Origin of the sequence: Hydrogenovibrio sp. 3SP14C1, from assembly GCF_029625905.1 — a bacterium.
Lineage (GTDB): Bacteria > Pseudomonadota > Gammaproteobacteria > Thiomicrospirales > Thiomicrospiraceae > Hydrogenovibrio.
Map to the genome: position 1 here is coordinate 1 of NZ_JARTLM010000002.1, position 55,079 is coordinate 55,079.

71 protein-coding genes (1 of these 71 running past the window's edge) are annotated in these 55,079 nt (G+C 43.6%); 22 read left to right on the plus strand and 49 right to left on the minus strand.

What is annotated here, in order from left to right:
• The 5 genes from P8629_RS01365 to P8629_RS01385 form a co-directional block, all read right to left on the minus strand.
• A partial coding sequence (locus P8629_RS01365; RefSeq protein WP_278163752.1) for a hypothetical protein occupies nt 1-315 on the minus strand: 315 nt, incomplete at its 3' end.
• Nucleotides 315-875, minus strand: coding sequence for a phage tail protein I (locus tag P8629_RS01370; protein WP_278163754.1), 561 nt, complete (start codon nt 873-875; stop codon nt 315-317). The genes P8629_RS01365 and P8629_RS01370, both read right to left, overlap by 1 nt.
• On the minus strand, nt 868-1,755 hold the full coding sequence (locus P8629_RS01375) for a baseplate assembly protein (protein WP_278163756.1): 888 nt from the start codon (nt 1,753-1,755) through the stop codon (nt 868-870). The genes P8629_RS01370 and P8629_RS01375 overlap by 8 nt, the downstream gene beginning before the upstream one ends.
• Nucleotides 1,755-2,093, minus strand: coding sequence for a hypothetical protein (locus P8629_RS01380; RefSeq protein ID WP_278163758.1), 339 nt, complete (start codon nt 2,091-2,093; stop codon nt 1,755-1,757). Before P8629_RS01380 ends, P8629_RS01375 begins: the two co-directional genes overlap by 1 nt.
• Nucleotides 2,094-2,098: 5 nt before the next feature.
• Nucleotides 2,099-3,115 (minus strand): phage late control D family protein, encoded by a 1,017-nt coding sequence (locus tag P8629_RS01385; RefSeq protein ID WP_278163760.1) that lies wholly within the window; start codon nt 3,113-3,115, stop codon nt 2,099-2,101.
• Between the two features lie 56 nt (nt 3,116-3,171).
• On the opposite strand from P8629_RS01385, the gene P8629_RS01390 reads away from it, so the two are divergent.
• Nucleotides 3,172-3,528: a hypothetical protein gene (locus P8629_RS01390; protein WP_278163761.1), complete on the plus strand. Its 357-nt coding sequence runs from the start codon at nt 3,172-3,174 to the stop codon at nt 3,526-3,528.
• On the opposite strand, the gene P8629_RS01395 is transcribed toward P8629_RS01390, so the two are convergent.
• The 36 genes from P8629_RS01395 to P8629_RS01570 form a co-directional block, all read right to left on the minus strand.
• On the minus strand, nt 3,525-3,737 hold the full coding sequence (locus P8629_RS01395; protein ID WP_278163763.1) for a tail protein X: 213 nt from the start codon (nt 3,735-3,737) through the stop codon (nt 3,525-3,527). The two genes, P8629_RS01390 and P8629_RS01395, sit on opposite strands and share 4 nt — an antisense overlap.
• On the minus strand, nt 3,734-4,255 hold the full coding sequence (locus P8629_RS01400) for a phage tail protein (protein ID WP_278163765.1): 522 nt from the start codon (nt 4,253-4,255) through the stop codon (nt 3,734-3,736). Before P8629_RS01400 ends, P8629_RS01395 begins: the two co-directional genes overlap by 4 nt.
• A complete protein-coding gene (locus tag P8629_RS01405; RefSeq protein WP_278163766.1) occupies nt 4,248-6,086 on the minus strand; it encodes a tape measure protein in 1,839 nt (612 codons plus the stop codon). The genes P8629_RS01400 and P8629_RS01405 overlap by 8 nt, the downstream gene beginning before the upstream one ends.
• Entirely contained in the window at nt 6,086-6,220 is a 135-nt protein-coding gene (locus P8629_RS01410) for a GpE family phage tail protein (protein ID WP_278163768.1), read from the minus strand. Before P8629_RS01410 ends, P8629_RS01405 begins: the two co-directional genes overlap by 1 nt.
• Complete coding sequence (locus tag P8629_RS01415) at nt 6,220-6,513, minus strand: phage tail assembly protein (RefSeq protein WP_278163771.1); 294 nt, start codon at nt 6,511-6,513, stop codon at nt 6,220-6,222. The genes P8629_RS01410 and P8629_RS01415 overlap by 1 nt, the downstream gene beginning before the upstream one ends.
• Before the next feature lie 22 nt (nt 6,514-6,535).
• Nucleotides 6,536-7,033: a phage major tail tube protein gene (locus P8629_RS01420; RefSeq protein WP_278163772.1), complete on the minus strand. Its 498-nt coding sequence runs from the start codon at nt 7,031-7,033 to the stop codon at nt 6,536-6,538.
• Nucleotides 7,033-8,208, minus strand: coding sequence for a phage tail sheath protein (locus P8629_RS01425; RefSeq protein ID WP_278163774.1), 1,176 nt, complete (start codon nt 8,206-8,208; stop codon nt 7,033-7,035). Before P8629_RS01425 ends, P8629_RS01420 begins: the two co-directional genes overlap by 1 nt.
• Nucleotides 8,209-8,211: 3 nt before the next feature.
• Entirely contained in the window at nt 8,212-8,391 is a 180-nt protein-coding gene (locus tag P8629_RS01430; RefSeq protein WP_278163776.1) for a hypothetical protein, read from the minus strand.
• 21 nt (nt 8,392-8,412) lie between these two features.
• Nucleotides 8,413-9,147: a phage baseplate assembly protein V gene (locus P8629_RS01435; protein WP_278163777.1), complete on the minus strand. Its 735-nt coding sequence runs from the start codon at nt 9,145-9,147 to the stop codon at nt 8,413-8,415.
• Nucleotides 9,122-9,634: a hypothetical protein gene (locus tag P8629_RS01440; protein ID WP_278163779.1), complete on the minus strand. Its 513-nt coding sequence runs from the start codon at nt 9,632-9,634 to the stop codon at nt 9,122-9,124. The genes P8629_RS01435 and P8629_RS01440 overlap by 26 nt, the downstream gene beginning before the upstream one ends.
• Entirely contained in the window at nt 9,634-10,089 is a 456-nt protein-coding gene (locus P8629_RS01445) for a phage virion morphogenesis protein (RefSeq protein WP_278163781.1), read from the minus strand. The genes P8629_RS01440 and P8629_RS01445 overlap by 1 nt, the downstream gene beginning before the upstream one ends.
• A gap of 6 nt (nt 10,090-10,095) precedes the next feature.
• Nucleotides 10,096-10,503: a gp436 family protein gene (locus tag P8629_RS01450; protein WP_278163783.1), complete on the minus strand. Its 408-nt coding sequence runs from the start codon at nt 10,501-10,503 to the stop codon at nt 10,096-10,098.
• A 2-nt stretch (nt 10,504-10,505) separates the two neighbouring features.
• Nucleotides 10,506-10,877 carry an HI1506-related protein gene (locus P8629_RS01455; protein WP_278163785.1) on the minus strand — a complete coding sequence of 124 codons (372 nt, stop codon included), beginning with the start codon at nt 10,875-10,877 and terminating at the stop codon, nt 10,506-10,508.
• 51 nt (nt 10,878-10,928) lie between these two features.
• Nucleotides 10,929-11,834: a Mu-like prophage major head subunit gpT family protein gene (locus tag P8629_RS01460; protein WP_278163787.1), complete on the minus strand. Its 906-nt coding sequence runs from the start codon at nt 11,832-11,834 to the stop codon at nt 10,929-10,931.
• A 22-nt stretch (nt 11,835-11,856) separates the two neighbouring features.
• The gene (locus tag P8629_RS01465; RefSeq protein ID WP_278163789.1) at nt 11,857-12,255 is read right to left on the minus strand and encodes a hypothetical protein; all 399 of its coding nucleotides are present in this window, start codon (nt 12,253-12,255) and stop codon (nt 11,857-11,859) included.
• 11 nt (nt 12,256-12,266) lie between these two features.
• The gene (locus P8629_RS01470; RefSeq protein WP_278163791.1) at nt 12,267-13,292 is read right to left on the minus strand and encodes a phage protease; all 1,026 of its coding nucleotides are present in this window, start codon (nt 13,290-13,292) and stop codon (nt 12,267-12,269) included.
• A gap of 67 nt (nt 13,293-13,359) precedes the next feature.
• Complete coding sequence (locus P8629_RS01475; RefSeq protein ID WP_278163793.1) at nt 13,360-13,875, minus strand: hypothetical protein; 516 nt, start codon at nt 13,873-13,875, stop codon at nt 13,360-13,362.
• Between the two features lie 2 nt (nt 13,876-13,877).
• A complete protein-coding gene (locus tag P8629_RS01480) occupies nt 13,878-14,882 on the minus strand; it encodes a hypothetical protein (RefSeq protein WP_278163795.1) in 1,005 nt (334 codons plus the stop codon).
• A 328-nt stretch (nt 14,883-15,210) separates the two neighbouring features.
• Complete coding sequence (locus P8629_RS01485) at nt 15,211-16,419, minus strand: phage head morphogenesis protein (protein ID WP_278163797.1); 1,209 nt, start codon at nt 16,417-16,419, stop codon at nt 15,211-15,213.
• Nucleotides 16,409-17,992 (minus strand): DUF935 domain-containing protein, encoded by a 1,584-nt coding sequence (locus P8629_RS01490; RefSeq protein WP_278163799.1) that lies wholly within the window; start codon nt 17,990-17,992, stop codon nt 16,409-16,411. The genes P8629_RS01485 and P8629_RS01490 overlap by 11 nt, the downstream gene beginning before the upstream one ends.
• A gap of 10 nt (nt 17,993-18,002) precedes the next feature.
• Nucleotides 18,003-19,562, minus strand: coding sequence for a terminase large subunit domain-containing protein (locus tag P8629_RS01495; protein ID WP_278163800.1), 1,560 nt, complete (start codon nt 19,560-19,562; stop codon nt 18,003-18,005).
• Complete coding sequence (locus tag P8629_RS01500) at nt 19,562-20,110, minus strand: DUF3486 family protein (protein ID WP_278163801.1); 549 nt, start codon at nt 20,108-20,110, stop codon at nt 19,562-19,564. The genes P8629_RS01495 and P8629_RS01500 overlap by 1 nt, the downstream gene beginning before the upstream one ends.
• A gap of 1 nt (nt 20,111) precedes the next feature.
• Complete coding sequence (locus tag P8629_RS01505) at nt 20,112-20,402, minus strand: VpaChn25_0724 family phage protein (protein WP_278163802.1); 291 nt, start codon at nt 20,400-20,402, stop codon at nt 20,112-20,114.
• Nucleotides 20,399-20,746, minus strand: coding sequence for a hypothetical protein (locus tag P8629_RS01510; protein WP_278163804.1), 348 nt, complete (start codon nt 20,744-20,746; stop codon nt 20,399-20,401). The genes P8629_RS01505 and P8629_RS01510 overlap by 4 nt, the downstream gene beginning before the upstream one ends.
• A 22-nt stretch (nt 20,747-20,768) precedes the next feature.
• The gene (locus tag P8629_RS01515; RefSeq protein ID WP_278163806.1) at nt 20,769-20,999 is read right to left on the minus strand and encodes a TraR/DksA family transcriptional regulator; all 231 of its coding nucleotides are present in this window, start codon (nt 20,997-20,999) and stop codon (nt 20,769-20,771) included.
• 2 nt (nt 21,000-21,001) lie between these two features.
• Nucleotides 21,002-21,559 carry a hypothetical protein gene (locus P8629_RS01520; protein WP_278163807.1) on the minus strand — a complete coding sequence of 186 codons (558 nt, stop codon included), beginning with the start codon at nt 21,557-21,559 and terminating at the stop codon, nt 21,002-21,004.
• Nucleotides 21,559-21,981, minus strand: a complete 423-nt coding sequence (locus P8629_RS01525; protein ID WP_278163809.1) for a DUF5675 family protein — start codon at nt 21,979-21,981, stop codon at nt 21,559-21,561. The genes P8629_RS01520 and P8629_RS01525 overlap by 1 nt, the downstream gene beginning before the upstream one ends.
• Before the next feature lie 155 nt (nt 21,982-22,136).
• Nucleotides 22,137-23,024 (minus strand): AAA family ATPase, encoded by an 888-nt coding sequence (locus P8629_RS01530; RefSeq protein WP_278163810.1) that lies wholly within the window; start codon nt 23,022-23,024, stop codon nt 22,137-22,139.
• 13 nt (nt 23,025-23,037) lie between these two features.
• Entirely contained in the window at nt 23,038-23,466 is a 429-nt protein-coding gene (locus tag P8629_RS01535) for a Mor transcription activator family protein (protein ID WP_278163812.1), read from the minus strand.
• Complete coding sequence (locus tag P8629_RS01540; RefSeq protein ID WP_278163814.1) at nt 23,459-23,962, minus strand: gp16 family protein; 504 nt, start codon at nt 23,960-23,962, stop codon at nt 23,459-23,461. Before P8629_RS01540 ends, P8629_RS01535 begins: the two co-directional genes overlap by 8 nt.
• 105 nt (nt 23,963-24,067) lie before the next feature.
• On the minus strand, nt 24,068-24,304 hold the full coding sequence (locus P8629_RS01545) for a hypothetical protein (protein WP_278163816.1): 237 nt from the start codon (nt 24,302-24,304) through the stop codon (nt 24,068-24,070).
• A 192-nt stretch (nt 24,305-24,496) separates the two neighbouring features.
• Nucleotides 24,497-25,054, minus strand: coding sequence for a hypothetical protein (locus P8629_RS01550; RefSeq protein WP_278163818.1), 558 nt, complete (start codon nt 25,052-25,054; stop codon nt 24,497-24,499).
• Between the two features lie 9 nt (nt 25,055-25,063).
• Entirely contained in the window at nt 25,064-25,684 is a 621-nt protein-coding gene (locus P8629_RS01555; protein ID WP_278163820.1) for a DUF3164 family protein, read from the minus strand.
• 156 nt (nt 25,685-25,840) lie between these two features.
• On the minus strand, nt 25,841-26,134 hold the full coding sequence (locus P8629_RS01560; RefSeq protein ID WP_278163822.1) for a hypothetical protein: 294 nt from the start codon (nt 26,132-26,134) through the stop codon (nt 25,841-25,843).
• A 24-nt stretch (nt 26,135-26,158) separates the two neighbouring features.
• The gene (locus tag P8629_RS01565) at nt 26,159-27,109 is read right to left on the minus strand and encodes an AAA family ATPase (protein ID WP_278163824.1); all 951 of its coding nucleotides are present in this window, start codon (nt 27,107-27,109) and stop codon (nt 26,159-26,161) included.
• Nucleotides 27,110-27,171: 62 nt separating this feature from the next.
• Entirely contained in the window at nt 27,172-29,145 is a 1,974-nt protein-coding gene (locus tag P8629_RS01570; RefSeq protein WP_278163825.1) for a transposase domain-containing protein, read from the minus strand.
• Nucleotides 29,146-29,237: 92 nt separating this feature from the next.
• Here P8629_RS01570 and P8629_RS01575 point away from each other — a divergent pair, with 92 nt between their 5' ends.
• Nucleotides 29,238-29,690 (plus strand): hypothetical protein, encoded by a 453-nt coding sequence (locus tag P8629_RS01575; RefSeq protein ID WP_278163826.1) that lies wholly within the window; start codon nt 29,238-29,240, stop codon nt 29,688-29,690.
• Nucleotides 29,691-29,750: 60 nt separating this feature from the next.
• Here P8629_RS01575 and P8629_RS01580 read toward each other — a convergent pair whose 3' ends face one another.
• Complete coding sequence (locus P8629_RS01580; protein ID WP_278163828.1) at nt 29,751-30,230, minus strand: hypothetical protein; 480 nt, start codon at nt 30,228-30,230, stop codon at nt 29,751-29,753.
• Between the two features lie 95 nt (nt 30,231-30,325).
• Nucleotides 30,326-30,610: a helix-turn-helix domain-containing protein gene (locus tag P8629_RS01585; RefSeq protein ID WP_278163830.1), complete on the minus strand. Its 285-nt coding sequence runs from the start codon at nt 30,608-30,610 to the stop codon at nt 30,326-30,328.
• 200 nt (nt 30,611-30,810) lie between these two features.
• On the opposite strand from P8629_RS01585, the gene P8629_RS01590 reads away from it, so the two are divergent.
• Nucleotides 30,811-31,488 (plus strand): XRE family transcriptional regulator, encoded by a 678-nt coding sequence (locus P8629_RS01590; protein ID WP_278163832.1) that lies wholly within the window; start codon nt 30,811-30,813, stop codon nt 31,486-31,488.
• Nucleotides 31,489-31,636: 148 nt separating this feature from the next.
• Here P8629_RS01590 and P8629_RS01595 read toward each other — a convergent pair whose 3' ends face one another.
• The 3 genes from P8629_RS01595 to P8629_RS01605 form a co-directional block, all read right to left on the minus strand.
• Nucleotides 31,637-31,954 carry a phage protein Gp27 family protein gene (locus tag P8629_RS01595; protein ID WP_278163833.1) on the minus strand — a complete coding sequence of 106 codons (318 nt, stop codon included), beginning with the start codon at nt 31,952-31,954 and terminating at the stop codon, nt 31,637-31,639.
• A 163-nt stretch (nt 31,955-32,117) separates the two neighbouring features.
• Nucleotides 32,118-33,212 carry a CobW family GTP-binding protein gene (locus P8629_RS01600; protein ID WP_278163835.1) on the minus strand — a complete coding sequence of 365 codons (1,095 nt, stop codon included), beginning with the start codon at nt 33,210-33,212 and terminating at the stop codon, nt 32,118-32,120.
• Nucleotides 33,213-33,235: 23 nt separating this feature from the next.
• Complete coding sequence (locus P8629_RS01605) at nt 33,236-34,285, minus strand: GGDEF domain-containing protein (RefSeq protein ID WP_278163837.1); 1,050 nt, start codon at nt 34,283-34,285, stop codon at nt 33,236-33,238.
• A gap of 285 nt (nt 34,286-34,570) precedes the next feature.
• On the opposite strand from P8629_RS01605, the gene P8629_RS01610 reads away from it, so the two are divergent.
• Nucleotides 34,571-35,083, plus strand: coding sequence for a hypothetical protein (locus P8629_RS01610; RefSeq protein WP_278163838.1), 513 nt, complete (start codon nt 34,571-34,573; stop codon nt 35,081-35,083).
• A gap of 63 nt (nt 35,084-35,146) precedes the next feature.
• Here the strand turns inward: P8629_RS01610 and P8629_RS01615 are convergent, their stop codons facing one another.
• On the minus strand, nt 35,147-35,344 hold the full coding sequence (locus tag P8629_RS01615) for a YgaP family membrane protein (RefSeq protein WP_278163839.1): 198 nt from the start codon (nt 35,342-35,344) through the stop codon (nt 35,147-35,149).
• Between the two features lie 127 nt (nt 35,345-35,471).
• Between P8629_RS01615 and P8629_RS01620 the strand changes: the two genes are divergently transcribed.
• The 3 genes from P8629_RS01620 to rpsI all read left to right on the plus strand — a co-directional run bounded on the left by P8629_RS01620 (nt 35,472) and on the right by rpsI (nt 36,933).
• Nucleotides 35,472-35,855, plus strand: coding sequence for a winged helix-turn-helix domain-containing protein (locus P8629_RS01620; protein ID WP_278163841.1), 384 nt, complete (start codon nt 35,472-35,474; stop codon nt 35,853-35,855).
• A 243-nt stretch (nt 35,856-36,098) separates the two neighbouring features.
• The gene (gene rplM, locus P8629_RS01625) at nt 36,099-36,527 is read left to right on the plus strand and encodes a 50S ribosomal protein L13 (RefSeq protein WP_278163843.1); all 429 of its coding nucleotides are present in this window, start codon (nt 36,099-36,101) and stop codon (nt 36,525-36,527) included.
• 13 nt (nt 36,528-36,540) lie between these two features.
• The gene (gene rpsI, locus P8629_RS01630) at nt 36,541-36,933 is read left to right on the plus strand and encodes a 30S ribosomal protein S9 (protein ID WP_278163845.1); all 393 of its coding nucleotides are present in this window, start codon (nt 36,541-36,543) and stop codon (nt 36,931-36,933) included.
• A gap of 150 nt (nt 36,934-37,083) precedes the next feature.
• Here the strand turns inward: rpsI and nrdA are convergent, their stop codons facing one another.
• The gene (gene nrdA / locus P8629_RS01635; protein ID WP_278163846.1) at nt 37,084-39,366 is read right to left on the minus strand and encodes a class 1a ribonucleoside-diphosphate reductase subunit alpha; all 2,283 of its coding nucleotides are present in this window, start codon (nt 39,364-39,366) and stop codon (nt 37,084-37,086) included.
• A gap of 641 nt (nt 39,367-40,007) precedes the next feature.
• Here nrdA and P8629_RS01640 point away from each other — a divergent pair.
• The 14 genes from P8629_RS01640 to lnt all read left to right on the plus strand — a co-directional run bounded on the left by P8629_RS01640 (nt 40,008) and on the right by lnt (nt 54,071).
• Entirely contained in the window at nt 40,008-41,036 is a 1,029-nt protein-coding gene (locus P8629_RS01640) for a porin (RefSeq protein WP_278163848.1), read from the plus strand.
• Between the two features lie 147 nt (nt 41,037-41,183).
• Nucleotides 41,184-41,666 (plus strand): hypothetical protein, encoded by a 483-nt coding sequence (locus P8629_RS01645; protein ID WP_278163850.1) that lies wholly within the window; start codon nt 41,184-41,186, stop codon nt 41,664-41,666.
• Between the two features lie 210 nt (nt 41,667-41,876).
• Nucleotides 41,877-42,596 (plus strand): TorF family putative porin, encoded by a 720-nt coding sequence (locus P8629_RS01650; protein WP_278163852.1) that lies wholly within the window; start codon nt 41,877-41,879, stop codon nt 42,594-42,596.
• Between the two features lie 108 nt (nt 42,597-42,704).
• Nucleotides 42,705-43,721 (plus strand): hypothetical protein, encoded by a 1,017-nt coding sequence (locus P8629_RS01655; protein WP_278163854.1) that lies wholly within the window; start codon nt 42,705-42,707, stop codon nt 43,719-43,721.
• A complete protein-coding gene (locus P8629_RS01660) occupies nt 43,718-44,605 on the plus strand; it encodes a prepilin-type N-terminal cleavage/methylation domain-containing protein (RefSeq protein WP_278163856.1) in 888 nt (295 codons plus the stop codon). Before P8629_RS01655 ends, P8629_RS01660 begins: the two co-directional genes overlap by 4 nt.
• Nucleotides 44,598-45,977, plus strand: coding sequence for a type II secretion system protein (locus tag P8629_RS01665; protein ID WP_278163858.1), 1,380 nt, complete (start codon nt 44,598-44,600; stop codon nt 45,975-45,977). Before P8629_RS01660 ends, P8629_RS01665 begins: the two co-directional genes overlap by 8 nt.
• A 9-nt stretch (nt 45,978-45,986) precedes the next feature.
• Entirely contained in the window at nt 45,987-46,586 is a 600-nt protein-coding gene (locus P8629_RS01670; RefSeq protein WP_278163860.1) for a response regulator, read from the plus strand.
• A complete protein-coding gene (locus tag P8629_RS01675; protein WP_278163861.1) occupies nt 46,586-47,653 on the plus strand; it encodes a sensor histidine kinase in 1,068 nt (355 codons plus the stop codon). The genes P8629_RS01670 and P8629_RS01675 overlap by 1 nt, the downstream gene beginning before the upstream one ends.
• A 102-nt stretch (nt 47,654-47,755) precedes the next feature.
• Complete coding sequence (locus tag P8629_RS01680; RefSeq protein ID WP_278163862.1) at nt 47,756-48,322, plus strand: prepilin-type N-terminal cleavage/methylation domain-containing protein; 567 nt, start codon at nt 47,756-47,758, stop codon at nt 48,320-48,322.
• Between the two features lie 175 nt (nt 48,323-48,497).
• On the plus strand, nt 48,498-49,931 hold the full coding sequence (gene miaB / locus P8629_RS01685) for a tRNA (N6-isopentenyl adenosine(37)-C2)-methylthiotransferase MiaB (protein ID WP_278163864.1): 1,434 nt from the start codon (nt 48,498-48,500) through the stop codon (nt 49,929-49,931).
• Nucleotides 49,932-49,995: 64 nt separating this feature from the next.
• A complete protein-coding gene (locus tag P8629_RS01690; protein ID WP_278163866.1) occupies nt 49,996-50,964 on the plus strand; it encodes a PhoH family protein in 969 nt (322 codons plus the stop codon).
• On the plus strand, nt 50,961-51,443 hold the full coding sequence (gene ybeY / locus P8629_RS01695) for an rRNA maturation RNase YbeY (RefSeq protein ID WP_278163867.1): 483 nt from the start codon (nt 50,961-50,963) through the stop codon (nt 51,441-51,443). Before P8629_RS01690 ends, ybeY begins: the two co-directional genes overlap by 4 nt.
• Before the next feature lie 142 nt (nt 51,444-51,585).
• Nucleotides 51,586-52,521, plus strand: coding sequence for an HlyC/CorC family transporter (locus tag P8629_RS01700; protein ID WP_278163868.1), 936 nt, complete (start codon nt 51,586-51,588; stop codon nt 52,519-52,521).
• A gap of 83 nt (nt 52,522-52,604) precedes the next feature.
• Nucleotides 52,605-54,071 carry an apolipoprotein N-acyltransferase gene (gene lnt, locus P8629_RS01705; RefSeq protein ID WP_278163870.1) on the plus strand — a complete coding sequence of 489 codons (1,467 nt, stop codon included), beginning with the start codon at nt 52,605-52,607 and terminating at the stop codon, nt 54,069-54,071.
• A gap of 55 nt (nt 54,072-54,126) precedes the next feature.
• Here lnt and P8629_RS01710 read toward each other — a convergent pair whose 3' ends face one another.
• A complete protein-coding gene (locus P8629_RS01710; protein ID WP_278163871.1) occupies nt 54,127-54,501 on the minus strand; it encodes a zinc ribbon-containing protein in 375 nt (124 codons plus the stop codon).
• Nucleotides 54,502-54,574: 73 nt separating this feature from the next.
• Between P8629_RS01710 and leuS the strand changes: the two genes are divergently transcribed.
• Nucleotides 54,575-55,079 carry the 5' portion of a leucine--tRNA ligase gene (gene leuS, locus P8629_RS01715; RefSeq protein WP_278163873.1) on the plus strand. Its footprint extends 2,129 nt past the window's final position, so 505 of the gene's 2,634 nt are visible here — the first part of the coding sequence; the start codon lies at nt 54,575-54,577; the stop codon falls past the right edge of the window.

Consider the following 55,079-nt stretch of genomic DNA (forward strand, 5'->3'; position numbering starts at 1 on the left):
AGCAATCTTTAACGCACCAAGGACGGTTTCTGTGGCCTGCTTTAACCAAGCTTTCAATTTTTTAGGCGTGACAATTCTCGTGTCGTCTGTACCAGCATCTGTTTCTGATTGGGTTGCAACTTCTGCAATACCAGCAGTAGTTTCAGTTGCCTGACCTGTCTTTGCTTCAAGCTGTCCTTTTAAAAATGCTGTGCGGTTTGCAAGCTGCTTGGCTTGTTCGTTGTCGATGCCGTTTGGTCCACCTTCGACTGGATCAGTGGTTTCCAACTGGTATACACCGGCTTCCCATTGGGCTGTTTCTGGTAGGTTTGCCATTAAAAGACTCCTCTTGTGTAAGTTCCATCACGATAGATCACGCCATTGTGCAATGGGCGTGCTGCGGTAAAATCCAAGCCCCATAAATGGCAACGTTCTGGTGCTGCTGCATTTAAAAGGCGTTTTGCTAAGTTCGCTTGAGTGATGCTCAATAAAAGATTGGTCACAACTTTATAGACAGCCCACTCGCTGTCATCACCATGAAGCACAAAGCCATCACGGATCATGCTTCCATCACGTGTATAGCCAGAGCGGCCTTCATAAATAGTCGCGCCGCCCATGCCGGACTTTTCCAACGCCAGCTTCACGGCATAAACACTGCCTTTGTGACGATGAATTTCAATGGCTGTACGAATGACCTCTCGCTTAATGTCTTCAGGCCAAGATTCATCCCATTCATCAACCGACAATGACCAGGCTAAATAACCGAGTAAATATTCCGGGCAATCCTTTGCACTCCACAATGTTGAGATAAATACAGGTAAAGAGGTGGTGCGTTGAATGGTTGCGTCGACGTCACGCTCAAACTGAGTGGTATTGAGTGGCAACAAATCAGACATCAGTGCCACCGATCGTCAAATTGATACCTGTGCAATAAGCCGCTTGATAATCTGCGACTGCTATATCCACCCATCCGCTTAATTCAACGCGCTGCACACCCGCGACTTTTAATGCTGATGTAATGGCTGTGTTATGCACGTCATAACCAATCCGGTGCAGCTCATCAACCAATGCCACAACACGCTCCAAAGCAGTCTGCTCAATAATATTGCTCACCTGTCTAGGGTATAAATAAAGCGTGGCATCGATTGTATATTCCAACACTTCAGCAGCTTGGACATTCACTGTGTCCGTTAATGGACGAACAAAATCAGCACTGAGTGCATCATTTACGGCCGAAAGCAAAGTGGCATCTGGCACACCGTTTCCGGCTGTGCTTAGTACGGTGACTTGGATATTGCCTGGCGTCGGAGACTTTATACCCACGTTTTTAACGCTTGCACTGGAAGTCATCGCGTGGTATCTGTAAGCGGATTCTGCGCCAGCGGTCGAGAACTGACCAGGTGAAAGCAATACACGTTCAAGCAGGCGCGCATCGTCTTCATAGGTCGGGTCGATGGGGGGAGTGGCATTCTGATCACCTGGATCAACGATCAGGCGTTCCACAAAATAAAACGCGGCTAGGTTGTCCAGGTCGGTTCCGGTGGCATAAGGCAACATCACCGCCTTGGCAGCGTTATTAATGCGCTGCCGCAAAAGCATTTCTCGATAAGCGGCCACTTCCAGCTCTTTATAAACAGGGTCGGATTCAACTAATGCCGTGTAACCCTCACTACGAGCAATAAAATCATCGATCAGTTCCCCAAGAATGGCTTCATAATCGATTTCTTCAATCACCTTAGGAGCTGGAAGGTTTTGTAAATTAACGCCGTCAGCCATCAGTAAACTCCAATCTGTTCAAGCTTAATGATTTCCCCAGTCGGCGCGTATTTTCCGACGATATCAACCGCCGCATGCGCCTCTTCTTCTGAAGACAAGGTCACCGATTGCAATACAAAATCGAACAGGCCATTGATAGGATTCAGCCAGGCCTGATAAACAGCCATCGTCATTTTCAGCTTAAAAACGTCGTTAATCGGCGCATCCTGTAGCTCGAAAATACTCGAACCATATTCACGACGCATCACTCGTGACCCGACTGGCGTCGTCAACACATCACCGATTCTTTGGCGTAAATGCTCAATGCCCGCCAGCGGTTTTCCTGTTTGACGATTCATACCGTTCATTTCTTATAGCCATCCCATTGTTTGCTGAATTCAACTTTAATTTTGTAGCCTGTTTTGGGTCGGTATATATGCTCCACTCTGCGAATGTGATACACCCAATCTACGTTAGACCTAAATGTATCAAGCTGAACCAACCCTTCGGATATTAAGCCTTTGATAACATCTGGGTTGGCAGCCATATCAATCGATCCAGTCGTGGCAGCCATTAATCTGTCCTGCAATCTTGTCATGGCATGTGTCTTGGCTTCGTATTCACTTTTATAAGTGGTTTTCAGCTCTTCAGTCACTTTGCCATCGCCCACTGTTACATACTTCACCAAAGCCGCATCATAGTCGTAATAACTGGCACGCACGGCACCGTATTGTGGTCGACCACGTTCAGTCAGCTCCCATCGAGTAACATCTTCTAAATTGACCGTAACAGGTGTCAGTTGCGCGCCTGTCACGCTCAAACCGTCTGCTTTTGGCTTGAATATCACATACCCATTGACCACTTTGAACACAGCCGCATAAGTCGATGCCAAGCGAATCAAAAACGCAAAGTCCGACTCGGCCGTCTGATTAATATTGCTGATCTGAATGCTTTGATACGCCTCTGAAACACTTGGCTTATAACCGTATCGCTTCGCAAGCGTGGTGACGATATCGCCTAGCGTGGTGTCTTCCCAGGTAAACGATTTGGCCGCCTTCATTTCGCCCAAGAAATCAACCGACGAGGCCAGTAAACGGATCTGGTTTGGAAACCCTTCAAAGGTCAATTCATCGAAAACATACTGGCCGACCTTATGTAGTTTTTCCCCAGCAAAGCCAAGAAACAGGTCAAACCTTACGCCGAAATCATGGCGCTTCACTTTGCCGTCCGGATCATTTAAAACAATCTCCATAAAATCCGACGTCGAGCCCGGCAAATCAATGGCGCGAATCGATGCCAGACGTTCGGCAATCTTATCGGTTATGTCCTGAACAACATCACCCTCTTGGTTTTTGACTTCTAATTTGAATATCGGTGTCATTGCTTTCCCCTAAGGGTTAGTGATAAAGTTAAATCTGTTTTTAAAAGGGGATGGATATGAAAAGACTTTTAATACTGGTTGGGGTGGCGTTATTGGCTTCCGGTTGTAACCTCGTCAAACCTAAAACCGATTGGCATATTCAGGAATTAAGAGATACCGAAAAAGATACTGGCGGCATGGGACTAACACTATCTTCTCGAGAGCTGCCAATTTCTCAGATGGCTCTTAATTGTTACCCATCTCCCGTTCTTCCTTATGGCCAAAAGGTCGTCAACACCCGCACCGGTGATGAATATTATTTCCGCTGTGCCGATATCTATCCGAACAATGGCATGCAAGCCATCCCTGAAGAGCAAATCAAACCTTACAAAGTCGTCAAAGGGTCAGGCTCTGGTTCAAACTCTAAAGACTAATCCCACAAACTGGATTCATCTTCCGAAGCATCCGGAGCATTCAGCTCCGGCAGCAACACCAACACACCCGCTTCAAACACCGCCGTATTTTCAAGCCCCGGGTTCGCCTCGAGCACTTGCTCCACATACCCACTGGTACCGCCATAATAGTGATGGCAAATCAAATCCAACGTATCACCATCACTGGTTCTGTACTTAACCGCACTCATAGCACACCTTTAATCAAATCCGCCACCTGGGAAGATTGCTGGCGGCTGTAATATTCAAGGCTCAGATTAAACTCAATCTTCATCGGCGCACCGCCCTTGGTTAAAACCTTCAGCGTTTCTTCCACGCGTTTAATAGTGAATTCGCCCCAAATTTTGCCGCGGCCATCCACCATCGGCAGTGGCTTTCCAAGCGAGGCTAATTCACGCACGGCCTGCATCTGATACAACCCACCCGCATAGTGCGGATAAATAACACCAGGCATCTTGATGGTGTCACTGGCAATGCCGCCAAATTGCGAAGCCTTGCGACCTCCAATACGCTGAATCCCAGCCCACATATAGTCCACCGTATGCGTCAGGCTGTTATAAGCCGCCGTATCGATCGAAAAAATAAAAGGGCCCAGCATCATCATTACCGACCCGGAATTGGATAGCTGCCCACCCACCGCATCAGCTGTTTCCCGCAGACGACTCAGGTCTTTTAAGTTAGTGATCACATCGTCATAAATATCAGCCATCTCGGTTCCTCATACTTTGCTGTATCGCTCTTTGTACTGCGGCTTGAATATGCTGCTCAATCTGCTCGCCCAAATCGGCAACATTATCGGCCTGACCATTGATGGTGATCGGGGCATTTACCTCAACACTGATTGGTGCGACACCTTGATTGTTGATTGCTGCCATTGCGGGCGTAGTTGCCACCATACTGGTTAATGCTGTGGCTTGCACCATCTTGGAGGCAGGTGCCATCGCACCGGTTTTGGTGTCGTCTCCAAACATCCAACCCTTTAACTTTGAACCGTACTCGAGCAACGTATCAAGCGGATGAATCAGCTTGTCAATCAAGCCGGACACCCATTCATAAATGCCGCTCCAGCTGGATTTGATGCTATCCCAAAAACCGCTTAACACACCCTTGAAGGCCTGCCACTTCTGCATGGCTTTGTCTGCTAATACCCCTAACCATCCATCAACCCAGTCTGAAAAGACTTGCCAGTCGGCCTCGATATTGCTCCAAAAATCACCGAAGTAGGCTTTTACCTTATCCCAGTTCGCAATCAGGTAATAAGCCGCTGCGGCAATACCGGCAATGACTAAAATAATCGGGTTCGCCAGCATGACGGCCGTTAAAGATGTGAAGGCCGTTGCAAAGGCTAAAATAGCAGGCACCAAGGGCAAAGCGATAATCGCCATAATGGTGTTTTCCCAACCACCCAGCATTTGCGCCACCTCGTCGGCACGGCTGGCCACGGAACCAAAGCTGTCATAAATCTTGCTACCCCAGTTCCACAAGGTTTCAAATGCTTTGATTAATCCGCCTGAAATCTTCTCGGCCATCGCCTGAAGTTTGCCGTTGGCTTCCATCTCGGTAACGGTCTCTAAAATGCCTTTGAGCTTGCCTTTCATCCAGTCGAACGCGCCGGATGACATCACCATCTTTTCAAACTTGGCAATCAAGTCCATGCCGTTTGACCACATGCCTGCCCATGTTTTAGAGAGCTTTTCCATACCACCTGCATACTTTTCATTAAAGATATCCGACAGCACCTTTTGAATCTGCTCCCGGTCGCCTTTTAAAACCTGAGCAATCTTAGTGGAGCCATCCTTGGCGGTGTATTCATAAGAGATGATATTGCCCGTCGTCGCGGCTTTAATACCGAATTCCTTCAGGCGTTCATTTTCGCCTGTAACGGCATCGGCAATAGCTTCAACAGCCTGCATTAATGGTTTTCCCATCGAACTGGATGTATCACCCAATGTCTTCAATAGGCCATTGGTTGGCTCCAGTCCGTAGCTGCGTAGGCGAACATAAGCGTCCGTTACCTCATTAAGTTCATAAGGTGTTTTCACCGCAAAGTTTTCAACCCATTTCATCGAGGCCTTAGCTTTTGAACTAGAGCCTTCGACCGTTTGCAAAATAGTTTCAAACTTCTCAAACTGAGAAGCGGTATTTAAAAAGGTATGATTGAATAAGGCGGCACCACCCACGGTAACAGCGGTTCCCAATGCAAAAGCGCGACCAAATCGCCCGGCAACCTTTCCACTGGAGTCAGACATCCGCTTAAGATGCCCTGGTATGGATTTAGTACGCCGCAGAAATCGACTGCCCATGCGCGTAGCGGCATCGAAGCCGTCGCGTAAACGCATTTGTGAGCGCGCAGCAAAACTGGTTACACTTGAAAGCTTCTTATAAAAACGATCCAACCCCGTTTTAATGGCCGCCTTACCCAAGTGGTTGGACTGCTGCATGATCTTGTTAAGTTTGACAGTTGAACCCTGCATACGCTTTAAAGGCTTTGACACCTTTTCAGCCAGCTCAATCACCATTTTCAGTTTCAAGTCATTCATTATTCCGTGCCTGATCTTAATTTAAGAAGGTGTTGCGCCCGATCAAACCATTCCATCAGCTCTTCGAGCGGCATTTCATCAAAATCTCTGGGAGAAAAGTGCAAGACGCTGGCCACAACGGCCATTGCATCCATCAAGTTTTCCGGGACTTTTCCCCCGTAAAAAAACCGGCAATCTCCATCGACAGCTCTGCCAGATTTTCCGGCTCAAGCGTGGCGAATTCTTCCGGTGTGATAGACGGCGTGGTGATGCGAGGCATCAACGTTGCCAAAGTATCCACTTGCATCTTAACCACATCCAGCACCGACAACCCACGCAGTTCACCGGAGAAAGGTTTTCTTAAGGTAATGCTTTCAACCTTTTCACCACCAATTTTCTGCGGTGTCGGTAACACCACATTTTTCATACGTTCATCTGCTTTTGCCATGTTCATTCCTTTTTAATGTTTATTAAATGCCCAGTGCGGCGCGCATTTGCTCTAGCTGATCAACACCACCGATCTTGCGGACCATGTTCGGTACATCGATCTCGATGGTTTCTTCACCGCCAATGGTCATCTTGTAGTAGCTGACCTTGCACTTCATTTTCTTCGGTGCCTTGTCACCTGGCTTCCAGGTACCCAAATCCAAATCAAAGAATTGGGCTTGCATATTGATAACAGCAGCTGTAACAGTGCCGTCTTCAGACTGCAAGGCTCCGCGTGCCGTCAATGGCACCGCAGCACTGGTCACACCCCAAAGCTTCAGCAAGGCCGGGTCATAACCGGATAAAGTAATGGTCGCTTCCATTTCCTCCATCCCCATATCGATTGACTTACTCGCATCCATGCCACCGGCACGGAACGATTCCATAATCAGCACCAGCTTTGGAAGCTCAATCTCTTCCGCTTCTCCGGCATAGCCTTTACCATCGACTTGCAGGTTAAAGTTCTTCAGTACGTTATCCATTATTTAAATACCTCCTCAATATAATCCCCCACAAGATGTGAGCGGAAAGTGATGTGCTCAGCTGGATAAGGCGGCGTGAAGTCAAAATCGAAATACGCTTTACCTTGCTGAATTTGGTCGATTGAGTTCAACTCAGGATCAGCCCAGCATTCGCCACCCAAAATCGCACCGATTTTTTTCAAGTGACGGAGGTAGTTGTTCACACCTTCGGTCACATCTTCAATGTAGGTTTTAGTGATGTTGCGATCGACCGCCCACATATGTGCTCTGAGCAAACTGTCATTAATCATGTCGTTGGTGCGAACCACGGACAAGAAAGCCCACTTCGGATCAGACGAGCAAGTGCGGTTACCCCACAAGCGGAAGCCGTTTTCTTGAATGATCGTGGCGACATCGTTTTCATTGAGGTAGTTGGCGCGGCTGTTCACATCACCCAATGTAAAATCAATCGGTCTGACTGTGCCGGTAATACCAAGGATTTCACGATTAGAGGGTGACCACCAGAATCCGCGCTCGTTATCGGATTTAGCGATAATGCCAGCCACGCGTGCCGAGACTGGTTGAATGACTTCGGCATTGAGCACCGTATCCCACACCTTAACCCCTGGATCAACGATATAAACACGACGTGATCCAAACAGCTCACGATAAGTGATGGCATCCGCATCATTGGTATTCGGACCATCTGCGATAATTACTGCACGTAATCGCCCAGCTACCGAATCCAATTCCGTGGTAACGGCTTGTTCATGCGAGAAGCCTGGTGCGATTAAAATACGAGGCGTCACTTTAACGGCACCTTGCGCCGCTAAAAATGCCTTGATACCTGTATAAGTACCTGTTGTTACATCAACCCCGCCAATCACATTCGATTGCGTAGCGGCCGGATCGATCCCTTCGTCGACACGAATAACAACCACCATCGCTCCGGCTTGATCAAAAATGGCATCCATTGCACTCGGCAGAGTTCCTGAGCCAGTCCCAACAGTATCTAGTTTTGCAGCTTCTAGAATCGAACCTGTAACCAACACAGGCGTATTTAATGGAAAGGCTACCGGGTCAGCATCTGGCGCGGTACCCACAACTCCGATAACGGATGACTTAACGGTACGAATCGGTCTGGCACCCCCATCAATCTCGATCACCTCGGTGCCATGTAAAAATTGTTCTGGCATCACTTACCCCTTTGACTTAGTCGTTGTTTTGTTTAGTTGCAGAAACCCACTCTGCACAAGATATACCGCTTGCTTCGGGTAGAGTTGTAACGTCTCGCCACTTTTGCGCGTCTGATTTTCAATAGATATATCCTTCAGCACTTTGTAGCTTTGTTTCTTTGCTTGCTCTTTTTGGGTCGCCATGATTCCTCCTTTAGTGACCATTTATGCTTTTGCGGGGCTGGTTGGAGCACCGAGTGAGTCGTCGTGATGATGTCCTTTAACGGTGACACCATCCGCATCGATATCGCCGTTTTGAACTTTGACATCGCCGTCGATAGTGGCACCAGCTCCACCATAAGCGCCTGCCGATGCCAGACCGCCAACCGTTGCCATCTTGGCCACCGTCAGGTTTTCTGAAACCACCAGGTTGCCGTTTAACACCATATTCCCGTTATGGGTTTGTTCGGTGTTGATGATCGTGGTCGGTGCGTTGACTTCAACCTGCCCATCAAAATTCACGTCCAGATTCTGTGCGCCATTTACCTCAACCGAACCGACACAATCGACTTTCAGTTTGTGTGTTTTGCGGTTGTATTCGACCACCGTGCCGTCCTGGTAATCCTTGCGATGGATGTCCGGCGAATTTGAGTTTGCCGCAAAGGCCTCTTGAAATATCGCTGGTAACACAGCTCCGGTATTCAGCTCTCCATTAGGAGACAACACCATGACTTGCTCACCGACTTCAGGTGGGTGCCACTCACGATCATTTCCAGCTCGGTTGCTAAAAAACGGAAGCCAATCGGTTAGCAGTGGTTGCCCACTTTCCGACTCACCGATTTTCACTTTCACTCTGGGTTTGTCATAATCTGCCTGGTGAATAACCCCCATACGAAGGATATTCATCAATCGTGTCGCTAGATCAAGCAAACCTTCAAAGCTTCTCGTAGGTTCCATCATTTGGCCCCGCATAAATTTCGGTTGGTATGGTTCCGTCTTCGATAAACTGGTCATCTCCAAGCGTAATGGTCTGACGCCAACTGACTGCCCACAACATCACACCTTGTCGATCTATCTCTGATGAATATAAGTTATCGTCTTTAACATTCGATGGTGCGCCCGTACCGGGTAACCAACGTGTCATATCCGAATCCAGCAACAACGTCATGTCATCAACCAGGTTGCGAATGGCATCATCTTTCGACAGCCCGCTTTTGTCCTTAGTCACAAAGTAGACGACAAACTGTTTTTCCGACTTGACCTGACCATTAGCCATATTGATGTTCTTAGCTGTCCCAAGGCATGACACTCTAGCCGCTGGAGACTTTGCGCTGGTACTCTTCAGCTCTTTTAGAGTGAATCGCCCAGGATGCACTTCGCAAGATCTCAAATCCGTAAAGACATCTTTAAGTTTTTCGCGTATGGCATTTAAAATATCGTTTGTCATCATTCACTCATTAGGCCTGTCGCCCAGTCATTTATAACGTCGATTAACTCGTCGTGGTCTGCATCACTTATACCAAGATATTCACGAGCAGGATCATTTGGCCGTCCCACTTCTGCACCACCGAATTGTCGAATGGCGGCATAGTCCAAATTGGAACCTATTGCCACTTCACCACCACTCACTTGATACTGAATGCTATCGAGCAAGTCGCCTTCGTTCTCCAGAAGACTGTGACCGCTGTGCCTAGTTTTGGCATAGTCTTTAGACCAATCCGCCCAAGGCTCACCGTCCGGGCTTGTTTTGTCTTCACTGATCCGTCGTCTTGTCTGACTCTCGGATGTGGCTCCAACGATTTCAAGCAGCTGTTTTTGTGCGTCATTTTCGATCAGGCGGTTCAAGCGATCGTTTACTCTCGCCAGACCTTGTATTTCAATATGAAACCCAACGCCAGCCATCTTGAATCACCGTCTAAAACGACGAGGCTGCGAAATCAAACGCGCCTGGCCGTTAGTTGTTTTGGGTGGTGAAGACAGCCCGAGGGTGACTTCACCTTTACTGAAGCGTCGCAGCAGATTGACTGTGTCTTCATAACGCAGTCGACGTTCATCTGTTGATGCATCCGCATCGACACTTAATTTATAAAGTGCAATATCAATACACAGGTCTGTTACAACCTTTGGCACCGTGGCAACCGGCAAGCTGAAGCGTGACCCGATGTAGGCATCAATTTCAGCTTGAGCCGCCTCAAGTGCTGCGGTGACAACCTCGGCATCCACGACACCGTCATCATCACGATCGGCGACCACAAGCAAAGGCTCAACACCAATGCGTAGTTCCATATCCGCTTGAGTTGCATAGACCTGTGACATGATTATTCGCCTTTACCTTTTGCCTGGTATTGTTCAAACGCCTTGTCACGCTCGGCCGCAGAAACTGACTCACCTAACAAACCTTCAAGAGCAGATGTCTGTGGTTTATTGGATGATGTCCAAAGCGTTTGGTCGTCCAGATCAAGTTCGTCGATCAACGTGACCAGCTTCTCAATCTTGTCGCCATCACCTGAAGCACCTTTTGATTCATCAGGCACTTCAACCAGGTGAGACACCAGATTCTTTTCCGCCTGAATCGCCTTAAGCTGATCTGCTGTAATTTCATCAACTTTCAAGCGTGTTTCTTGTTGCGTAAAACGAAGACCAGCGCGACGAAAGCTGTGCGGTACTGATTTGACAATTAATACTTTCATGATTTTCCTCCAGCGCTGACCGAGATCAGCGCGAAATTAAGTTAAGATAAATTAGCCTTGGCCAGTTGAACCGTAAGCCAATTGCCAGAACGCATAACCAACTGCCATACGCGCTTCGGCACCGAACCGGAACTTTTTCAGGCTGTACACCAAATCGCTATTCATATCTGTCATCGATACAAATACTGGCTCTTTACGCACCTGAAGAATGAATGGCTTCACTGGTTTTGTGGTATCAATTAAGTGCCATTCGGTATCGGTTTTTAGCCCTGGCATAACAACCACCTTCGCCGTTCCCTTATAGATATTGGCTTTACCATCTTCCAGACGATCTGCCGTCATTAAGGTGTTAGCAACATCTTCCAGAGCAGGAGGTACCGCTAGAATGTTAGGCGTAACATTTAACGAATCGCCTTCTTCATCTTTCATGCTTCGAAGAGCCGTTCGCGCTGCACCATAGGAAGCCTGTGCAGCTGCCAGGGTAGCAATAGACAATACCGCCGTGCCTTTGTTGCTCACACTGTTACCAGCCACTTCATGATCCGTATCATAGAAGTATTGAGTGTCATAACATGGGGTTGTAAACCCATTACTCATTAAGGTGGCAACCAGTTGATCTGGCAGTCGTTTTGCAGAATCTGCCGCCATTTCGGCTTGAGGACCATAGATACCTAATTGATCGTCTTCGATATCATTGCGATCAACCTCGACGTCGACCTCAAAATCATCATTTACAATCGAGTATTTATGCGCTTCCAATTGCTTTGTATGCTTTTGGCCGATCCATTTGCGCATTGCCGGAAAACGTCCAAACCATACATAGGATGTTTCCGATGTGGTTGAAACCACTTTCATGGCCACTTCCTGCCACACAGATGGTGCTGCGGCAAAAGCCTTGTTGAACGTCGCTTTCAGATTGACAAAGACGGCGCTAATTGAGTTTTTATTGACTAGCATTTTGCTCTCCTTATTTACTTATTTATTCGACCCAGACGCCGTCTGAATCCACTGCGACAACCGTTCCTGCTACTGACCGCGTTCCGGTGCCATCTGTTTTGGCCACGGTTTCATCGTCTACGATGTAACACTGGTTGAACAGATCCGCTTCGGTGATAGGGTCACCCGATAGGTTCTCCCATTTGAACGCCTGGTTACGACGAACCGTGACAGACTGATCTCCATCTGCGCCCGCACTGTTATCGACCATTTCATCGGCACGCCCGATGTAAGTCAGCCCGGTTGCGGTTTCGCCAGGCTTCGCATAGCCTCCAGCAACCACAACCAATGATCCAGCGTAAATGACTGTGCTGGCCGCTACGCCAACCACCACTAAATCACGTCCTTTCATGTGAGTATTTCTGTCTTGTGTTAATGGCATGTCGGTCTCCTTTAGTTACCGTATTTTTCAAGGTCTTCTGGTGAATTACCAAACATCTCAGCTATTGCTTTCTGCTCAGAGTTCATAGCCTTGTTTTCACCAGTAGGTGGTTCTTTGCCATCCAAATTACTATCACTGGCAATCACTGGAGATTGCTCAACAAACTCCTTGAAGCGTTTCAGACCACCTTCCTGACGACAGGCGGCCACGTGATAGTCTTTGGTCGATGGAGCAATCTTTCCATCGGTAATGGCCTTGGCAACGGCTGAATCAATCTCTTCATTCAGAGACTTGACCTTAATGTCTTCCAATGCTTTCTCAGCATTCGTTGCACGCTCTGTCATTGCTTGGAAGTCGGCACGCGGCACGAACTTATCAAGCGATGGGTTTTCAGCGCGATTCATTGCAGTTTGATGTTCCGTCTGCATGGTGTTGATGGCTTTAGTAATTTGCTCTTGAGTTGCGTCTTCTGGCAAACCGAGCAGTTTTGCAATCCATTTCATAGAAGTTTCCTCCGGTTGATGTTGAGAGTGGTTAAGAGATTTCAAAAACAGGTTATGGTTGTTCGTTAACCCGACACTGGTAATGCGAACGATTTCAAACTCATCCTTAGTGAATAAAAAGACAGGGGATAAATAACGGTACTGTTTGGATGCGACAATTAAGCGCCCGCTTTCAGTCCATTCAACACGACCAAAAACCGCACCGTCTCGAATTTCAAGCGCCTTGATCCATCCAATGGCAGGAGCTGGATCACCTTGTGGTGCTTTGAGTTCGGTAGCGTGTTCGATATCAACCGGAATGTCCGCTTGATTGTCGACAAATGACTGAATGATTTTTTGTGGGTTAGTGTTTTTCCAGGAACGGCCATCACGACCAGTGACTAGGTCACCAGCAGGAATGAGTTCAATCCAATCGGGTACGACGGATTGAACCTCCTGAGAGATTTCAAAGTTAAGTGCAGCTCTGAGATCAGTAGATTGATCAGAGCAAAGCGCTTTGATGGTTTGGGATAAGTGTGTGTTTTTCGTTTCCATGCCCCCAGTTTATGGGGCAGGAAAAAAGAGTGGATATTAAGTATTTGATAACGTTTTTTGAATACGTCTAGTCGCTGGACTGAAGCTTCTCTAGAAGATTTTTTCTTTTTTCTTGATCTTCTAATCGATTTTTAATTTGTGCTTTAAAGCTATCGATTTGATCTCCTAAAAACCAGTACATTCTTAAAAGTAAGACAATAGAGAAGAAGGTTACAGAAAAAAAGCTTGCTAACGACAGATCAAGTGACGCGCTTATTTTAAAGCTTGAAAATGCTGTTAAAACTACAAAGAGATTACCAACAATAACAACAATCAACCCAAATAAAGTCTCACTCTTTAAAAGATCAACAATTCCTTTTACACGTGAGCGCTCGGTTACTGTTAAACCTTCAATAGCTTTAACATCACCTAGGCGATGCTTTATTGTTATTGCTTGCTGAACAGCCAATGACCCTACCCCTAGTGAGATAACAGCTCTAAGCCAGCCCAAGTCATTTAATCCAGACAGATATTGACTTACATCCTGTCCAAAGACCCAGCCTATAATGCTAACAATGATATAAAGTAGGTAAATTTTAAACATTTTTATTCAATTTTTGCTTCGCTAATAAGATGAGAAAGCCAGTCGTGCATCGCATGATACAGTTCATTTTCATCAATTGCACCATTATTAAATTGTACATTGATATTAGTAGATAATTTTAGGTCTTTGCCTTTTAATTGGGCACCATTTGAAAGATCAACAACCACATCATCTTCATGTGCGTGTCTCATTGAGGTGGAAAGCTCATCTAAGAACTGTTGCCCAGATTTTGTTGTTTGTCTTAGATAAGTCACTTCAAGTTTTAATTTTAAGTTTGCTTCATCAAGTGCGTCATCTAATTTTGGAACCGGCGCGCCTAAATTTTTAAAAACAGCTGAGATCAATTCACCTGTTATTCCTGCAGGAACAAACTGTATTGATTTAACACTATTTGATGTAGTGCCTTCATTTTCTTCTTTCGGTTGAGCTGTTATTGGAGCACCAAGAATTACTTTTTTAGCTGGTGATTTTTCAAGTTTTTTTATTGCTTCTACAGTTGGCTTATCGCTTAATGAGAAAATTCCGTCATCTGGCAAGTGTTTCGACTGAGTTCCTAATAACCATGTTAAGTGAGTTTCAAGCTGTCTAGCCGTAAGTGAGGCACTAGACATTATGACCATATGATTACCTAGTACTCCAAAATGTAATATTGATTCTAAAAATTCTTCTTTTTGTGCTTGAGCAATACTTTGTTTTTGTAGATCACTTGGCTGAATTGTTCTAACAGAATATGACGTGGCTGATTTGTCAATTGTAATTGCGGAATGACTTTGGTTTTTCTCCCATAACATCAATTTGGCACAAAACATTCCTCTATGCTTAACTGGATCGTTTAACAACCTAAATGAATCATCAGAGCTTGAAATAGACTCTTCACGGTCAGAAGCCTTTTTTAAACTTCCATTATTTAAAACGACTGTCTCAAGCATTTCTTGTAATGTATTTTTAGCTTTTGGCATAACTGCCAACTTGTAATGCAATGTACGGCGCTTAGTTTCATTTCTCATAAATAATACCCTCATCTAAAATTATCTGTGTTTGCCATATTAGATGATTAATTAATTTAAAACAATTCAACTACAATTAATAACCCGTTCAAATTAAACTTAAACCCGTTCAAAAACGTTCAAATTAAATTAAACAACTCTTTCCTCATCTTTTTTAAAAACGTCGCTCAAATCGGCTTATTTTTGATTAGCCGTTATCCGATGATAACCGGGTTTGATTTTTTGCCAGAGGGGAGTATCATTTAATTACGACAAGTGGTGGAGTGGTTCGCAATAAGCGTGTCCTGTTTTACCAGGTCTTATCCGGTTCGATTCCGGCGCCACTTGTTTATTCCATTTCGATATAAGCGCCTTCCTTAATCAAGCTTTCCACATCTTTCGGATCAACCTTATAAGCTGTTGCAATCTTACCGTCCCGCTTCACTGCCACCTTGAGTAAGCCAGTTTTGGTTTTGATCAAGTACAACACCGTCTTATTATTTTTATCCCAAAGAATACGATCAGGCTCTTCGAGAAAGAACGGAAGATCATTCCACTGGGTATAATCAAGCGAGTTGCCTTGCTCATCATGGCGGTATGATTTTTTGCCAACAATTAAACGGTCTTCTAAGCGAACTAATCCGCTTTGAGATTCTTGTGTTTGTTTTGCGACAAACCCTAACACTGAAGTTTGCATTGCAATCACGCTGATCTCTCGTCCTTTGGTCAGGTCATCATCATGCACCTTTTCAAGCCAGCTTTGATAATGGGTGCGACGAATATTAGATTTCAACACTTGATCAGCCAGGCCTGGCGATTTTCGGTATAGATGCTCGTCCAGTGACTTCAATCGAGCGATACCCGGATTATAGTCCCAACCAGGGTCAATGCCTTGCGGTACCTTTAACACCTCGCCTGTGCGCTCGTTTACCCAATCACGATATTGAATATGCGGATCTTCGGTAACACCACCAAGACGTTTGGCTTCCGCTGCGCTGATCTGACGAACACGACACTTGCATCCCCATCCATTAGGCGGGTAGTGCGTTTGCCAGAACGGGTGGTCGATCGGCAATATAATACGACTCCAATTGACATGTTCTTCACGGTGGTTTTCAGAAGGACCTAGTTCATATATCAAATAAGGCAAAGCTTGCTTGGTGCGCTGAGCGCGTTCGAACTGTCCGGCAGCACGGGCGGTGCGCATATTTGTGCGGTAGATTTTACGTAATCGCCGTGGCGAACCTAGCTGAACATCTCGCAACTCTCCAGTCAAAGGGTCGGTTTTATCTTGCCGTCCCCACCAACCAAGATTTATTAATGTCGGTTTGATATTGCGTTGAAATTCTGTAAACGTCTGTCCTTGAGCAATCGCTTTTTGTGTAGCTAATTTAATCGCCTCGAGCACATCAAATTCCATCGCCTTGGCAACAGTGAAAGCGATGGCATGCTCTTCCTGCCATACGTCTTTCCAATCAAACGAGGGCTGGATGCCTTTCGCCTTAAACCACCTTAATGCTTCTGCTGGCTTTGGCGGCTGATTGTACTTAACCGACATCGCCAACACCTCGAGCTTTGAATAGCTGCTCGGCCAGTGTCAAAATCAACTTGTTACCATCTACCTGATCGGCCATGCCTGGTAACTGTCTTAAAAAATCGTCATAATCTTTTGACTCAGACAAGAGTTTTACAATCGGATCAACCACTGGATCAATCTGTGGTTGCCATTCCTGCATGGCTTCCTGTTCCAATTCGTCCAGATCATCGTCTACTGTCACAACTCCTTGTTCCGCATTGATGGCTTTTGTCTGGCAAGTAGAACAACCACACGGCTTCTGATGGTTCATGGCAGGGTCTGGTACTGGTGCTTCAGACTGGCGGTCGATCGCAACAAATAAATCCTCACCTTCTTTTGGCTCAGGAATGCCAAGCTTTGTTCTTACGGCTGATTGTCCTACTCTGAACCCATGCGGTAATAGCACTTCCAATGCTTTGATTAAAGTGTCTCTATCTTCAGCTTCAGGGAGTTCAAACTTCACTATCGGGTAAAACTCCTGGACACCGAAGTTCAAGTCGATGAACGGTTTAATCACATCACGATTAACCGTGCTTCCAAGTTGCTTTAAATCTGACTCAAGAATGTCTAATCGCACATCATTGTGTACATTTGCCTGTGCCTGGCTGCTACCGTCATCGGTTGTCATTGTTTGACCGATGACCGCTTTTGAAATTTGCTTATCAAGATATTTTGCCAGGCGTTCAAACGTATCGTTTGAACCGGATTTACGGCCGTCTTCAAACTCTATTTTCATTGAGTCTGGGATAACGGCCGCTGCATCGGTTCCAATATTGGCCACCGCGTTGATCAAGGTAGCGATGTCACTCTCTGTGGCATTGGCACCATGCTTGCCAATACGAATCGGCATTCCGAATACTTCTGCAAACGCCATCCAATCCGTGATAGTGAATTGTTTACACATATACGTAATGGCGGCCAACCTAGCCAGACCACCACGGATTGGGATGCCTGATTTCAAACGGGGGATATGCACGACAAATTTATAAGGTTCAAGCGATAGGCCGTTTACCATGTCTTTTTCATCGCGTAATCGCAATTCAAAAGCATTGTCCTGGGGAAATTGAAAAAAGCGAGGATCTCGCCATTTGTATTGATTTGGCCACCACATTTGGCCACGACGCCAAATAATCTCTGAAACGGCATACCCTTTACCTAAACCATCAACACAGTTCTGAACTAACTCGCTAAATGATTCATGCTTGACCAGTTTGCTTACAGTCTCAGCCATTTCGATATCGACCTTGTCTTCACTAGCGGCTTCAACCGATGGAGCAATCCCTTCAATTGCACGCTTACGTGTTCCTAAAACAGAGCCATAATGCGGCTCTGCTTCTTCCATTTCTTCAGCAAGGGTTAGGAAATCATAAGCATCGCCTTGATTTGCGTTATGCAGAATCTGAGCGAGTCGCTGCGGTGTTAAACCGGACGCAATAGTATCGGTATTCCAAACCTGACGAATGCCCGTCATGGAGGCCGTGGCAATTTCTTTCGATAGCTCTTTTAAGCGGATAGGGTCTCCGTTCTGGTCCACAATGTTAGATACTTTTTCCATGCCTAATCCTCTAAATCATTCCACGCCTGAAACCGGCGGTGGTTCTTATTGTTCTAGTAAGCCTGTCTGAATCTTCCTGATATCCTTTAGGAACTGCGTGATAACCGTATTCGACAACATCTTCCAAACTTGCTGCATACGCCATCGCAATAGCAATAGCGGCATCTCCATGACGGTCTTTGTTCTGACCAGTTTTGACATCGGGGATTTTTGGCACACCCTTGACCAGCTGGATCGCACGCAAATCGTTCAGCACATCAGCATCTTTTGGTAAGCGAATGCCGTCATCTTCAAATGCGGCTTTAAGCTTTGGCATATTATCTAAATACCAGGCCTGGCTAAGCATAACCTGTTCAACGCGCTGACCGTACTTGTAAGCCGCTTGCTCAGCTAAATATTGGCCGTTACCGCGTGCATCGAATTTCAGTGCCATCAAACGCGGTAAACGGTCATTGATGTAATAAACAATTTGTTCTTGGTTCTTAAATGGCAGGTTTTTCAGCTCCACTAAAAACGGGATGGAACGCATGAGCTGCTGATTCAGAGCCATGGGAGCCAGTACGGTTAAATCACCGGTGCGCGCAAAGTCTTCCCCGAAGGCGTGCTGCTCTTTTGGATTAAGTTTTTCCAGTTCTGGGAGAAGATTTTCTTTACACCAATCGTTTATTTCAGCTTCACGTAAATGCTCTGGCCAGGTGTTGAATTCTGGTGAACCTGTAAACCGAATCACGGGTGCTGGTTGCATTCTGGATTCAATCAACATTCGATTGAGATAAGCGCCACCACCTTGCTTTGGTTCACAATAGTATTCTTCTAAAGCATCCTCACGAGTCGCGGTATCTTTGAGCAAACCTTCTTTCCAGACAATCTCTGACTGTTTAGACCACTCCCAACCTTTAATTTGGCAAATGCGTTTATAAAGACCATGATCACAAGCATCGTCTAATGTAATCCGGTGAACGGAAAAGCGTTTTTTTCCAGCACGACTGTCTTGAATGATTTCATTAAACAGATTGCCCCAACCGTTATGTGTTGAGATTAGGCGAACTTTAGCCCCCCACATTGTCAATGCCAGGGCAGCTTTAAGCACTTCAGCCAATCGATCATGGAATGCTGCCTCATCGATGGTGACATTCCCCTGACGACCACGCATATTTGATGGATTGGAACTTAACGCCTGAACCTTGAACCCACTTGCAAAGTTAATGGTGTAAGTCAGGATATCCTTATCTTCGTCTTCTAGGATTTCTTCTTGAATGCTACTGGCTGCTTCATTAAATGCTTCTGCCCACATTGCAGCAGCCGCGATAAACTCTTGCGCCATTTCTTTGTTAGAACCAACATAAAAATGATTCGTCCCACCCGCACTTCTTCTTTTAGAAGCCGTTAAAACGGCATCGGATGCTTCCGCCCAGGTCAACCCTGTACGTCTTGATTTTTCCGCAATTTTGAGAGGGGACTCATCTGCAACCCAATCTTTCTGATATTGCAGCAGCAGTTCATTTTCATTGAACTGATATTCATTAATATTATCGTATTGACTTAAATCCAATGTTGATTCTGGAATCATTACGGAATTCCTAAAATGCGATTTTTAATGGCTTTAGCACCTTCCTCTGTCAAGCCAAGTTCTTTCGCTGCCTGCCCAACTTGCTCAGCCGCTTCTTCATTTGCTTGTTTGCGAATTTCTTCGTCACGCTTTAAATTTACCGTGGCCGATGCTTCAAGGCGTTGGACAGCCAGTGATAACTGTGCCAATACCTTTGGTGAGACCGGCTCTTCTTCGTCTTCAGCCATTTTCATAGTGGTTTCAAATGCCAGCGTGCGGATGGTTTCGTTTAATAGCTTTCCGACCTCGCCTTGTGGGGCAGAGCCGAGTTTACCGATCCACATCTGTGCCATATCGCGCGACTCTTGCAGGCGCTTACCCACTTGTGCCATCTTCTGTGCATAACGATTGACTGCGCTTTTCGAGACGGTTTCATGACCAAGTGATGCCAGCACATCATTAATCTTTGCAGTGGCTTCCAGCTGGTTGACTCGTGGGTCTCGCAGAAGGGTCTGAAGTTTCTCCAGAATCTCAGGTGGCATTTGTTCGACAGACGATGGGCGCGCCATGTTAAACACCCTTGCGTGCAATGCCGGGCATTTGCGACGCACCATTGGCGACATCTAGTCCGCGCTCAGTCAGTTTTGCGACGGTAAAGCCGCCAAACTTATCCAGCGCAACCAAGTCTTGTTCTTGCAACCATGCAAATTCGGCCAATACTTTATCTGTGGACAGGGTTTGCCCATAAGCTGCTAGGATTTGTTTCATAACGATTTGATTTTGAGCGTAGTCGTTTTCCTTCTCCAGTTGCTCTAGGATCAAGCGTCTCTGATGTTCGGTGTTGTACTGTTCGAAGCTCATTTCTTTCCCTCACTCAAAAGATATTGATGAATCAACTTTAATGTTTCATTTTGTGATCTTGATTCGCCAGCCAGTCTGTTTAGCTGATCTGATTGAACATTTATCTTGTCGTAAACACGCTTAAAATCTTCGTGTGTTGGCACATGCTTGTTGTGCTCTTCAATACGCTCAAATCGTTTGTCATGCTCAGACACTTGTTGACTAAAGTGTTGCTCCAATTTATCAATGCGTCCATCTGTATGCGTTTCCAGTTTGTCTATACGCCCGGTATTGACACGCGATCTGCTGGTCATAAAAAGATAAAGTGCCAACAAAATTGTGCCGATGAAATTAGCCACTGACATCCAAAACCTCCATGCCTCGTAGTTAATATCCATGCTTACCTCGTCTTTCCGATTTTGTTTGGCAGTCAACGCACCGCAGTGTTGTAGGGTTAAGTTGCAATCTTTGTTGTGGGATTGACTCACCGCAGTCTTCACATTCGCGATACTTTGGAACACTCATTAAGGTCTTTCCTTGACGTCGTGACTGAATCACTGCCAGTGATTGCTGGCGTTGCATTTCTTCAAGCTGCTGTGCGCGATCAATTTCGTCCATGCTTAACCCCGCTTGATCGGTCTTGAACCAAACCACCAGGTGACCGCCGTTGTCGCCAAGAAGATGCAAGCATTAACAACATCTCTAAGCATGGCTTGCGCTTCGCTGACATCAAGCCACTGACCGCTGTTCAGCTGCATTAATTGATACGCGATGATCGCCATCAGGATGGCAAAGTAAAGTGTGAGGGTAGGCCGCATCAATCCGCGTATTGCATCCACAAACCCACCGCCGTAAGTCGCTTTATCCATTGCGTAGCTGGATTGAACAAGTGCCATTTCGCCTTGCTCAACATCCGCTGCTGCTTGGGCTTCGGTTGCCATTCTGTTTTGGCTTGCAACAGCAATATCCCGCTTGGTTTCGGCTTCGACTTCTTTCATGCGCAAGCTATGCTCAAGCGTCATCTCTTCCTGGTCCAGCTCGCGCATCTGCAACTCAAATGCTTGCTTGGCTTGCTCGGCTTTGTGGTCTGCCCACATCTTTATTCCTGTCCCAAATAGGCCGAGTATGCCCCCTGATGCCGCTGATCCAATAGCGCCTAAAATTGTTGTAATGTCCATCAGTAAACCTCCAGATAAAAATCTTGTCTTTGAGTTGCGTTGTGTAATTTTCTGAGTGCAGCACGGCTGGCAAGGCCAGCGATTTGACCGCCAATCTTTCCGATACGAGAGCTTGGTAAAAAACAACCCCATGAATCTGTTCGGTAGTTAAGCTCACGATCACCCGCATAGTTGCCGCCGTGAATCAAGATTCCTGTGCGACCTTTAACGCCTGTAATGTGATAAACGTCGTGATATTTTCCAGAGCCAGAACGGGGCAGATATTTAACAAGGTAGCGTCCACGCGGTATGCGTGAAATATTAGGCTGGTTATCCCGTTCCGGGAGTTCCATCATGTAACAGACATGCTGCCCGTCACACACCAATGCACCGGGCGTGCCTTGATCGGTTGAACCTGCTCTGTAAAGTCTTAGTGTTTTCATGCTTCCAGTTTATTGACTGGCGTATAAGAGTGGATATTAAGCGTTTGATAAGATTTTGAAGGGATAGTTTACAACCATTACAACTTGTCAAATCCTTTGTTTATAAGGGTTTTGAAAGATAGTTGTAACAGTTGTAATAGTTGTAGACTTTTTTTCTACAACAATCGGTAGTGAATGGTTTTTCCTTGTTTTTCGCTCTGCCAGTAGATATCTTCAAACTGATCAAGGCGGTCACGTGCGCTCTTATCGTCTTTCTTATATCCACTGGCTTCAAGCAACTCGGTTTTATTAATGCCGGGCCGCAGAGCCAAAATGGTTTTTGTTTGGTTAATAAAGCTTTTGTCTTCGTTGCTTAAACGTGCGGTTTCAATATCGATTGGCATAATACTTAAATCATCTACCTTGATACTCAAAGCGGTATCAACTATCGCGGCACGCTCTTTTTTGACTGTTAAAATCCAGCGAATTTCACCTTCCGGCGATTCAATTTTTGTTAACTGATACATGTTGTCGATGGAGTTTCGAATATTATTCGACCCTTGATAGTTACTGCCGTTCTTGGTGGAGTGATGCAGCACAATAATGGTGGCTCCGGCTTCACGTAGGTTCTTGAGCTTTTCACCCAGCAGCATGGCTTTGGAGTCATTGTTCACGTCACTAAAATCACGCAAGCTGTCCAATACAATGAAAGTGTTTTTAAAGCGACCCGCGATGGCTTGCTCTTCCAGTGCCGTTAGCATTTCCAACGGTTGCATAGGAGTTTTTGAACGGTGGACATAACGCAGGTCTTGACAAGACAAGATTAATTTTTTCTCAACACCACGTTCTTTAAGCACACTCATAGGATTGTCGTAATCCAGATAAATTACATCCATACCAGATAGAGCCGCGAACTTTGCCAACCCCATTGCCGTAAATGTTTTTCCGTGGCCGCCGTCAGCATAGATCATGGTGATTAAATGCTTTGGCAAAAAACCATCAATTAAAAATTCAGTTTTCTGGTTAAAGTCTTCAGGGGTTAATGGGTTTAAAAAATCAAACATGGGTTATAGGTTCTCAAAATAATTTAGGTTGCACTTTGTCATGACGGATCTTTCGTTGTGTTGCCAAAACGTTATGAATACTGACTTCCGATAATTTGTATTTTTTAGACAGTTCCGGAATATTATTACCTGTGAAGTCTTTCCAAATCTGGATGTCACGAATGGCTCGCTCTAGCTTTTCATTTGACGGCAAATAAAAGTTTCTGCCACCAAAGTGAAAGGCAATTGCCGTGACGATAACGGAGGCTAATTCACTTTTATCTGAACCTTGAATGCACGCTTTACGATCAAGCGTCATGCTGATGACATCAAATATTTCGACCAACCGTGCTGGCCAGCGTTGCTTGATGTCTTCAATATCGAGATCATCCGAGTGCTTGAGTATTTCGTCGATGCTTGCGCTGATTTCATCGCCCAATAAATCCAACTGATTTTCAGACATGGTTTTGATCCTCTTTGTCACGTTTATCCAATTCGCGTTTTTGCCATCTTTTCAATGATTCAATAATCATGCTTGCCTCAGGTGCATCGCAAAATTGCGGGGCTTCGTACTGGCCTTTTGTCATGCGTTTGATGTAAGCGCGCAGGGCAACTTCTGAGCTATTCTTAACAATTTTTTGTTCAGCCATCTCAATCCAAAGTGCACGAATTTTGTCGCCTTGGCTTTTGCGGGATCTTTCCATTTCGATCTCGCTTCCTAAAAACGCCACATTATGTGTAGTTGGCTTTCTAGACTTCGGTCCATATTGCTTTTTTCGCTTAGGCTTCCAGCCGAGTTCTTTCATTCGATGAATCACAGCATGTCGGCCTTGAAAGTCGAGATTTGATGATGATTTAACTCCCGCTACATCCTTCAGCATGGCACGGTAAGCATCGTCTTCCATGCCTAGGTCTTTCTTTGCGATGTGAATTTGTGCGAGTTCGCTTTGTCTGCTCATGTCGTTGTCTCTGTTGTCATTTAAAAGAGCACCCTAGGCGGAAAGAATACTTGTGAAATAAAGCCTAAGGCACTCATTTAAATGGCCTGTTTCCAGGCCTGGTGATTATTCATCTCTAAAAACAAATTGATACCACTCAATTGTCTCTTGGTCGACTTCTGATCCGTCTTCAACGTGTTCTTCTAAAAACTCAATGCCACCAATCGCTTCAATAAGCTCTTCAGCAATACTCAAAGCTACATCGTCTCCGTTATAGGCATGCTCACGGATAATCTGAAGGGCGACAAAAACGCCGTTTGCAAAACTGGCTTGGTCGTCATTTTCTTTGTTTTCTGAACTCATACTGCCTCCTTTGTTACTTGGCCGTGTGCGATAAACTTGGCTCCGCACCTGCATTTTTTTCCACTACCAGAAAGTGACCAGTGGTAAGCCCAAACTTCGCTTTGGCAAAATGGGCAGCGTATCAGTGCTCGGCTTTGACCGCATGCTTCTGGGATCATCTTTAAAACGGTGTACTCTTTAGTGACGCTCATATCACACCTCACGGAACTCATAAATTGTGACCGGCACGCACTCCAGTAACGGCTTGCTGTAAATTTTATGGATGCCAACCGTTTCGTGCAGGTCGTTTGCGACACTTTCTGCAATATCTTTAGCTTCATCTATGTCATCAACAACACGTGCAATTTCCCCTGTGCTGCCGAAGTAAATAACAAAGCGGTCTTGGTATTCAGATAAGTCAAAGCCAACCATTTCCGGTGCTTTGTTTTCAGCTTCCCGAGGTGGTTGAGTTTGTTCCGTTTCAAGCTGTTTGACCTTTCTTTCCGGCGCAATCGCACTAGCTTGTTTGACGATCCAGTTTTCACCTTTATCGGTAACCTGGTAACGATATCGATTAAGCTTTTCTTCGTCCGGGACCTTTTCAAGATACTCACCAGTAACCAGAGTGGTTAAGCTATTGTTAAAGAGCTTGCGCTCAATTCCTTCGTGACCATCAATGGTCATTACTTCCCAAATTTCATTGGATGACATGGGAACCCCTTCAAACTTGATGATTCCCATGATTTCTTGTTTCAGCTGTTTTGCTTCCATGATGCTCTCCTAAACTGCTGCAATATCCAGCGGGATGGCTTTGTAGTTTTCACTTGCTCCGATTCGTTCGTAAATGCGGATGTAGCTTTTCGAACCGGCCACCTGAATACTGTCTTTAATAGCTTCCATTGCGTTTTGCCAGCCCGCGTCTTTAATTTCCAGCTTTAAAAGGCTAAAGATTCTCGCCGTGTTGATCTTGCCTTCTTTATCAGTTTGAAAAGCGTGCTCGACCAACGCACGGATGTTGTCATTCGTGCCTTGTGTCCATTTATGAATGCATTCGTCGATGAGTTCTTTGGCCACTTGTAAACGTTCGTCAAACACAAGGTTTTCGCTGATTGCACGTTGAACTTTGTAGCGGCCGTCGTAACTCATAAGGGTGACATTGCCTTTTTGTCCGCCCATTTTGACGTTGTATTTTTCGGCTGATAGATCAATAAATGCTTCGATATCGCCGAAGGTTTTGCTTTTAAAATTCCCGATCGCTTTATTCACTTCTTGCGCGTGACCAATGATCTCTTGAACGAGTTCGTCACGCTGCTTGTCGATGTCGCTGACTAAATTGGTTGGTACCAGCCTGCCAGAGGTGTCTTTCATATAGCCTTCTGGTATTGAGTTTTGCTGTGTCATTTAATAGTGCTCCTCTGAATTTTCGTTTGGGTTATAAGGCTTGTTGAGGTTAAATATTGCAATGGAAAGTACTCCAAATAGGCCGCCGACCATAAAGGCGGCTATTAGACTTAGGGCGTATGCAAGTGTCATAAGACGGCTCCTTCTTTTATGCGTTTAATGGTTTATAACCCAAATCAAGTCGGCAATCGGCTGACCTGCAAAGGTGATTTGCGTTGTCATCATGTTGCTGCCCGTCTGGGTCGCTTTTTCAACGATCTGATGACCAGCTTCCGGTGATTCGATAGTAATAATAGGAAGCTTTGTGCTTTTATCTATCGAAGCGGCTAGAGGGTTAAGCCCTTTTTCGTCACAGTAGGCGATCGCTCTTTGTACGTTGTAAGACTTTGTAATCAACCCGTAGACATTGCGTTTTTGAACCAGGTCTGTGATGTTGTGTTCTGTATTCATGTCGTTCTCCCGTTAATACTGGTATTAAATGCTTGTTTCGGTCAAATTTTGCCAGGCGGACTGAATGTGTCCGACTTCGACGGTTTGGTTTTTTGCGTAAATGGTGGCCATGCGCAGCACCTTTTTCATTTGGCGTAAAGCACCCGGTTGCTTGGCAATTTTGACCAGAAGTTCTTGCTCTGGTTCGCCAAGGTCATAACTTTGTAAAATGGCAAGCACATCCGCTTTTTTGGTTTTATTGAGCTTGACTTGCTTTCCAATACGACTGTATAGCTGAGCGAATTCTTGGGCGCGTCTGGTACCGATCATCTGGTTGCGTACTTTTTCGTTGCCAACTAGGGCGACACCGATATCGGTTTCATCGTGAATACGGCGCACCGTTTCAATGGCGCTCATGCTTAGAAACTGGGCTTCGTCTAAAACAATCAGGCTATCGGTGTTCTTCAGGCTTTTAACAATGTGGCTTTCGAGTAGGTCGACATTGCCGCGTGGGATGTGCATGCCCAGTTGCATGGTAATCGCGCGCAGCACACCACCTTTTGTGGTGTTGTTTGGTGTACATTCGACTAGGTGCACTGATCGGTTATGTTTTTGGTATTCACGGATAGTCGTGGTTTTACCGATGCCGGCACCACCGACGATTAAAGCGATATCTTTGAATTTATGGGCATAGGTCAAAGAGGCGTAAACAGTACTGGAGGTTTGGGTCTGGATAAACTGATCCTGAGTTTCTTCCTGTTTGGTTTGTTGTTTTTCCTGTGCGGCTTCCCAGTTTTTGTACCAGTTGAGCATGCTTTCAACCACACTGGCACGTTTGGGTTGGAAGCTGCCATTAATGAACTTGAACACGTTTGTGCGGCTGATGCCAAGCTGATGACCTAGTTCAGCAGCTGACAATCCTGCTCCTTCGTCATATTCGATTTTGACCGCCTTGCGTGTTTCGATTAATAACTCTTGTGTTTGGGCTTCAGTCATTGATATACTCCTTTTTGTAGAGTGCTAAGGTTCAAAGTTTGGTTGCGGTGAGCCTTAGCGGTTTACTTCATTGCTTCCATCATTTCGATAAAATTCTGTTCATGTTCATTCGGCTTTTCGTCGTCTTCGATATTCATATTTACGACTTTTAAATCACCAAAATGCGGTTTGACGATTTTTGGTTTAGGTGTTTCCGGCGGCTCAGGTGATTCCGGCATCAAGCGGCTGACTTCCATAATGTCCATACGCACTTCGTTTTCTGCGATCTGCTTAGTTGCCTTGATGTTAGAACGACGCAGTTTGTTGAACTCTCGACCCGCGTTTCGGTCTCCAAACCCGACGGCTTCCATACATTCGGCTTCGCACACCATTCGCCCGTCCAAAGTGTAGACATAAACAAGCCCATGCAAGTTGTCTGGGTCAAACCTAACCACAACTTTGTGACCGCGCATTTCCAGCAGTTCGTCTGCGGCGTAACGGTTTCGACCAAGGCCGACACCTGAGCCGACTTCCAGCGTAATCGTGCCGTTTTGCGAGACTTTGACGGCCTCGGCACTCATTAGGAATAAGCGGCGTTGCTCAGCAGTGATCATGCGTGGTTGTGAGTTCTGGAAGCTGTTTTCAAACACTTGGTCAAAGCTGTATTGGCCGCAAGCAATTTCAGTTTTGCGTCCGACCATTGCATTCCAGGCGTGTATTTCGGCTTCAAGTGTCTTGATGAACTTGTCGTATGGCACAGCGCTTGAGGCATAGTTTTCAGGCTTTGCATTCACGTTCGCACCAGTGTAGGCTCCAGAGAAGTCAGGGTGTTTATCGACATATTCACCGAGCCCGCCCACACCGAATGCACGTTCAATGGGTTTGGCCTGACCATGACCTTTGCCAGCGATCACTGTTGTCCAGTGCACTTGAACACCAAGCATGGGGAATAAGCCCATCGGGTCATCTTCTTTAACTTTAAAGCGGTAACGGTTTGGAACACCACCCGTCATCCATTTGTTGGCTGCGGCACGGGTGTTATCAATGGTGGCATGCTCTGGTATGCCGTACTTTTCAACCAAGTCACCAAACGATAGGCGAATAACATCTGTGTGCTCTGTTTCATCCGTGCGCCAGGCGAGGATTTTGCGGCTGTAAATGTCTTGCCAGAACCAAGTCTTGAGCCTGACAATCCGATCATCCGGTAAACGGACAAACACGTTATGCATATAGCCATCTCCGTTGATCCATTGATTAGCGCGTAAATCTCTTACAGTACGCTCAAGCGGTGGATATAAACGTACCAGTGCGCTTTCTCCTTCACGTTTTAAAACGCGAATGGTTGCAGGTATTTTGTTGATGCGACGGCGTACCACGTTATAGCTTGGAACCTTCCATCCGTGTTGTTCTGCGGCACGGGTTAAGCGGTTATAACAAGGCTTTAACATGGGCGCTTCCGGTCTTAAATAATCAGCTTTAATAAAGTCCCAAGCTTCGATTGATAGCTCTGAGCTTTCTCGTTTACCTGTATGACCTGGTACCAGTGCCGCAAGCCAGTCTTGACGCTTATAATTAACCAGGCCTGGCTTGCCCGGTTTGCCATAATAAATATCCCGCAAGGTGCTGAAAGACCATTGCACTTGTTCGGAAACAAGCTTGATGGCTTCACGAAGTGGGACTTCCATTTGATTATGTAGTTGTATAATTTTTATGAACGCGTCAAGCTTTGCTTGCGCGACTTGTTTTTGCTTATCCGGTTTCGATTCGAAGTAAGCCCACAGGCTGTTCGCGTCATAGGTAAAAGCCACCTCATCTTCAGCTCTGGAAGTCTGCTTACGGTTACTCTCTGGTTTAGCTTGTTTTTCCTCAGCCAAAATAAGAGCTGTCTGTGTTGAAACAGGAAGGGAGTTGATGTGATATTCTTTGCCACCGCCTTTTCCTTTTCTTTTTTGCCATTGCCAATTTTCTTTAGCGGCTTTGGCTTTCACGTTTTGTTGAGTGGCTGGCAACCCAGGTAACCCAGCCAATTCTTTTGCACTGAAATATTCTTTACTCATAGCGCATTAACCTTATGAATAGGGTGGAGACATTGACCTTTGTTAGAATAGAAATCGCCAAACAACCATCCAAAACCAAAGGAGCCTCCATAATGAAAAACGTTAATAATGAATTTGCATATCCAGCTATGTCTTTAAAAGACTTAAACTGTCTAACCCAAAACGCATCGCTATATGTATTTTCGCCCACACAAATTTTTGAAGAATTTATGGGGTTAATCGATAGCTGGGGGCTGCCTGATACAGGAATGATCTCAACTAATAGTGATAAGGAATGGGAAAAACTCATGATTAAGATTGTTCCGTTTTTGAGCCAGCAAAATGATAACGAGTGGGTTGACGATCTGTCGCTGAACGAGTTGAACATGTTGGCTTATCAGCACAATCGCGTCTTGGCAGGCCTAAAAAGGCTCGACGAATCCAACCCTGTAGATTCATCTCCCAGCGGCGTGCTTTTGCCACTTGAGAAAAATGCCAGAATTGAAATGTTGTTGGCCTCTGCCAGCATTCCCCTGGCTTGGGTAAAAGGCATTCACTTGTTTTAAAACGATAGCGTTTTATGCTTCCTGCTTGCATTGCTTTGTTTTTACAATCAGTAAGTGGGTTCATTCGCTTTCTCCAAAATCTAATTCAGGAATATTTACTTTCTGTACATTCTCACGGTGGTAGGCCAAATCACTCATTGAGCGTGTGAGTGCTGCCACCGTCTCTTGTGCTTCCGCCTCTCCGGCGGCAAACTTAATCAATAAACTCATTGCATTATTAAATGCGCCTTGCATCTCAATGACGCTGACGTCTTTCAGTGCTTTTCCAGTGGGGATATCAATCAGCAGCTTGTTGTCACTGCTGGCTAAATACACACTCACAAAATTCGCACCGCATACATATTCAAAGCTATGCAGCTTATGCACAGGCATGGAACCGTTCTTCATCCACTTATATAAAAGTGATTCATCGTCCAAGCCCATTAATTCCGCAATGCGTGCCACGCTTAAATTACGCTTGGCCTTGCCATGCTCTTTCACCAACCAGAAAGCTTCCTGCAAACTGGTGGCACATGCTTTTTTCCAATTGATATAGCTCACTGGAATTCCCTTAAAAACTTATTTCCAAACAAACTGCTGGCACAGCAGCATAAAAATTGAGATGCTGTAAAAAACACGGAGGATAAACCCATGATTTATGCAACTAAACCAGTGGCTTCAGCTTTCTGGCGCAATTCAGCTTCAGCCCGCGCTTTTCTTACCTGCTTAGGATCGTCGGCATATTCAGGTCGCTCAGGGAATACCTCTTCGACAGGTAGTCCCAAAGCGTCTGCAACGAATCTCGCAGTCACGCGACCAGACGCCTGTCGATGGCAAATTCGAGACACAGCTGTACCAGTTGAGTGTCCAAGGGCACGACCAATCGCTGCGAAACTCAGGTCTTTCTCCTTAAGAGATTTTCGGATTTCTTCCCCAGTCATGGTATGATTTCCTTTTTATTGCGTTTGTATATGTGTTTATGTATTTATTTGTGTTTATTATGAACTCGTTTAGGTGCAAATGCAAGCATTCAAGTTTAATTTTTTTCGTTTAATGAACTTATTCAAGTTAATTTATTTAAAATCAATAACTTATATTTAACTTGAACGTGTTCATTAAACTTGAATAAAGGCATTCAAGTATGAAGGGTGAACATGAACGTTTTTGTGACAGGCTAAAGCTCGCCATGGGAGAGCAAAGCGGGAGATCTCTGGCCTTAAAGTCAGATATGTCTCCTACTGTTGTGGCCAAATATATAAACGGGGAATCTACGCCGAATGTGGAGCGCTTGGTCGCACTGGCACGAGCGTTAAATGTATCAGTTGAATGGTTAGCGACAGGGGATGGTGATACAGCACCATCCGGTTGCTCGATAAACGAAGCGGCTGGTAATCTCGATACCGATGAGTTTGCGAAAGTTAATTTATACGATGCAGAAGTGTCTATGGGCTCTGGGTCTTGGAGTGAAGACGACAGGGTGATTCATCCGATCGCGTTTCGACGCGATTGGTTAAAGTCGCAAAGCCTTGATCCAAACAAGTGTGCAGCCATACTCGCTCGTGGCGACAGTATGGAACCAACAATTGTCGATGGTGCAACACTGTTGATTGATTTGGCGGATAACACGATTTCGAGAGATGGTGTTTATGTGATTAGGTTTGATGGCCACTTGCTTGCCAAGCGCTTACAACGAAGCTTTGATGGAAGTGTGTTTATTAAAAGCGACAACCCTGTCTATGAAAAAGTTCATGTTGCTTCAAGTCAGGTAAATGATATTAATATCGTAGGTCGTGTAGTTTGGTATGCATCCGTAATATAAGCGTTCAATTTGAACGCGCTTTTGTACGTGTCGCAAATCAAAAACAAAAAAGCACCGATATCATGCAATTTGCAAAAAATGTCGCAAACCTAAATTGTGATCGGTTTACTGCATGGTGTTGCTCTTAATCGTGCTGGTTAAATTCCCATTATTGAACAAGAACCTTCCCAGAAATAAGAGCAAGGATTTCCGCTTCTCGCTGTTTGAGTTCTTTTAACTCATCAAACAAAAGTTGTAATTCTGCATCACCGCCATTAGTTTGCATGCTTGCTCCGAAAATCTGGCTGCTGTCATCCTCTTGGAGTTTTTGCAAATAGCGGCCTACGGCTGACTTTGAGACGTTATAACCTTGTTTGTTTATCCAGCGAGTCAGCTCTAATATAGTGGATGCCCCCGTTTTCACCTTGGCTGAAATTTGGTGTTTAATTTCTGGTGGAAGTTTTTCAACAGTAGATTTTCTACCCATTTTATTAACCCGATATTTGTCTCGATATTTCCCATTATATTACGGCGATAGATTGAAAATCAAAATACCACCTAATACCGCCAAATACCAAAATATCCCGGAATTATTTCTAATGGTATAATGTCGCAAACCTAGTGATTACTTACAGCCGATGTAAATATAATTAAGCGCTGGGTTGTATGCAATCAAGTAAGGCGGTTTCAAAGCTTTCAAAGTCAAAGTTACTGTTCTGGTCTAAAAGAAGTTCCAGACGACTGTCTTTTCGGTAGGCAATGAGTTCTCGTGTGATGGTGTTGTGCACGAACTGAAAAAGCATTCTTGCCGTGGTGCCGACACGAAAAATCCCTTTAGCGCGTTTTATTATTGGGGGTGAAATTTGATTAGCAGTTTCCGTTGAATGAACAGTAAAAAGGCCTTCGGATAGGTCTTCAAACAGCTTTAAAAGTTTAGACCAGTTAAAACAAATGTCATCATTAAAAATCCAGCCAATCGCCTGAGTATTAAGCTGTGTCTGATAACTGCGTTCAAGCAGTCCAGGTAATTCGACAGGGGAGTAAGGCAACTCTGTTTTGGTTTTAGAAATGATTTGTTTGTGTTGGTGGCGTATCAATGTATAGGGTGACACCTTTTGCGCGACAGTATAGGCTGAGGAGTGAAAGTGTGGATGATATAAGTACTTTGAGGAAATATCTGCTTGCTCAGTCACAACAATCGCTTTTTTGGGTGGGTATAGATTCTCAACATAGCTTTTTAACTGGTCAGTTTGTTCAAGACTGGCCAAGTCTACCTTGTTTAGCACGATGATATCGGCCATGGTTAACATACTCTGCAAAATCGCTAAAGATTCTAGTTCTTCTATACGGGTGTGTGCGATATCAAATACAGAAAAAAGGCTGTGAACATCACAAATCGATTGAAGCTTGGCTTGTTTGAAGATATCGACCAAACTTTCAGGTTCGCCCAATCCGGTGGGTTCAATTAGAATCCGATCGGGTTGGTGTGTTTGGATAATCTCTAATATGGCTGCTTCAAGCTCCCCTTGAGCGGTACAACAAATGCAACCACCTGGTAGTTGTTTAACTAGAATATCGTCGTTTTGGCTACTTAAAATAGGCCCGTCAATACCAACAGCGCCAAACTCATTAACCAGTAATACCCAGGTTTCATTCGGCGGTTGCTGCTTGATTAGTTGTCGGAGCAAAGTGGTTTTACCGGCTCCGAGTTGACCAGAGATGATGTTAAGTGCGGTTTTTGACATTATGCAAAATACGGCAGTGAAGATTATAAGCTAGCTTCGCCATGTACCCGGTTGCGACCTTTTGATTTAGCCATATAAAGACATTTATCGGCGCGCGTAAAGAGTGAGTCTAATGTTTCATTAAGTTGGTACATAGCAACACCAATAGAAACAGTGAGGGTGATGGGGTTTGTATTATTTTTCACATGTAATGGACGCGCGGCGATTTTTTCACGAATGGTATTCGCCAGTTTTATCGCTGAGTCATAACTGGTGTTGGGCAGGATGGCAACAAACTCTTCGCCACCAATACGTGCAATCGAATCTTTCCCTTTGGTTTCATTATGCAGGCTTTTAGCGAGATATCTTAAGATGCTGTCACCGACTAAATGCCCATAGGTGTCATTGACCTTTTTAAAAAAGTCGATATCTAAAAGTAACAGTGCAAAACTACTTTGGTTTTTATTGGCTTCTGCCATCATGTTTTCAATGATTTCATGAAAGCCACGGCGATTAGGGATGTTTGTCAGCTCGTCTGTTTTGGCAATGGCAGTCGCTTTATCCAGTTCTTTTTTGAGCCGTATAATTTCAGTGCTGGATTCATGAATTTGTTCTTGCAGCGCATCCGTTTCAGATTGATAAGATTTTATCGCAGGCAATACATTTGATTTCAGTCGGTCCATCATCTCTTGTGCGGTGCTTAGCTGTGAAACCTGTTCTACTTCAGCGTTAATTTTATCTGACTTACTTTGCGCGGCTTTAATCCAGTTATCGACATAAAGAATTAAATTATTCACAATTTCTGAAAACTCTTCAGAATGTAAACTGTGGCTGATGATTTCACTCCAAAGAGCGTTAAACATCACGCGAGCAGAATCATCGTTATAGGTATTAAATTGCAGCGCGTGCTCAACCTGTTCTGCGATATTGGGGTTAATGGATGTTAAGAGTTCAAAGAAAAGTGTGAAGTGAATCGGGTTAGCACTAACATCATGATGTTTTAGTTTTTCTAACGTTTGTTCTGCTAATGCATGCGCTTCTTCTGTGGTGAAATTGTATCGACAAGCAGATTGAATTAATTTCGATGACTTCATGGATAACCTAAATTTTTTGTGGAGTGCTGTCTTCTATTTTTATATTTCTTAATATTATAGACTTATTTAAGGTCACCTCCCTAATCAAAACTGTTTTTTTTATAAGGCCATTTAGTTTTTTTGAATAAAATTACACCGGTTTCATTTTTTTGTCATTTTTCATTCACATGGCTGTTATGTGTGGCTTTTAGAATAACCGAGTAATTTTTTTAAACCTGAGAGAGTTAAATCATGAAGAAACTATTCGTTGTAATGATGGCGGTCGGTGTTTTATCGGCTTGTTCAATGATCCCTGAAAATAAATCTGACAGTAAATCAACACAAAGCGAAGCTACGCAAGCGGTTAATAATGACCTGTATATTGCTTTTTACGATGGCAGAATGAATATTTTTTACGATGGTGAACTATATAAAAAGTTTTTAGAACACGGTGAAACCGCTTATCGTCGTACGTTCATTGGAGCGGGCCCTAACGGTGAAACAGTTGTTTACGGTTTAACGAAAAAAGATAAAAAGAAAACAACTAATCCTGCTGAAGAAATGATGTCTGGAAAGTTAAAAGCGTCTGATGATTTTTACGGTGAAGTCTTTAAACAAGAAGAAAACCGTTTTTATGTATTCTCTGATTGGGAAGACTTTGATAAGTATGTCAAAACTGGAGCCGACAACTTACGATTCAGCGATATTGCATCTGGTCCTCACGGAGAAACCGTTATTTATGTTTTAAATGAAGAAAACAAGAAAAAACGACCTGTTAAAACAATGGCAAAATTTAAAGCATTTCATGGTTTAAAATAAGCCTTAAAGAATAAGCTGGAAACAAAAAAGCCAGACAATGTCTGGCTTTTTTATGTCTGAAAATTATTTTTTAACTTGTTCAGGGAGTGTGCAAGTTTGAATTCCCAGCAAGCTGTAAATAGGACACCATCTAATAAGTCCGGTTGCTAATGGGATAATCCCAATATAAGCCCAAACGCCCAAAATATTTGTCGCAGCTAAGACAATAAGTAATGCCCCTACGACGATTCTTAACCAGCGATCTACAGTTCCAACATTCATTTCATACCCCCTAAGGTTAGTTAGTTGATGATGTTAACGTTATAATAAGCGTAATTTAGTTTGATATTACAAAATCATTGTTATTCTAATTCATATAAAAATCAACTAAACATAGGTAATTTTCTTTATGTCTTCTTCTGAAAAGCTCACGCAACCGAAACTTCCTGGAGAAGGGTATGCGCAAAATATTCGCGCTCGTTTTTGGTTGACCGGAAAGTCGGGTGCTTACGCGGGCATCGGACGAATAACTTTACTGGAAAAGATTCATGAGCGAGGATCTATTAACCAGGCGGCGAAAGAGATGCAAATGTCTTATAAAAAAGCCTGGAAGTTGATTGATGAAATGAACCAGATGTTCGACGAGCCTTTGGTACTGAAAGAACATGGTGGTAAATCCGGCGGGGGAACTCAGCTCACTTCAAAAGGGCGATGGGTGGTTGCTGAGTTTCGACAGCTTGAAAAGAAACTGATTGCTTTTTTACAAAAAGAATCAGAAAAACTGGGGTTTTAAGAGATTAAACGAAGGTTATGAATGACTTAAGGTGCAATGTGATTTGATTAAAAAAATGCACTGATTGGATATTTTATCTTTTATCGTATTAATATTGGGTAAACGCTTGACTTTATAGAGAAAGTCTCTAAAATCCCATCCTTTAATCCTTACCCCTCCTTATTGCCCGTTAAACAGTAAGTTGATTATTTGATTTAATCAAATAGTTGTAATGGATTAGTTATTTATTTTTAGGACAAAGTTATGAAAACATTTGTTGCAAAACCAGCTGAAGTAAAACGTGACTGGTATATTGTTGACGCTGAAGGTAAAACTTTAGGTCGTATGGCTGCAGAAATTGCAGCACGTTTACGTGGTAAGCACAAGCCAGAATATACTCCGCATGTTGATTGTGGTGATTATATTGTGGTGATCAATGCTGAGAAAATTGCCTTAACAGGTAATAAGCGTAAAAACAAAATGTACCATCACGTAACAGGGTATGTTGGTAACTTAAAATCAACAAACTTTGAAACGCTTGTTGGTAGCAAGCCGACTCGTCCAGTTGAGTTTGCCATTAAGGGAATGTTGCCTCGTGGTCCTCTAGGCCGTGCAATGTTGAAAAAACTGAAAGTGTATGAAGGTGCTGAGCATCCTCATACTGCACAACAACCTAAAGAACTAGACTTGTAAGAGGGATTTGATAATGGCAACAGAACAATATTACGGAACAGGTCGTCGTAAAAACTCAGTAGCTCGCGTATTTTTACGTGCAGGTTCTGGGAAAATGACAGTAAATGGTCGAGACGTGACTGAGTACTTTGCTCGTGAAACAGACTTGATGGTGATTAATCAACCTTTAGAAGCGACAGAAAACGTTGAAAAGTTTGATGTAACAATCACTGTGACAGGTGGTGGGACTACTGGTCAAGCCGGTGCGGTTCGTCATGGTATTTCACGTGCATTAGTTGTATTCAATGAAGACAACCGTTCTACTTTACGTCAGCGTGGGTTATTGACTCGTGATGCACGTCAGGTTGAGCGTAAGAAAGTTGGTCTACGTAAAGCACGTCGTCGTCCACAGTTCTCAAAACGTTAAGATTTACTTCTCGTTTTCGAGTCCAAAAAAACCCGCTTTTGCGGGTTTTTTTATATCTGCTGAAAATATTACTGATCTGATAGGGTTACCAGACATAAAAAAAGCGCCATAGGCGCCTTTATTTTTTTAAATTATTGGAGCTAGTTAGGTCTAAAGCTTACAAGCACCCCCTGCACATCCATCATCTTCATGTGAATCATCCGCACCATCACGGGTGTTGTGATAATAAAGGGTTTTTAAACCTACTTTATACGCATAAAGTAAGTCTTGTAACACCAGTTTGATCGGAACACGTCCATCTTCAAATTTAACAGGATCGTAGTTCGTGTTGGCTGAGATTGCCTGATCCACAAACTTCTGCATGATACCGACAAGTTGTAGATACCCTTTGTTGTCAGGGATTTGCCACAGTAACTCATATTGGTCACGATATTCTTTAAAACCGGGTACAACTTGTTTCAAGATTCCGTCTTTAGATGCTTTAACAGAAACATAACCGCGCGGTGGTTCAATACCGTTGGTTGAGTTGGTGATTTGTGAAGAGGTTTCACAAGGCATTAAAGCGGTCATGGTAGAGTTTCTTAAACCATGTTGCTGTATTTCACTTCTAAGCGTTTCCCAGTCATAATGTAGCGGTTCACTACAAAATTCATCCAGTTCTTTCTTATAAGTGTCAATTGGTAGAATGCCTTGAGCATATTTAGTGTCGTCAAAGAAATCACACTTGCCATATTCTTTAGCCAGGTTTAAAGAAGCAGTTAATAAGTAATATTGAATTGCTTCAAATGCTTTGTGCACAATGCTGTTGGCTGAACCATCTGAGTATTTCACGTGATTTTTTGCTAAATAATAAGCTAAGTTAGTCACCCCAACCCCTAGAGTACGTCGTCCCATACTTGCTTTGCGTGCGGCTTCTACTGGGTAATCCTGATAGTCCAATAAACTATCTAAAGCGCGAACAATAAGGTCTGACAAATCTTCTAGCTCATCTAAGTTTTCGATTGCCCCTAAGTTGAATGCCGATAAGGTACACAAGGCAATTTCACCGTCTGGGTCGTCCGACGAGTTTAAAGGGTGAGTCGGAAGTGTGATTTCCAAGCATAGATTTGATTGGTGAATCGGCGCTTTTTTAGGATCAAAGGAACTGTGCGTATTGGAATGATCTACATTCTGAATATAAATTCGACCCGTTTGAGCACGTTCTTGAGCAACCTGAGTAAACAGGTCAACGGCTTTCATACTTTTTTTGCGAATCGTGTCATCGGCTTCATAGATTTTATAGAGACGTTCAAACTCTTCTTGATCTTCAAAGAAAGCATCATAGAGTCCCGGCACATCAGACGGGCTGAACAAAGTAATGTTACCGCCTTCAATCATACGCTGATACATCAATTTATTGACTTGTACCCCATAATCTAGATGGCGAGCTCGGTTTTCTTCTACGCCACGGTTGTTTTTGAGGACAATTAATGACTCGACTTCTAAATGCCAAATAGGATAGAACAGGGTTGCCGCACCCCCTCTGACACCGCCTTGAGAGCATGACTTAACTGCTGTTTGGAAGTGTTTTATAAATGGAATCATACCGGTGTGATAGGCTTCGCCACCTCGGATTTCACTACCAAGAGCTCGGATTTGTCCAACATTGACACCGATACCCGCTCTTTGCGAAACATACTTCACAATAGAGGAGGAGGTTGCGTTAATTGAATCTAAAGAGTCTCCGCATTCGATTAATACGCAGGAACTGAATTGGCGCGTTGGCGTACGCACGCCAGACATGATCGGTGTCGGTAATGATAATTTAAAGTTAGATGCGGCATCATAAAAGCGTTTTACGTAATCCAATCTGGTTTTGCCTGGCTCAGCCTCGTTTGGATAATGTGCAAATAAACTCATAGGGATCAGCATATAGATGAACTGCGGGCTTTCATAAATCTTTCCGGTAACGCGGTTTTGAACCAGGTATTTCCCTTCAAGCTGTTTGACAGCAGCATAGCTGAAATTCATGTCGCGGTCATGCTGGATGTAGCTGTCCAGTTCATCAAACTCTGCTTTGGTGTAGTCGTCCTGGATTTGAGCGTCATACAGGCGATTGCTTACCATTTTATTGACGTGTTCAAATAAGGTAGGAGGAGTAAAGCGGTCGAACGCTTTCTTGCGTAAGTGGAAAATAGCAAGCCGAGCAGCCAGATGTTGATAATCCGGTGCATTTTCTGAAATTAAGTCCGCTGCTGATTTAATGATGGTCTCATGGATATCCGATGTTTTCATGCCGTCGTAAAATTGGATGTGAGATCTCAGTTCAACTTCCGATACGGAAACATTTTCCAGGCCCTCTGCAGCCCAGGTAATGACGCGGTGAATTTTTTCTAAATCGAGCGGCTCTGTTTCGCCGTTGCGTTTGGCAACATTCATGGTTTCAGTAGACATAATTTGCAATCTTTATTTATTTCAGTTGTTTAAGTGAGTATCGTCTAGTAGGACTTCAATAAGTTCGATTAACATAGTGTGCTTGTTTTTGTGTTTATATACTATATGTAGTTAAGCAATCAAAATCCTTAACAAAATATAGTGCAAACAGCATTTTAAATCAAGCTTAAAAAAAGCCAATTTCATGAATTATTTTTAAGTATTCCATTCAAAAATTTGATAGTAGAGAAGAGGTGTTTGGCTGAAGCCACCTATAATTAAAGGTGAGGGTTTTTACTTAGGTGGTTTTGCGACTCTTTAATGAGTTGATTATTATGCTTGGGTATTAAAATGCTGCTGATTTTTTTATGAAAAAATGGAAAGTTTATAAGGCATAATTTTTGCCATGAAAAAATTGATGTAAATCAATTGTGATTAAGCTATTAATAAACTACTTTCCGGCCCCTTGTTCATGGGAAAAGGCAAGAAAATTCTAATAAGTAATCACTCTTATTGTGTGGTAAAAAAACAACACATGTAATTTTTGTTGTTTTTTTTTGAAAAAAGGTTGCACACCCTAGTAAAACTCAATATAGTTGCCAACAAGTTCACGTTATCAGTGAGCAAGTTTTTAAAACTAACTATTAATAGGGAACTATTACATGAAAAAGAATATTATCGCTCTAGCAGTTGCATCTGCTATCGCCGCGCCAGTAGCAATGGCTGACGCTCCTACTGTATATGGTAAACTTAACCAAGCATTAGAGTCTGTATCAGAAAATGGTATCCAGGTAAACTCTCGTGCTTCACGTTTAGGTGTTAAAGGGTCTTCTGATTTAGGGAACGGTCTAAAAGCAGTTTATAAAGTTGAATTCAGTGTTGGTATGGCTGATGGTTCTGCAATTGGTAACCGTAACCAGTACGCTGGTCTAGCGGGTGGTTTCGGGACAGTATTGATGGGTCGTCATGACACACCAATGAAAATGATCCAGTCAAAAGATCTATTTAACGATTCTCATTACGGTGATGACCGTCGTTTCAACGGTGGTATTGGTTATCTGAACCGCTCTGGTGAAGTACGTGCAAACAACGTATTAGCGTATGTTTCACCTTCTTTTGGTGGTGTTAAGCTGATTGCAGCAGGTGTAACTGAAGCTCAAGATAATGCTACTGCGGGAACTACAAACAAAGATAGTTCACTTACGAATGTTATGTCTTTTGCAGCGGCTTACGGTTCTAAGAAGAAAGGTCTTTATTTAGCAGCAGCTTATAATACTTTTGATAAGAAAACTGGTGTAGATGGTAGTGAAACACGTGTAACAGCACAGTATGTTGTTGCAGGTTTACTAGCAAACGTTTCTTATAACAATGCTGATCTTAAGAGAACTCCTGGTTCTTCAGTTGCTTTCACAAAAGCTTCTACTATTTCAGCAAATATTGGTTACAAAATGGGTAACCTAATGCCTAAAGTTAAGTTTGCAACCATTGATTATGATAAGACAGTACAGTCTAAAGACTCTACGTCAATGGCCGTTGGTGTTGATTACAAGCTTGGTAAGAAAACCACAACTTATGCTGAGTACTTAACAGTAGATAAGTATAACCGTCAAGGTGCTAACTTTAACTCTACTACTATTGCGAATGGTAAATCTACAGATGTTATCTCTGTTGGTTTAATCCACAAGTTCTAATTTAATTGCTTGCGTTAGCAAGTCATTAAGTTAAATTTGAAAGCCCTGCTTATGCGGGGCTTTTTTGTTCCTACTATCGATAAAAATGGATAAGATAGTCTTGTGTATTTTTATCAGTAGTCAGAAGTGTTAAGAAGGATGTAGTTCATGTCTAAAAGAAAGTGTCAGCCTTGTACTGCTTGTTGTGATGGTTGGGTGCAAATAACTGTTAAAGGCTGTGAAGCCTATCCTGGTCATCCTTGCCCGCATAGCACGGGAAAAGGGTGTGATGATTATGAAAATCGTCCGGTCAGCCCGTGTCGCGAATTTGAATGTGCCTGGGTCAGGCCTGGGAGTTTTTTGCCTGAAGATTTTCGACCTGATGAATGTGGTGCCTTAGTCATTGATCATATTTTGAAGTGGCAAGGATTGGTGGTGGACTTAGCGGTTCCAGTGGGGCGAGAAATTCCTGAAAAGACATTGCAATGGTTGATGCAGCATGCAGAACAAACCATGCGCCCTTTAATTTATCAAATGCAAGACCCTGATTCGACAGAGCTTGAAAAAAATCCATTAACCTTGGCTTACGGTCCACCGGCTTTTCAGGAGTGGGTGCTTGAGCAACAGGCTCAGGGAGTGAAGTTATGGTAATGCTTACGAAATGATTGAGATGGTGCAAAAATAATATTCTGGTGCAAAATATGACAGAAATATAAAGCAATATTGATCTAATGTTTGGTTTATTGATAGGTTTTTGAGTTAAGCTGTTGTTTTTAAAGTTTAATTCTTTTGTTGGTACGCTACTTTCTTTAAAGTAGTTGATTTTATTAAGTCATTATTCGTTAAACTTGGAGTATAAAAATGAAAAAAACATTTTCTGTTAAATCGTTATTAGTTTCTATGGCCATCGCTTCTTCTGCTGCTTTATCTGTTGCACCTGCAACTACGCAAGCGGGCGTGACTGGAAACATGGGCGCGGTCTCCACTTATGTGTTCCGTGGTGTGTATCAAACGGGTGCAGCAGGTCAAGGTGGGATTGATTATGAATCAGACTCTGGTGTTTATGTCGGGACTTGGTTATCTAACGTTGATACTGGTGGTGCTAAAAGTCAACACGGTTTAGAGTATGATCTTTATGGCGGTTGGGCAGGTACTGCTGGTGGTGTTGATTTAGGTGTTGGTTATGCAGGGTATTTTTATACAAACGGTTTTGACCAAATGTATAACGAGTTGAATCTGTCAGCTGGTTTTGGTGGTGTAACCATTGCCTTTAACCCAGGTGTTTATGATAAACCAGATGCAAAAGGGCATTCTACAACAAACTATTACAATGCTAATGTTAGTGGTGATATCGGTCCGATCTCTGCGACTTTAGGGTATAACGACTGGGATACATCAACCGGATCAACTAAAAGTGGTGCAGTAAACACTTATGTTGAATTGTCTTATTCAAAAGAATTGACTAAAGGACTTGATGGTTCTATCACGTATATGGGTAGCCAAGCTGAAGATGCAGCAGGTAAAAGTGACATTCAAAACTATTTAGTATTTGGTGTGACTTCAACATTCGATATTATGTAATTTATTTTCCTCCTTATAGTTAGTTAGATTTAGCGGGCATTTGCCCGCTTTTTTTGTTTATGTTCTTCTGCTTTTTGTTTTAAACTAATTAAAAAGAAATAAAAAGCTATGAATCTTATGCATTCTTGTCACAGTCAGCCACAATCAGGGTTTATTATGATGTTACTTGTCGTCGTTATGGCGGTTGGTGCAGCGGCTTTCTTTAGTCTTTATAGTGACAATGCTTCTCTACGACACCAATCCGATCATTATTTAACCCGCATGAGTCAGTTAAATGAAGTTAAGCAACAGCTACTGAAATATGCGGTTTTTCAACCAGAGCTGTATCAAAGTGATTTAATCTCCAATAGTCGAACTTATAAAGAAGCTAGTAAGATTCCTGGGCCTGGGTATCTACCCTGTCGGGATTTAGATGGTGATGGTTGGGTGTTAGGGGCAGAAACCAGTTGTGGAAATCCACGTGATCCTTCTGACGAAACCACGGGGTTTGTTTATGGTTTTTTACCCATTGGGTTTAAAACACGTAATTTCTTTTTCGGTGCACTTGAGCCCCAGCAGTTTTACTATGTGGTGGATGAACGGTTTGTGAATGGTAATAATTTATATAACAACGGTTCAACAGGGCGCTATGCACCGTTGAATACCGTGTTAGCGCCGTCTACTGCACCGGATGCACCCCCGCCTAATGCATTGCCAGCGGGTTCATTGCCTTGGCTGACCTTAAATGGTGTCGAAGGGTATGTTGCGCTGATTATTTTTCCTAATACGCCGCAAGTGTTCAGCGATGGGTTTGAACAAGATCGGTCTCAAGGTGGTTCAGCAGTTGATCGCATTGCAGATTATTTAGATAGGCGTTTTGATGATGAAGGGAATCGCCTTGATGGCAATGCGGATGGTAATCGGCATTTCTTTAGTCAAGGGCAGGCAAATATAGGTGTTAATGACTTAGTGGTTGGTATTACGTTTTCGGAATGGCGCGCGGTTGCCTTGAATCGGGTTTGCAGTCAGATTGGAGAGTTAAATCAAGTCGATGAGAATGCCGCTTACTGGTTTAATGACTATGATTCTATTCAGAATCCTTCTGGTGGTAACTGGCGTGGGTTAACAGGAGCATGTGAACAATGAATCGAACACTTGTTACTCATGGAGGGTTCACTTTAATAGAAATGGCGTTTGCCCTTTTGTTGATTGGTTTGATTCTAGGGAGTGGGCTGAGTTTTTTTGGTGTTTTTCATGAGGTGGAGAATAGCAAAGTCGCTGAGAGGCAGATGCTGGAAATTAAACAGGCGATGCTGACGTATTTAAAGGTGAATAAGCACCTCCCTTGTCCGGATACGGACCAAGATGGAAAGGAAAATAGAAAAGAATCAGGCGGTGTTCTGGTTTGTAGAGACCGAGAGGGGCAGTTACCTTCTAGAGATTTGGGTGTGCCAAGAGAGGATGTTTGGCATAACCCATTTTATTACCGTGTTAATGCACGCTCGGAGAATAAAAAATATATTAATGATCTCTGTCAGTCAGCGAGTGTTTTTGGGCAAGCTGGGGCACGAACGCTACCGAGCCAATCTGGTATTTGCGATACGAGTCATATTTTTTATTGTCATTGTTCTTCCGCAAAGACTGATGGTGCGTGTGTAGGGAATTGTCGTTTTTCGGAAGATCCCAGGCCTGGTGATTTTTCGCCATATTTTATAGTGGAGACGCCTCCAAACGGGGTGGATGAGGCTGATTCTTTAAAAAACATGAAAGTCATTGATGAAAAACAGGAAGAAATCGACAATGGAATTGTGGCCATGGTGGTATCGTTTGGTAAAAATGGGTTACAAACTTGGCAAAACTGTCAGTCAGCAACTGCTTCCGGTACGGAAGAGCGAGAAAACTGTGATGGCGATCAATCGGGTGTGTTTCAAATTAATCGATCGGATGTGATGGATGATTATTTAATCTGGCTAAATATGTATGATGCTAAACAAGCCTTGCTTGAAGTAAGAGGATTTACCAGTGATTAAAAAACAATATAAGCTAGGGTTTACACTCATTGAAATGGCTTTGGTGTTGGTGATTGTTTCGTTATTAATAATCGGTTCTATTGTGACATTAAAATCTCAAAATGAGCAGGTGAGATATGTTGATAGTCGTCAGTTTCTATCACAAATAAAGCTGGCTTTGTTGTCGTTTAATGGTGTTAACAGTTATTTGCCTTGTCCTGATATTGACAGGGATGGAGTAGAAGATCGCGCTGTTAATGGCGCCTGCACTGGAAAAGAAGGAACGGTTCCTTATCGGGATATTGGGTTGCGTCTAGCCGATGTTCGGGATGGTTTTTCGAATTTGGTGCGCTATGTTGTTAATGAAGAAGCGACTGTTATCGAAAGTATGCAGGATGCGGGGCATTCAGCTAGCTATTTTTGTAATGCGGTTTGCTCAGCGGGTTCTGCTTCAGCAGGCGTGCTGCCTGTTTTTCAATTAACCACGCCACCTGTTGCCGGGAATGCGGGGCTGGGTAACTACAATGTCTGTTCAGAGGAAGCTTCGCTTTGTAATAATAGCGCTCAAATGGCTTATGAAAGTCTTTCTGTCATATTGGTTGCCGCAAATAAACGAGGTGGAATCAATTGCAACGAACGCGGCAATCCTGAAGTTGAGAATTGTGATGGAGATGCTTTATTTTGGCAGGGAAGTTTTGCTGAAATGCCCGCGGTGAGTGGTTTTTTTGACGATGAAATTTCGGGATTGTCTGGTTATGAAATTAAATCGCACTTTTTGAAAACGCACCCGAATGCGTTGTTTGACTCTTCATTAGGTGGTGGAACACCACCTGGTTCAGGAGATGTTCCTGTGTTGCCCTCCGGAACTTTTGATACCACTATTTCTGGCAATTTTAATGATAGCGGTGACTTTTTAGCCACGAATGGTGATGATTCATTAGAAATTACAGGCGATTTGAATGCCAAGTTAAACCTTAAAAATGGGGATAATACATTGCAAATTGGAGGCAATCAAAACGACGCATTAGATACCGGGACGGGTAATGATATTGTGTGGATTTTGGGCAACGCACAAGGCGCTATTTCATTAGGGCAGGATGATGATAACTTGACTATTAATGGGGATTTGAATGGCTCTAAAACTTTAAAAGCAGAAGGTGGGGATGACTTTGTCTATATACAAGGAAATGTAAATAATTCTGTTGATATGGGACCGGGTAATGATTCTTTAAAAATAGATGGGATGATTAATGCCAACCTATATGGTGGTTCAGGTGATGATACGCTTTATGTCGATATGCTTGAGCAGGAGTGGCATGATAGTGGCTATGAAAGTCGTTTGAACAGTTTTGAAGTGGTTCAATTCAGTGACGGATCGTCATTGAATTTATAAGGAGGTTAGATGGCATCGGTATTATTGGTCGATGATGATCAAAGTTTGAGAGCGATGTTATCTTTTTCCCTCAAAGGATCTGGTTATACAGTCTATGAAGCCAATTCCACGGTTGATGCAATTGCTTTGTTAAAGGAACAAGTGGTTGATGTAATGATATTAGATATGGGGATGCCACCTAATGAGCATGCCGCGACAGAAGGATTAAGGTTGCTGGAATGGGTGTCTGATCAAATGTTGAATACTAAAATAATTGTGTTAACGGGGCAGTCTGCTGACGAAACCTCTTACTTATCTATTAAGTATGGCGCGTTTGATTTTTTGACCAAGCCTGTGGAATACGATGTCTTAAAACGGTCGATTGATCGTGCTTTGTTATTTTTAAAACAATCACAAAAACTAAAAGAGCAAGAAGGGGTTCAAAAGGTTGAACTGGATCTTGAGATGGGGAATGGAGTGAAAGCGGCTCGAAATGCGGCTGAATTGAAAATATTGAAGCAGGTGTTAAGCGATACAGAATTTAATATTCATGAAGTGGCACGCCGACTGGGATTGAAGCGTGAAAACGTGTATTACCTTATTAATAAATATGGCATTGAGCGCTCTTGATGATTTCTGAATGGGGAGAAGAGCTCGCTTCTGGTGCTCTGTTGGTTGGGGTTACTTTGATTCTAGTGGTCTTGTATCTACACACTCAAAGCCGACGTTTAAGAAAATTGATTCTGAAGTTATATGACGTGAATAAAGTCGTAAGGCAAGATGCCTTGGATTTTGTTGACCAGGCCTGGCCAATTTTAAACGCCGCTGGTTTTAGAGGAATGACAGGGCAAATCATCTGGTTTGGTGAAATAAAAACCATTGAAAAAGGCGCTGATGCCCAAGTGGCTTACCCTGTCAGTATTGCTGAAGGGGGGATGGATTTTCAGTTGTCTTTGTCGGCACCGCGCTTAAGAGGGGAAAAAAAGTTTTTCGCTCAGTTGATCTTTCAAACATTTAAATCCTTATTAGTGTTGGATGTCAGTAATAAAAATACCCAGTTTTTCTTGTCACAAAAGCGATTAGAAAAATATCAGCTATTGGTACAACACGATATCAAAAATCTAGCCCAGTTTATTCAATTGTTAGCGGACCAAGTGCGAGAGGCTAGCTCAGAAGACGAGAAAAATTCTTTGGTTAACCACCTCAAAAAAGTACTGCCTGTTGTGACAGAGCGTGCTGAAAAAACCATCAAACAGATGACGATTTCCAGCGGTTCTTTCCAAAGTGTTGAACCCATTGAGTTTGCCAGTGAAATTGCACGAATTGCACAAGGGATAGGGATTGAGTATCAGTTGAAAGGTCTGTTTAGTTGTTCCATGTCTTATGCCTTATTTGAACAGGTCATTAAAAATGTGCTGGAGAATTTTCAGAGCCATGGTGATGGAAGCCCTGTTTTGATTGAGGTTATGGGCGATGGACAAGTTGTGTTTTCGATGACGCATCAAAAGACACGTGAGGCTATTCAAAGTGAGCGGTTGTTTGAACCTTTTTGGTCTAGTTCTGAAGAGGGGATGGGATTAGGGTTGTTTATCGCACGAGAGTTGTTGTCCACGATGGGCGGCGCTATTTATTTTGAAGCGCTAGAAGGAAAAAATCGATTTGTTGTACAGTTCTGTTCCCATGTGGTTCTGGCATAACTTTAAGGGTAAGAAAAATTTACTCTGTGTTTCTTTGCAAATTGGCTTAAACTAAAGCTATAAATAATAAAATAGATAATTAATGGATGAGAGGAGATGAAAATGTCATTAGTTCGTCAAAAAGGGTTTACGTTGGTTGAAATGGCAATTGTCTTGGTGATTATCGGCCTTTTATTGGGCGGTGTGCTGAAAGGACAGGAATTGATCAATGGCGCTAAAATCAAAAATATTCACAATGACTCACAAAGTATTGTATCGGCAGTGCTGACGTATCAGCAGCGTTATAAAGCATTGCCGGGGGATGATAACGCGTCTGCCATTGCCCTCCTTTCAACAAATACAGGGAATGCAAATGGTGTAATAGAAGCCGATGAACAAACAGGCTTTTATGAAATGTTGCGTCGAGCAAACCTTTTGACGGGCGATCCAGCGGATACGACTGCCCCAGCGCATGCGTTTGGCGGGAATATTGTAGTGACGCCTGATGCCTATACTAATGCACAGGGTAACAATATTTGTTTTGCCAATATGCCGGGCGATGCCGCGAATATCATCGATAATCAATATGATGATGGCATTCCAAGTTCAGGAGCAATTCAAGGGCATGATAGTGAAACGTCCTATGCTATTGATGGTTCCACGACTTATGATTTGTGTTATCGACTTTAAGTTGATGGTGCTAGAGAGATAAGCCCCGATTAACGGGGCTTTTTTGTTTTTACTGTTTTTATCGGGCTTTGTGGTAGAATACGCGCCCTAAATTTGAATTTTATTAATTAGAATCAATAAGATAGCTTTATTAAAGTCGTACAAATATTAAGTCTTTATCTTTTAAGGTCGGGTTATGTCAGAATTACAGTCACGCACGTCTCCGTTTTCAGGCGGTTTATTCATCAAAACTTACGGGTGCCAGATGAATGAATACGATTCAGATCGTATGGCAAAGTTGTTAGAAAAAACCTATGGCTTGAGTCTGGTGGAAACACCTGAAGAAGCGGACATGCTGCTTTTGAACACCTGCTCTGTGCGAGAAAAAGCTCAAGAAAAAGTGTTTGATGAACTTGGTCGCTGGAAAAAGTGGAAAGCAGCCAAGCCGAATCGAGTGATTGGTGTGGGTGGCTGCGTGGCCTCTCAGGAAGGGGATGTGATTCGTAAGCGCGCGCCTTTAGTGGATGTGATCTTCGGGCCGCAGACCTTACATCGCTTACCGGCGATGATAGATGAAGCCTTGACCTTACGCGGAGCGACCGAGCAGGATAAGAAGCTGAAAAAACGGGCAATTATCGATATCTCATTTCCAGAGATTGAGAAGTTCGATAATTTGGCCGAGCCTGAGTCGAACGGTGTGTCTGCATTTGTTTCTGTGATGGAAGGCTGTTCAAAGTATTGTACTTTCTGCGTGGTGCCTTATACCCGTGGCGAAGAGTTTAGTCGACCGTTTTCGGATGTGATGGCTGAAATTGAATCGTTGGCTCAACAAGGGGTTCGAGAAGTTAATCTTTTGGGGCAGAATGTCAACGCGTATCGCGGTGAAATGCCGGATGGTGAAATGGCTGATTTGGCGGTTTTGATTCATGCGGTCAGAGCGGTTGAAGGCATTGATCGTATTCGTTTTACCACGTCGCATCCAAATGAAATGACGCAAAGTCTGATTGATTGCTATGCAGAAGTGCCGGAATTGGTTTCTCATTTACATTTACCGATTCAGTCCGGTTCTGATAGGGTGTTGGCGATGATGAAGCGTAATCATATGGCGATTGAATATAAGGCGACCATTCGTAAGATTAAGAAAATTCGTCCTGATTTAAGCCTGTCTGGTGACTTTATTATTGGTTTTCCAGGAGAGACGTGTGATGACTTTAAAGAGACGCTCGCTTTGGTAAAAGAAATGAATTACGACCGTTCTTTCAGTTTTATTTATAGTCCCCGCCCAGGGACCCCTGCCGCCAGTTTGCCGGATGATGTTGAATTGCATATGAAAAAGCGTCGACTGCAAGCGTTACAGGCAATGTTGAATGAACAAACCGCAGCGATCAGTGAAGGCATGGTCGGGACCACACAGCGTGTTTTAGTTGAAAGGTTGTCTCGTAATTCAACCAATGAAGTGTCGGGTCGTACGGAAAACAACCGAGTGGTGAACTTTGAAGGACAGCCGGAATTGATTGGTCAGTTTGTGGATGTATTCATTGAAGAAGCCTATACCAATTCTTTAAAAGGGAAGTTGGTTGCCACACCGGAAGCAGAGCAGTTTAACCAACGACAGTTTTATGCATTGTAATTCTAAATTTTTTTCATTATGATGGGCTTATTATAAAGCTCGTTTCTTATATGGTTATTGTTCATTGACAACGCTTCACACCATACAATTTCATTTAACTCCTGAAGATAATGATGCACTGGCCAACCTTTGCGGGTGGCACAGTGAGCATTTGTCGCAACTTGAATTGCGCTTAGGGGTTGAAATAAACCATTTAGGGTTTAAATTCAGTGTCACAGGGTTGGCAGAACGCTTGGTGCAAGCAGAACAGTTTATTCGTGACCTGTATCAGATGGCACAAAAAGAGCCACTGGATCCACCAAAAATTCATATTGCGTTGCAGTCGTTGGGATTTGATGAAGCAAAAGCAATGGATGAAGATCAGTTATTGATCAAGACGCGAAAGAAAACGATTAAAACGCGTAACGCCAATCAAGCCAATTACATTCAATCTGTAAAAGATTATGATGTCAGTTTTGGTATTGGGCCTGCCGGAACCGGTAAAACCTATTTAGCGGTTGCAACAGCGGTAGAGGCGTTGGAGTCAGAGCAAGTTCGCCGCATTATTTTGACCCGCCCAGCAGTAGAAGCCGGCGAAAAGCTCGGCTTTTTACCAGGAGACCTAAATCAAAAGGTAGATCCGTATTTGCGCCCTCTATTTGATGCGTTATTTGAAATGCTTGGTTTTGAAACAGTTGAAAAACTGATCGAAAAACATATTATTGAAATTGCGCCGCTTGCTTTTATGCGAGGTCGTACATTAAATGAATCCTTTATTATTTTAGATGAAGCGCAAAACACGACCACCGAACAGATGAAAATGTTTTTGACTCGAATCGGTTTTGGGTCAAAAGCAGTGGTGACGGGGGATATTACGCAATGTGATTTACCGAATCATCAGCGCTCAGGGTTAAGACATGTGATTGAAGTGTTGGAAGGTGTACCGGGAATAGGGTTTACCTTTTATCAGTCGCAAGATGTAGTTCGTCATAACCTGGTACAAAAGATTGTTCAAGCTTATGATCAATTTGATAGAAGGAGTGCGGCAAAATGATACACTTAGATTATCAAGTAGCAGTCGAAGAGATTGATGAAGCTGAACTACCAACTTATGAACAATGTTTAAAGTGGGTAGAAGCCGCCTTATTGGATGATCGCTTGGATGGTGAAACGGAGTTGACGGTTCGTATCGTTGATGAAGATGAAATCCAAACACTTAATCGGGATTATCGAGGAAAAGATAAGACGACGAACGTCTTGTCTTTTCCTTTTGAAAATCCACCGGTTTTAGTGGATTTAGGTGAAGAGTTGCCTTATATCGGTGACTTGGTGATTTGCGCCGCCGTGGTGTTGCAAGAAGCAAAAGCGCAACACAAACCACTTGAAGCTCATTGGGCTCATATGGTTGTTCATGGGTGTTTGCATCTGCAGGGGATGGATCATATGGAAGATGATGAGGCCATTGAAATGGAAGCGCTTGAGGCAGAGATTTTGGCTGATCTCGGCTATGACTCCCCTTACGAATCGAATTGATTTAAAGCACTGATTAGTGTGTTTCTTTTATACTCTCTCATTTCCAATGATTTTTTCTATTGAAATATTCGAAGTCATTCGCATATAACAACTAGAGAGTATAGGCTTAATTTAAGGCAGTAAACCGGAGTGAAAAAAATTCATGAGTGACAGTAGTAGCGGCTCTTCTTGGTTTGAAAAACTTTCTAAGTTGTTTTCAGATGAACCGGAGAGCCGGGCAGATTTAGATTCATTTTTGCAAGAAGCCCAAGCACAGGACTTGATTGATAAAGATGCACTGTTAATGATCCAAGGTGTTTTGGATGTGTCGGAAGCGCGTGTTCGAGATGTGATGATTCCAAAAGTGCAAATGTCTTGTGTGGATGAAGCAGATGAATTAGATGTCATTTTGGAGAATATGTTGGATGCGGCGCATTCACGTTATCCGGTGTTGTCGGCGGATACTGATGAAGTCATTGGGATTCTATTGGCCAAAGACGTCTTAAGAGCTGTTGTGAAGCATCAGCTAACCGATAAGTCTCAGCTTGAAGAACTTTATCGAACGCCCGTATTAGTGTCGGAGAGTAAACGTCTAAACGTATTGCTTCGAGAGTTTAAAAACAGTCGTAATCATATGGCCTTAGTGGTCGATGAATATGGTGAAGTTGCCGGGTTAGTCACTATCGAAGATGTTTTGGAACAAATTGTTGGTGACATTGAAGATGAACATGACGAAGATGATGATAATATTCAAAAGCATATTTCCGGTGCTTATGCTGTAAAGGCGATTACATCATTGGATGAATTCAATCAGTTCTTTAATACAACGTTTGAAGATGAATTGCTGGAAACAATTGGCGGGATTGTCGCCAAGCGACTAGGCAAAATTCCAGAAGAGGAAGAAGTCTTTGAAATTGAAGGATTAAGGCTCACCGTTTCAAAAGCTGATGAGCGTCGCGTGGAAAGCTTTTTGGTAGAAGAAAAATCGGTGTTTGACGAAGAAAAAGCGAACTCAGAAAATGAGGCGCAAGATTCAGAGGCTGTGGCCGATGAGACAGACCAACCAGCAGAAGCCGCCGAATCGGACGTTTCTCGCTAGCCATAATTGACCTTATGAAACGATTTTTTTCTTTTTTTAAACCCAGTAAACGCCTATTAAGTGCGTTTGGCTTGGGTGCGCTTATGGTGTTTGCTCATGCACCGGTGGGGATTCCCCCTCTAGCCGTGATTGCTTTGGCTGGCCTTTTCTGGCTTTGGTTTAAAGCGGAATCTAAAAAAGAAACCACTCAACTCGGGCTTTGGTTTGGGCTTGGTTTTTTTGGGGTGGGCGTCAGCTGGCTCATCTCGAGTATGTATATCTATGCGGACGTCAATTTAGGCCTCGCAATTCTAGCAACTTTCATTTTTATTTTATTCCTTTCTCTGTATTTCATGCTGGCCGGCTGGCTGGTCGGTTTATTGAAAAGTGCGGATAAGCCAGGCTTTAGCTGGTTATTGGTTATGCCGACCGTGTGGGTGTTTGCAGAATGGTTGAGGGCAAGTTTATTTGGCGGCTTTCCTTTTTTAATGACTGGGAACTCACATTTACTGACCTGGCTGGATGGATATGCGCTTGTTTTAGGCGTATTAGGCGTCAGTTGGGCAGTCGCAATGACGGCTGGGATTTTGTTGTGGTTATATGAAGTCAGAGCATGGATTGGAGCGAGCTTTATATTAGCCTCGCTTTGGTTGACAGGTGCCGCTTTAAAAAATGTGCAGTGGGTTGAACCGACAGGCAAGCCAGTGAAAGTGGCTTTGCTGCAGGGAAATGTTAAGCAAGACCAAAAATGGGATCGAGCGCAATTTATTCCTACACTGAAAACCTATGTTGGTTTGACAAAGCAAAATTTGGATGCGGATTTAATTGTTTGGCCGGAAACGGCTGTGCCAGCTTATTATGATACGGTTGAAAAAGGTGTATTGCGTTCTTTTATTAAAGACGCACAGTTATTAGAAACCGACGTCCTAATGGGGGTGATTACCCGAAACCGACAAACCGGTGAGTATTACAATGCTTTGGTCAATGCTCGAAATCCCGAACAGGTATACCATAAAAAACATTTGGTGCCATTCAGTGAATATTTTCCGTTTTCCAAAATTTTAAAAACCTTAAGCCTGATGTTTGATATTCCTTTTTCGGAATTTTCGCATGGCTCTTTGGATCAAAAGCCTTTGGCCTTAGGTGAACATTTAGTGGGTGTCTCGGTGTGTTATGAAATGGCATTTGGAGAAGAGTTGGCCGACTCTGCCAAGGCATCAAGTTACTTGGTGACAGTCAGTAATGATGCTTGGTTTGCGCACACCTTTGAACCCGCACAACAGGTTCAGGATGTGCAAATGCGAGCGATTGAATTGGGGCGGGAAATTGCACGAACGACTAATACGGGTTATACCGTGATTGTCGATACGCAAGGGCAAATCAAACAAAAGATTCCCCCGTATGAAACAGGGGTGTTGAGAGGAGAAGTTCAACCCTATTCGGGGACAACGCCTTATGCGGAATGGAAACAAATTCCGTTTTTATTGTTGTTGAGTGTGATCATGAGTTTTTTAGCAGCGCGTAAAATAATGTTGTTGCCTTTGGTGCAAGCTAAAAAAACGAAATCTTAAGCGGTTATCTAGACAGGGCAAAAACAGCCAGGCCTGGCTGTTTTTTAAAAAGAAATTAAATAGATTTTTCTGAATTCATCGCTGCAGTCAGTCGTAACTTGAGAATCATCAATTCAGTTGGATCCGACAGGCTGAGCGCTTTTTCTTCCAAATATTTTTCAACCACCGGTAAGTCCATTTCAATAAAAGATTCCACGCCTTCATTGAATTCTTCTAAGTACTCTGCCAGTTGAAAAATATCCGCTTTGACATCTTCTTGAACTTGAGCCACTTCTTCGCGACTCAATTCTTCCAGAACCGATTCCTTTTCTTCAACTTTGTGTACTGCTTTGCCGAGTAAATCCCAGCTTTTCATGTCTGCTTTAATGAGCGACTCTTTTGCTTTTTCCAGTATGTGACGGTAGGCAGCCAACATTTTATTTTCACTCATTTTTACATCCTCTAATTTGTTATAATCGTTTTCATTTAATTTATCTTTAATCATACCAAAAAGAAAGCGATACATGACAACAGAATCCATGCCTGAATCGACAACTGATTATCAACCACAATCCATTGAAGCGGCTATCCAACAAGTCTGGGATGAGCAGCAGGTCTTTGTAGCGAAAGAAGATGACTCAAAAGAGAAGTTTTACTGTCTTTCAATGTTCCCTTACCCAAGTGGCAAGCTGCATATGGGGCATGTGCGAAACTATACCATCGGGGATGTGGTGTCACGATTCCAGCGTATGCAGGGCAAAAATGTGTTGCAACCAATGGGATGGGATGCCTTCGGCTTACCGGCTGAAAATGCTGCGATGGACAACCAAGTCGCGCCGGCGAAGTGGACGTACCAAAATATCGACTATATGCGTAACCAGTTGAAAAGACTCGGTCTAGGGTATGACTGGACGAGAGAAGTGGCGACGTGTCACCCTGAGTATTATCGCTGGGAGCAGTGGTTGTTTACCCGCTTGATGGAGAAAGGGTTAGTATATCGGAAGTTGTCGGTGGTGAACTGGGATCCGG

Coding starts and splice junctions, on each gene's coding strand:
- P8629_RS01710 (WP_278163871.1), bottom strand. CDS start 54,501: ATGAGTGAAAATAAAATGTTGGCTGCCTACCGTCACATACTGGAAAAA.
- P8629_RS01595 (WP_278163833.1), bottom strand. CDS start 31,954: ATGGGTAGAAAATCTACTGTTGAAAAACTTCCACCAGAAATTAAACAC.
- P8629_RS01430 (WP_278163776.1), bottom strand. CDS start 8,391: ATGGCGACCCAAAAAGAGCAAGCAAAGAAACAAAGCTACAAAGTGCTG.
- P8629_RS01570 (WP_278163825.1), bottom strand. CDS start 29,145: ATGAGTAAAGAATATTTCAGTGCAAAAGAATTGGCTGGGTTACCTGGG.
- P8629_RS01605 (WP_278163837.1), bottom strand. CDS start 34,285: ATGAAGTCATCGAAATTAATTCAATCTGCTTGTCGATACAATTTCACC.
- P8629_RS01670 (WP_278163860.1), top strand. CDS start 45,987: ATGGCATCGGTATTATTGGTCGATGATGATCAAAGTTTGAGAGCGATG.
- P8629_RS01575 (WP_278163826.1), top strand. CDS start 29,238: ATGAAAAACGTTAATAATGAATTTGCATATCCAGCTATGTCTTTAAAA.
- P8629_RS01405 (WP_278163766.1), bottom strand. CDS start 6,086: ATGAATGACTTGAAACTGAAAATGGTGATTGAGCTGGCTGAAAAGGTG.
- P8629_RS01500 (WP_278163801.1), bottom strand. CDS start 20,110: ATGGCGCGCCCATCGTCTGTCGAACAAATGCCACCTGAGATTCTGGAG.
- rpsI (WP_278163845.1), top strand. CDS start 36,541: ATGGCAACAGAACAATATTACGGAACAGGTCGTCGTAAAAACTCAGTA.
- P8629_RS01445 (WP_278163781.1), bottom strand. CDS start 10,089: ATGGCTGGCGTTGGGTTTCATATTGAAATACAAGGTCTGGCGAGAGTA.
- P8629_RS01390 (WP_278163761.1), top strand. CDS start 3,172: ATGAAAAGACTTTTAATACTGGTTGGGGTGGCGTTATTGGCTTCCGGT.
- P8629_RS01525 (WP_278163809.1), bottom strand. CDS start 21,981: ATGAAAACACTAAGACTTTACAGAGCAGGTTCAACCGATCAAGGCACG.
- P8629_RS01645 (WP_278163850.1), top strand. CDS start 41,184: ATGTCTAAAAGAAAGTGTCAGCCTTGTACTGCTTGTTGTGATGGTTGG.
- P8629_RS01380 (WP_278163758.1), bottom strand. CDS start 2,093: ATGAATCGTCAAACAGGAAAACCGCTGGCGGGCATTGAGCATTTACGC.
- P8629_RS01450 (WP_278163783.1), bottom strand. CDS start 10,503: ATGTCACAGGTCTATGCAACTCAAGCGGATATGGAACTACGCATTGGT.
- P8629_RS01565 (WP_278163824.1), bottom strand. CDS start 27,109: ATGACTGAAGCCCAAACACAAGAGTTATTAATCGAAACACGCAAGGCG.
- miaB (WP_278163864.1), top strand. CDS start 48,498: ATGTCAGAATTACAGTCACGCACGTCTCCGTTTTCAGGCGGTTTATTC.
- P8629_RS01470 (WP_278163791.1), bottom strand. CDS start 13,292: ATGGAAACGAAAAACACACACTTATCCCAAACCATCAAAGCGCTTTGC.
- P8629_RS01560 (WP_278163822.1), bottom strand. CDS start 26,134: ATGAATACAGAACACAACATCACAGACCTGGTTCAAAAACGCAATGTC.
- P8629_RS01680 (WP_278163862.1), top strand. CDS start 47,756: ATGTCATTAGTTCGTCAAAAAGGGTTTACGTTGGTTGAAATGGCAATT.
- P8629_RS01375 (WP_278163756.1), bottom strand. CDS start 1,755: ATGGCTGACGGCGTTAATTTACAAAACCTTCCAGCTCCTAAGGTGATT.
- lnt (WP_278163870.1), top strand. CDS start 52,605: ATGGTGTTTGCTCATGCACCGGTGGGGATTCCCCCTCTAGCCGTGATT.
- P8629_RS01515 (WP_278163806.1), bottom strand. CDS start 20,999: ATGGACGAAATTGATCGCGCACAGCAGCTTGAAGAAATGCAACGCCAG.
- P8629_RS01585 (WP_278163830.1), bottom strand. CDS start 30,610: ATGACTGGGGAAGAAATCCGAAAATCTCTTAAGGAGAAAGACCTGAGT.
- nrdA (WP_278163846.1), bottom strand. CDS start 39,366: ATGTCTACTGAAACCATGAATGTTGCCAAACGCAACGGCGAAACAGAG.
- ybeY (WP_278163867.1), top strand. CDS start 50,961: ATGATACACTTAGATTATCAAGTAGCAGTCGAAGAGATTGATGAAGCT.
- P8629_RS01545 (WP_278163816.1), bottom strand. CDS start 24,304: ATGAGTTCAGAAAACAAAGAAAATGACGACCAAGCCAGTTTTGCAAAC.
- P8629_RS01395 (WP_278163763.1), bottom strand. CDS start 3,737: ATGAGTGCGGTTAAGTACAGAACCAGTGATGGTGATACGTTGGATTTG.
- P8629_RS01410 (WP_278163768.1), bottom strand. CDS start 6,220: ATGGATGCAATGGCCGTTGTGGCCAGCGTCTTGCACTTTTCTCCCAGA.
- P8629_RS01650 (WP_278163852.1), top strand. CDS start 41,877: ATGAAAAAAACATTTTCTGTTAAATCGTTATTAGTTTCTATGGCCATC.
- P8629_RS01490 (WP_278163799.1), bottom strand. CDS start 17,992: ATGGAAAAAGTATCTAACATTGTGGACCAGAACGGAGACCCTATCCGC.
- P8629_RS01700 (WP_278163868.1), top strand. CDS start 51,586: ATGAGTGACAGTAGTAGCGGCTCTTCTTGGTTTGAAAAACTTTCTAAG.
- rplM (WP_278163843.1), top strand. CDS start 36,099: ATGAAAACATTTGTTGCAAAACCAGCTGAAGTAAAACGTGACTGGTAT.
- P8629_RS01640 (WP_278163848.1), top strand. CDS start 40,008: ATGAAAAAGAATATTATCGCTCTAGCAGTTGCATCTGCTATCGCCGCG.
- P8629_RS01425 (WP_278163774.1), bottom strand. CDS start 8,208: ATGCCAGAACAATTTTTACATGGCACCGAGGTGATCGAGATTGATGGG.
- P8629_RS01415 (WP_278163771.1), bottom strand. CDS start 6,513: ATGGCAAAAGCAGATGAACGTATGAAAAATGTGGTGTTACCGACACCG.
- P8629_RS01615 (WP_278163839.1), bottom strand. CDS start 35,344: ATGAATGTTGGAACTGTAGATCGCTGGTTAAGAATCGTCGTAGGGGCA.
- P8629_RS01455 (WP_278163785.1), bottom strand. CDS start 10,877: ATGAAAGTATTAATTGTCAAATCAGTACCGCACAGCTTTCGTCGCGCT.
- P8629_RS01370 (WP_278163754.1), bottom strand. CDS start 875: ATGTCTGATTTGTTGCCACTCAATACCACTCAGTTTGAGCGTGACGTC.
- P8629_RS01590 (WP_278163832.1), top strand. CDS start 30,811: ATGAAGGGTGAACATGAACGTTTTTGTGACAGGCTAAAGCTCGCCATG.
- P8629_RS01495 (WP_278163800.1), bottom strand. CDS start 19,562: ATGATTCCAGAATCAACATTGGATTTAAGTCAATACGATAATATTAAT.
- P8629_RS01400 (WP_278163765.1), bottom strand. CDS start 4,255: ATGGCTGATATTTATGACGATGTGATCACTAACTTAAAAGACCTGAGT.
- P8629_RS01475 (WP_278163793.1), bottom strand. CDS start 13,875: ATGTTTAAAATTTACCTACTTTATATCATTGTTAGCATTATAGGCTGG.
- P8629_RS01385 (WP_278163760.1), bottom strand. CDS start 3,115: ATGACACCGATATTCAAATTAGAAGTCAAAAACCAAGAGGGTGATGTT.
- P8629_RS01675 (WP_278163861.1), top strand. CDS start 46,586: ATGATTTCTGAATGGGGAGAAGAGCTCGCTTCTGGTGCTCTGTTGGTT.
- P8629_RS01465 (WP_278163789.1), bottom strand. CDS start 12,255: ATGCCATTAACACAAGACAGAAATACTCACATGAAAGGACGTGATTTA.
- P8629_RS01435 (WP_278163777.1), bottom strand. CDS start 9,147: ATGATGGAACCTACGAGAAGCTTTGAAGGTTTGCTTGATCTAGCGACA.
- P8629_RS01460 (WP_278163787.1), bottom strand. CDS start 11,834: ATGCTAGTCAATAAAAACTCAATTAGCGCCGTCTTTGTCAATCTGAAA.
- P8629_RS01620 (WP_278163841.1), top strand. CDS start 35,472: ATGTCTTCTTCTGAAAAGCTCACGCAACCGAAACTTCCTGGAGAAGGG.
- P8629_RS01655 (WP_278163854.1), top strand. CDS start 42,705: ATGAATCTTATGCATTCTTGTCACAGTCAGCCACAATCAGGGTTTATT.
- P8629_RS01440 (WP_278163779.1), bottom strand. CDS start 9,634: ATGACAAACGATATTTTAAATGCCATACGCGAAAAACTTAAAGATGTC.
- P8629_RS01480 (WP_278163795.1), bottom strand. CDS start 14,882: ATGAGAAATGAAACTAAGCGCCGTACATTGCATTACAAGTTGGCAGTT.
- P8629_RS01660 (WP_278163856.1), top strand. CDS start 43,718: ATGAATCGAACACTTGTTACTCATGGAGGGTTCACTTTAATAGAAATG.
- P8629_RS01555 (WP_278163820.1), bottom strand. CDS start 25,684: ATGACACAGCAAAACTCAATACCAGAAGGCTATATGAAAGACACCTCT.
- P8629_RS01420 (WP_278163772.1), bottom strand. CDS start 7,033: ATGGATAACGTACTGAAGAACTTTAACCTGCAAGTCGATGGTAAAGGC.
- P8629_RS01505 (WP_278163802.1), bottom strand. CDS start 20,402: ATGAGCTTCGAACAGTACAACACCGAACATCAGAGACGCTTGATCCTA.
- P8629_RS01510 (WP_278163804.1), bottom strand. CDS start 20,746: ATGTCAGTGGCTAATTTCATCGGCACAATTTTGTTGGCACTTTATCTT.
- P8629_RS01550 (WP_278163818.1), bottom strand. CDS start 25,054: ATGGAAGCAAAACAGCTGAAACAAGAAATCATGGGAATCATCAAGTTT.
- P8629_RS01530 (WP_278163810.1), bottom strand. CDS start 23,024: ATGTTTGATTTTTTAAACCCATTAACCCCTGAAGACTTTAACCAGAAA.
- P8629_RS01520 (WP_278163807.1), bottom strand. CDS start 21,559: ATGGACATTACAACAATTTTAGGCGCTATTGGATCAGCGGCATCAGGG.
- P8629_RS01540 (WP_278163814.1), bottom strand. CDS start 23,962: ATGAGCAGACAAAGCGAACTCGCACAAATTCACATCGCAAAGAAAGAC.
- P8629_RS01600 (WP_278163835.1), bottom strand. CDS start 33,212: ATGTCAAAAACCGCACTTAACATCATCTCTGGTCAACTCGGAGCCGGT.
- P8629_RS01610 (WP_278163838.1), top strand. CDS start 34,571: ATGATCCCTGAAAATAAATCTGACAGTAAATCAACACAAAGCGAAGCT.
- P8629_RS01535 (WP_278163812.1), bottom strand. CDS start 23,466: ATGTCTGAAAATCAGTTGGATTTATTGGGCGATGAAATCAGCGCAAGC.
- P8629_RS01485 (WP_278163797.1), bottom strand. CDS start 16,419: ATGTCGGTTAAGTACAATCAGCCGCCAAAGCCAGCAGAAGCATTAAGG.